Below are 55,068 nucleotides of genomic sequence, written 5' to 3' on the forward strand. Positions count from 1 at the left end.
TCACCATCAAAAGTCACGATACGTGCAACGGTTGAAGTTTTGCCTGATGGCAGCGCCTTGATCACGTCGCCTACTTTCACCGAGCCCGATGAAATCGTGCCAGCAAAGCCGCGGAAGTCGAGGTTGGGACGGTTTACATACTGAACAGGGAAACGGAAGTCACCTTCGCCTTTCTCGTGGTCAACATCCACTGTCTCAAGTAACTCAAGCAGAGACGGACCTTCAAACCAGCTTAAGTTCTGTCCTTTCTCTACTACATTGTCGCCTTCTAGCGCTGACAACGGAATAATTTGGATATCCGTCTCACCCGCTAGGTTTTCTGAGAACTGTAGGTACTCATCACGGATCTCTTCAAAACGTTCTTGTGAGTAATCCACCAAGTCCATTTTGTTGATAGCAACAACGAAGTGTTTCAATCCCAATAGGTTAGAAATGAATGAGTGACGACGCGTTTGGTCCAACACACCTTTACGTGCATCAACCAGAATCACAGCCAAATCACAGGTCGATGCACCTGTTGCCATGTTACGCGTGTACTGCTCATGCCCTGGCGTGTCAGCAATGATGAACTTACGTTTCTGCGTCGAGAAGTAACGGTAAGCCACATCAATGGTGATGCCTTGCTCGCGTTCTGCTTGTAGACCATCTACCAGCAATGCCAAATCTGGCTTTTCACCCGTGGTGCCTACGCGTTGGCTATCCGAATGAACTGCTGCTAGCTGATCTTCATAAATTTGTTTTGAGTCGTGGAGTAAGCGACCGATTAGGGTACTTTTACCGTCATCTACCGAGCCACAAGTCAGGAATCTAAGTAACGACTTGTACTGGTGTTGTTTTAAATAGCCTTCAATACCAAGCTCGGCTAATTGAGCTTCAACTGCACTGTTCATTATCTTTCCTTAGATCCTTTAGAAGTAACCTTGACGTTTCTTAAGCTCCATCGATCCTGACTGATCGTGGTCTATCGCACGACCTTGGCGCTCACTTGAAGTTGCCACCAGCATTTCTTCGATGATGCCTGTTAGCGTGTTAGCTTCAGACTCAATCGCGCCAGTCAGTGGGTAACAACCCAAAGTACGGAAACGCACACTCTTCTCTTCAATCACTTCACCTGGTTCTAGCTTCATGCGGTCGTCATCTACCATGATCAGCATGCCATCACGCTCAACAACAGGTCGCTTGTCTGCAAGGTACAGAGGCACGATCTCGATGTTTTCTAGGTAGATGTATTGCCAGATATCCAGCTCAGTCCAGTTTGAAAGTGGGAACACACGAATGCTCTCCCCTTTGTTTACTTGACCGTTGTATGTTTTCCAAAGCTCCGGACGTTGGTTTTTCGGATCCCAGGTATGGTTCTTATCGCGGAATGAGTAAACGCGCTCTTTTGCACGTGACTTCTCTTCATCACGGCGTGCACCACCGAATGCCGCATCAAAACCGTACTTGTTCAGAGCCTGCTTCAAACCTTGAGTCTTCATGATGTCAGTATGCTTTGAAGAGCCGTGCACAAACGGGCTACAACCCATTGCTAGACCTTCTGGGTTCTTATGAACCAAAAGCTCAAAGCCGTATTTCTCAGCGGTACGATCACGAAACTCGATCATCTCGCGGAATTTCCAATCCGTGTCTACATGCAGTAGTGGGAATGGAATTTTGCCTGGGTAGAAGGCTTTGCGCGCAAGATGCAACATGACTGATGAATCTTTACCAATCGAATACATCATGACTGGGTTATCGAACTCAGCAGCAACTTCGCGGATGATATGAATACTCTCCGCTTCGAGTTGTTTAAGGTGAGTTAAACGTTGTTGGTCCATGTTTTGTCTTTCCTTTTTAAGCTTGAAGGCTCATTACGTCCCTAATCTTTGGTCTGAAATTATATGGAGCTGGCAATAGCACTTTTGTTGAATTCAGTACTAGACAAAAACCAGTCCAACTTTTGAGACAGACGCACAACTTCGCCGACAACAATCAAAGACGGAGCTTGAGCTTCTTTAGATAATTCAGATAGTTGAGAAAGTTCTCCGGTGAAAACTTTTTGCTGGATTTGCGTACCGCGCTCGATGATGGCGATAGGGGTTGAGGCTGCCCTACCATGTTTGATGAGCTGATTCTGAATATAGTGTGATTTCATCAGTCCCATGTAGATCACTAAAGTCTGATTCCCACGCGCTAGCGTCGACCAGTCCATGTCGTCACTTTCTTCTTTAAGATGACCCGTAACAAACAGTGCTGATTGCGCGTAATCACGATGCGTCAGTGGGATACCTGCATAAGCGGTCGCACCTGCAGCAGCAGTAATGCCCGGAACCACTTGAAAACGCACACCAGCATCAGCCAAAACTTCCAGCTCTTCACCACCGCGGCCAAACACAAATGGATCGCCACCTTTAATACGCACCACTTTGTAACCTTGCTTAGCAAAGTCCACCAGCAATTGGTTGGTCTTCTCTTGCGGTACACTGTGGTGCCCGGCACGTTTACCCACGCATACCAAAATGGTTTCGCTTGGGATTAACGCCATGATCTCGTCAGACACTAGGTAGTCGTAAAGCACGACGTCAGCTTGTTGTAGGCAGTTGAGTGCTTTCAGCGTTAATAGCTCAGGGTCACCCGGACCAGCACCAACAAGGGCAACTTCACCCGGTTGAAGAGACTGCTTGCTGAAACGCGGAAGATCGACAGCTTGGTTATCCGAAACCAGCCGAGGCTTGTTGATTGGGAAATTCGTTACTGAATCGTTAACTGCCATGTGCTTGCTCATCATCCATTGATATCGTTATGGATGGCATTATGGCGGTGGGTTTATATTACCGGAAATTCTAAAATTTCATTTTTTATTCAAAAAACTGCTAAGAAGCTTTTGTTAGGTCTCATTCAAAATGGTGAAAAAGGCATCACTTTGACACTTTCCTCCGCATTTAATTGCCTAATGTTCACAGTTTTCTGCATCTTAGCCTGAGCTTGCACTAATATTTGTTACATTACGCTGTACGACCCCTCTATCCCATTTAATTGGAGCACCTCATGAAAATGGCAGTTAATCCCGTATCCGTCGCAGTTTTAAGCGGTATGTTGACGCTTGCTGGACCAGCGATGGCGGACACCATCAAGCTACGTATTATCGAAACCACCGACATTCACACCAACGTGATGGATTACGACTACTACAAAGATCAGCCTTCTCAGCAAATCGGTTTTAGCCGTGCGGCGACACTGGTTAAGCAAGCTCGTGAAGAAGCAGTGAACAGTGTTTTGGTCGACAACGGCGACTTGATTCAAGGCAGCCCGATGGGCGATTACATGGCAGCGAAAGGGATTAACGCTGGCGACATCCACCCGGTATACAAAGCGATGAACCAGTTGGATTACGATGTGGGTAATATTGGTAACCACGAATTCAACTACGGCCTTGAGTTCCTGAAAAACTCTATCGACGGTGCGAACTTCCCTTATGTTAGTGCTAACGTTTTCGACAAGAAGACAGGCGAGCACTACTTCAAACCTTATCTCATTAAAACGCACACGTTCAAAGACACTGATGATCAAAGCCACGAAATCAAAGTGGGTTACATCGGCTTCGTCCCGCCACAAATCATGGTATGGGATAAGAAGAACCTAGAAGGTAAAGTCTTCGCTGAAGACATCACTGAGACAGCGAAAAAGCTGGTTCCTCAGATGAAAAAAGAAGGCGCAGACGTGATTGTGGCGATTCCACACTCTGGTATTTCGACTGACCCATACAAGCTAGGCGCTGAAAACTCGGTTTACTACCTCACAGAAGTTGAAGGCATTGATGCGATTGCATTTGGTCACTCTCACGCGGTATTCCCGGGTAAAGATTTTGCCAAGCTGCAAGGTGTCGACAACGCAAAAGGCACAATTAATGGCGTAACCGCAGTAATGCCAGGTCGCTGGGGTAGCCACGTTGGCGTATTGGACTTGATGCTGAAAGAAAAAGATGGCAAGTGGCAAGTGGTTGAAGGTCAATCTGAAGCGCGCCCTATCTTCGATAAAGCCAACAAGAAATCTTTGGCAGAAGCAGATAAAGGCATCGTGGATGCACTTGTTGATGACCATAAAGGCACACGTGAGTTCGTCAACCAACCAATTGGCAAAGCAAATGACGTGATGTACAGCTTCCTAGCGCTTGTACAAGATGATCCAACGATTCAAATCGTAAACCTAGCGCAGAAAGATTACGTGGAACGCTTTATCCAAGGCGACCCAGACCTTGAAGGTATTCCAGTATTAAGCGCAGCTGCACCATTTAAAGTGGGCGGACGTAAAGACGATCCAAATGGTTTCACCGAAGTCGAGTCAGGTCAGCTGACTTTCCGCAATGCCGCAGACCTTTACCTATACCCGAATACGCTTGTAGCGATGAAGGTTAAAGGCAAAGAAGTTCATGAATGGCTAGAGTGTAGTGCAGGTCAGTTCAATCATGTTGATGTTAACAGCACCAAACCTCAGTCTTTGATCAACTGGGATAGCTTCCGTACTTACAACTTCGACGTGATTGATGGTGTGAACTACCAAATCGATGTTACTCAACCTCCGAAGTACGATGCGGATTGTAAAGTGATCAACCCAGATTCACAGCGTATCGTGAACCTGACTTACAACGGTAAGCCAGTTAATCCAAAACAAGACTTCATCATCGCAACTAACAACTACCGTGCTTACAGCGCAACCTTCCCAGGCACTGGTCCAGACTTCATCGCGTTTGATTCTCCAGATGAGAACCGCTCTGTAGTGGCCGCTTACATCTCTCGCATCAGTAAAGAGCAAGGCGAAGTGACACCAAGCGCGGATAACAACTGGTCTTTCGCACCAATCAAATCGGATAACAAACTTGATGTTCGTTTTGAAACCTCACCAAGTGATAAAGCTGCGCAGTTCATCAAAGAGAAAGGGCAATACCCGATGAAACGTGTCGCAACTGACGAAGTTGGTTTCGCGATTTACCAAATTGACCTGAATAAGTAAGGCAAGTTTGGCAATGATTTCAAGCGGCTCTCATGAGCCGCTTTTTTGTTGTCAGTAAAAACCGTTAGAATGAGAAAAACCGTTTCTGAGTTATCACATGCACAGCGATCTTTTTTCTGACTTAATCAATCATGGCTTCCTCGAAGGTGAAGCAAATCAGCTAATTGAACATGGGCAACAGCTAGAGTTGCCGACACGCCATATTCTCAATCATCAAGGTGAATCCAGCTCGTACATCTACTTTGTGTTAGAAGGTTTATGCCATGCCAGTTATCTGACCGATAAAGGGAAGGAATTCAGTAAAGAGTTCTACTGGGAAAAGGATTGGGTGATTGGCTTTGAAGGGCTTATTAAGAATCAGCCCTCGCCGTACTTATTAGAAACGCTGACACCTTGTCATCTGTTTTGCTTGCCGATTGAAGTGCTACACCAATGGCGTGAAGAGAAGCATCCTATCTACTTAAAGCTGCTCGAAGCGCAATTAATGCATAAAGAAAACAAAGAACGCTTTATGTTGCTCTACTCACCAGAAGAGCGCTACCAACTGTTTTGTCAGCATTATCCAGACTTAGAACAGCGTATTACCGATAGCCAGATTGCCGCTTACTTGGGGATTACCGCGATCAGTTTAAGTCGAATAAAAACCCGGTTGAAGCAGCATCATGAAAAGTAGAACTAAAATAATATTGACAAAAAACAATCACTTTCAGTAGTCACACTCTTATTACTAACTAACGCTATTTGTTTGAAGTATAAGCAAAAATCTCAAATCCCATCTGGATATGCATAAGGATATACCACACCCTGCATAGCCAAATTTCATATCACTCGCCTTACATTGCGGGCGAGTGTTTCATCATGAGTTAAGGGAAAAGATTATGTTTGGAAAACTGAAAGCCGCTGCCGGTGATGCCGCAAACAATAAAGCAGCAACACTCATTACGACACACGTAGAACCCGTAATGGAAGAAATCCAAGGCTACTCTCCGGCAGTTATCATGGAAGATGAGACCTACCAGAGCCAAGTTATTGAGCCGACGCTCGTTGCACTTCAAGCGGCTTCGTCAGGCGTGACCTCAATGCTGCCAAACTTTAATGAGAAGTTTAGCGCCTGCATGTTCCACCTTCGTGGCGAACTGCTCGAACTATCAGAAGATAAAGTCGCACTGATCGACGACTTCAAACAGCAGCTACCTACAGCTGTTATGGAAGGCTTAAAGCTATAGCGGTGTACAAAAACAAAAAAACGGCTAAATCGTTAGCCGTTTTTTGCTGTATTGCTGATATTACTTCAATAAACGAGCACGGAACTGACGACCTTTCATCTTGCCGTTACTGATAGTTTGTAGCGCTTTCTTCGCCACTGACTTTTCTACCGCAACATAAGCACGCATTGGGAACAGGTGAATCTTGCCCACTTGCGCACCTGTGATGCCGTTTTTACCCGTTAAGCAACCTAGAATGTCGCCTGCGCGCACTTTCTGCTTCTTACCACCATCAATGTTAATCGTCACCATCTTCGCTTGATATGGCTGCTGATTAGATTTCGCTGGCAGTGTTGCTGGAACCACGTCCATGTCTAGATACTCTTCGATACGAGCCACACGCAGGCCGTCTTTTTCACCAAAGAAGCTGAATGCTAAGCCTTTGCTGCCAGCACGACCGGTACGACCAATACGGTGAACATGGACCTCTGGGTCACGAGACAATTCGAAGTTAAATACCGCATCTAGGTTGTCAACGTCCAAGCCGCGTGCCGCCACATCTGTTGCAACAAGGATAGAGACACTCTTGTTAGCAAACTGAACCAAGGCTTGATCACGTTCGCGTTGCTCTAGATCACCATGAAGATCGATAACACTGAATCCTTTGTGATGCAGTTCATCTGCTACATTCTGTACTTCTTTCTTCGTATTACAGAACACCACAGCCGACTCTGGCTGGTGCGTCAGTAGTAGGTTTGCCAGAGCTTCATCGCGCGCTTCTGAACCTTCTACGTTGTAAAAGTACTGCGCAATGCTTGACGTATCGTGAGTGGATTCTACTTTGATCATCTCTGGCGATTGCATAATACGTTGAGCGATCTGTTCGATTTTCTCAGGGAACGTTGCACTGAACAGCAAAGTCTGACGCTGCTTTGGCGCGGCTTCAATGATCGCATCGAGTGCATCTTGGAAGCCCATATCTAGCATACGGTCCGCTTCATCCAGAACTAGTGTGTTTAGCTCTTCTAGGTTAATGCGACCTTTCTCTAGATGATCAAGGATACGACCTGGCGTACCTACCAGAATATGTGCACCATGTTCTAGTGAACCGATTTGCGGTCCCATCGGCATACCACCACACAATGTCAGTACTTTAATGTTGTGAATACTACGGCCCAAAGTACGAATTTCTTTTGCCACCTGATCAGCCAGTTCACGCGTCGGACAAAGCACCAAAGATTGCACGCGGAAGCGTTTTACGTTTAGGTTGGATAGTACGCCAAGACCAAACGCCGCTGTTTTACCTGAGCCGGTTTTACCCTGACCAATCACATCACGCTGATTCAAAATCGCAGGTAAGCTCAACGCTTGAATTGGCGTCATATGGGTGTAGTTCAATGATTCAAGCGTCTCTAGTAGCGCTGGAGTAAGGCCTACTTGGTCAAAAGTTTGTTTGCTCACAGGGAAATATCCTCAGGTGGGATGAAAAAGAGGGCACATTATCGCCAGATTTGTCACGAAGACCAGTGAAAATTAACCATTGTTAATGAGTAATAGCAGAAAACGACGTAAAGTCAGCTGCATTCGCTTATTAATGGATATTGGAAATGATCAACTGGACTGCCCTACCTTTCTCTCAACTGACAACGACACAACTCTACGAGATGCTGCGCCTGCGCGTTGATGTCTTTGTGGTGGAGCAAACCTGTCCTTATCCAGAACTGGACGGCAAAGATACGTTAGAAGGCGTGTATCACCTATTGGGCTATCAGGGCGATGAGCTGATTGCCTGCGCACGATTATTGCCTGCTGGAACCACTTACGACAATGTGAGCATCGGTCGTGTGGTAACCAAACAAAGCGCTCGCGGTGGTGGTCTTGGGCATGAACTGCTTGAGCAAGCTTTACAACATTGCCAACAGTTTTGGACAGGCCAAACGATCGATATCGGAGCACAAGAACACCTGATGGCTTTCTATGCGAGCCATGGCTTTGAAGTGATTTCTGAAAGCTACCTTGAAGATGGCATCCCTCATGTCGATATGCGCCGAGCAAGCTAAATGTCGCCTCACCACCTGGCACTACTCTTACTGGTGATCGGAAATTTGGCGGCATCACTCTCCGATGTCGCCGTCAAACTGATTGAAGGCGGCATTAGCCCGTTTCAATATATGTTTGTGCGCCAACTGGCTTCACTGCTGCTCATCTTACCTTTTTACCTCAAACAAAAACCAAATAAACGTAGCCTAAAGCAAGCACCTATTACCTTGTTGCGAGCGCACCTAATATTGATTGGCAGTGGTTGTATGATGGTTGCGGTGACTCACCTCCCTCTGGCAACTGCCAACGCGGTTTTTTACGCCGCCCCTATTCTAATGCTGCCACTATCGATATTGTTTCTTAAAGAACATCCTCCACTAAGTAAAATCTTGCTCACTTGCTTCGGGTTCCTTGGTGTCCTAGTGGTACTCAGACCGGATCATTTTCATTGGGCTGCATTGTTTGCACTCGGCACGGCGACCACACTAGCGATGTTCAATATATTGGTAAGAAAGCTACCGAGCGAACAATCTGTCGTCACCACACTTTGGTGGACTACGTTGTTCTCGTTACCTATCTCCGCAATATTAGCTGGGGTTTACTGGCAATCAATAACGTGGCAAGAACTGGCATTGGTTATCGCGAGCGCGGTTTGTATCTTAAGTTATAACGGTTTGGCAGTATTGGCTTATCAAAAAGCGCCGGCGGGAGAGATAGCCTTAGCTGAATACTCAGGCTTAGTGTTTGTCACGCTCTTTGGGATATGGTGGTTTGATGAAATTCCAGATTGGCTGACGGCTATAGGGATAATAATGATCGTATTACCGCTCTTACCATGGAATAAAAGAAAAACACTCGCTGGAAAACAAATTAAACGTTAACAAATCAACAGCGATAAAAAAGGCGCGGATCATCGCGCCTTAAGAATAATGGTTATCTAACGTTATTTGTTGCGACCAAATGTGCCATCAGATAGACGGAAGAACATCACCGACTCACCACTTTTCTCTAGCTGAAGCATATCTAATTTGCCATCGTCAGCAAGCTTAAAGCGTACCAATTGACCTTGCTTAATGCGACTCAAAGGCTTGTCGCTGCCTTCAATTTTAACTAGGGCGTTTAAGTCTGCCATCGGCAATTGGTTACTTCGGAATACTTGGGCTAGCGTATCGCCGTTCTTCACCGTGTATTCTTTCCACTGCTCAGACTTAGGCTCTGAGTTTTGTGCAGAGCGCTGCTCACTTAAGCTTTGCGCGTTCAACTGAATCGCAACACGTTGATTCTCTACTTGGGTGTCTTCAAGCAGTACTTCTGTATCTTTTGGTACTGGGATGATCAAAAGCACCAACACCACTGGCACCAATACCATCAGTGCACGTTGATGTAGTTTTGGAAGACGATGCCAAAACTGAGTCACAGGCTGTAATCTTTCCTGCCACTTCTCTTTATTGAATGGCTGCTTCCAATCGATAGCAGCGAACTTTTGTTTCATCAATTCGACATGGTCGACTAGCTGCTTTTTCTTTCTGCGACGATTCATTCTGATGAGTCCCTTAATACTTCTGATGTCAGTATAAAAATACCAGCGCGGAGAGTATATGTTTTTCACCAAAGTAAAATGTAATTTGGCGTAAATTAGCAGAAATTTCACTTGGAGTAAGAGATAAGTCACACCCTCTACTCCTCATAGAGACATTCGAGCGCAATCATTTAAACCTAGCCTCGAACCTGATATCCTGTGCCTTTATCACTCCTAATAAGAGCGACATTCATGTCTGAAATTAAATTTGAAACTGCAGAACAAAAAGCAAGCTACGGTATTGGTCTGCAAATGGGTCAGCAACTTGCTGGTTCTGGTCTAGAAGGTCTTAGCGTTGACGCTATCGCTGCTGGTATTGCAACGGCACTAACTGGTGACATGCCTTCTATCGAAATCGACGAAATCAACAACGCACTGCAAGAGCTACACACTCGTGCAGAAGCAGTTCGTCAAGAAGCAGCTAAAGCTGCAGCGGCTGACGGCGAAGCGTTCCTAAAAGACAACGCTCTACGTCCAGAAGTAAACGTTCTTGAGTCTGGTCTTCAGTACGAAATCATCACTGAAGGTACTGGTGAAATCCCAACTGCTGCATCTCAAGTACGTGTTCACTACCATGGTGAGCTAACTGACGGCACTGTATTCGACAGCTCTGTATCTCGCGGTCAACCTGCTGAGTTCCCAGTAACTGGCGTAATCAAAGGTTGGGTTGAAGCTCTTCAACTAATGCCTGTTGGTTCTAAGTGGAAACTATACATCCCACAAGATCTAGCATACGGTGAGCGTGGCGCAGGTGCTGCTATCCCTCCATTTGCTGCTCTAGTATTCGAAGTAGAACTACTAGACATCCTGTAATTGAGACTCTCCTCAATACAAATTCGAAGCGGCGCTCACTAGCGCCGCTTTTTTTGTCTAAAATAAACAGACTTAAGCTCAACAACCTTAATGTCTCTGTTATCTTAAGTAGTGAATAAACAATAATAATCGCAAGCCACACGGAGGTATTATGCGTAAAACACTCCTCACCTTAACACTGCTTTCAATGAGCATTGGTACAGCCCACGCTTTTCTTGATGCAGTAACCGATAAGGAAAGCCAAGAAGGTTTAATGGACATGGTCAGCCAAGGCATGAATGCGGAATCATCTCCGCTCACCGATTTACTCACTAGCCAATTGCCCGTGTCAACCGAGCAAGCTGCAGGTGGTACGGGTGCCTTGTTAGCACTTGCACAAAGCCAATTGTCAGACCAAAACGGCAGCGAGCTGAAATCCCTAATTCCAGGCATGTCGAGTCTAGATGGCGCACAAAGCTTATTAGGTAATATTGAAAGTTTAAGTGCGGTACAAAGTACTTTTGATAAATTAGGACTAGACCCATCGATGATCAGTCAGTTTGCGCCAGTGATACTTGGCTATCTAGGTGACCAAGGCGCAAGTGAAGGCTTGCTGAATTCGTTAAGCGGATTGTGGGGGTCAGGCAGCTAGACGTTTCGCCTAAACATAAATTAAGGCTCAACATTCGATTATCGAAGATTAGCTTCGAGAGGGGAGACGGAAAACTAAATGTGTTTTCCCTTTCAAATACAACAGATACAAAAAAGCCGAGCTAATGCTCGGCTTTTTTTGTTCTTACGAACTGAGATTACTCAGCAGCTTCTTCAGCAGCTGGGCGATCTACAAGCTCAATGTAAGCCATTGGAGCTTTATCACCAGCACGGAAGCCAGCTTTTAGGATACGAGTGTAACCGCCCTGACGAGCAGCAAAACGTGGACCTAGTTCGTTAAACAGTTTTGCAACTACTTCGTTATCACGAGTACGTGCAAATGCTAGACGACGGTTAGCAACACTGTCAGTCTTAGCTAGTGTAATCAAAGGCTCAACTACGCGACGTAGCTCTTTTGCTTTTGGCAAAGTAGTCTTGATAACTTCATGACGTACTAGAGAGCTAGCCATGTTGCTGAACATCGCTTTACGATGTGAGCTGTTGCGGTTGAGTTGACGACCACTCTTACGATGGCGCATGACCTAATCCTTCTAACTAGTATCGATTAATCTTCAGCGATTGATGCAGGTGGCCAGTTTTCTAGGCGCATGCCCAGAGACAGACCACGTGACGCAAGTACATCTTTAATCTCAGTAAGAGATTTTTTACCAAGGTTAGGCGTTTTAAGTAGCTCAACCTCAGTACGTTGTACTAGATCACCGATGTAGTGAATCGCTTCTGCTTTCAGACAGTTAGCAGAGCGAACTGTTAGTTCAAGATCGTCTACAGGACGCAGTAGGATCGGATCGAATTCTGGCTTCTCTTCCTTCTCCTCAGGTACACGTACATCACGAAGATCTACGAACGCATCCAATTGTTCAGCTAGGATAGTAGCTGCACGACGGATTGCTTCCTCAGGTTCTAGAGTACCGTTTGTTTCCATATCGATAACAAGCTTGTCTAGATCAGTGCGCTGTTCTACACGAGCTGCTTCTACAGCGTAGGCAATTTTGTCTACAGGGCTGTAAGTAGCATCTACTAGTAGGCGACCGATTGGACGCTCGTCTTCTTCGTTATGGATACGCGCAGAAGCTGGAACATAACCACGACCACGTTCAACTTTGATACGCATTGCGATCTCAGCGTTGTCATCCGTTAGGTGACAAATTACGTGTTCAGGGTTAGCGATCTCTACATCACCATCATGGGTGATGTCACCTGCAACCACAGGGCCCGAGCCTGATTTGTTCAAAGTAATGAACACTTCATCTTTGCCTTCGGCAACGCGCACAGCCAAACCTTTAAGGTTTAGAAGAATTTCAAGAATATCTTCTTGAACGCCTTCTTTCGTGCTGTACTCATGAAGTACGCCTTCAATTTCTACTTCTGTTACAGCACAACCTGGCATAGAAGATAGAAGGATGCGGCGAAGTGCATTACCCAGAGTATGACCAAAGCCACGCTCTAATGGCTCAAGAGTTACTTTTGCGTGAGTCGAGCTGATTTGTTCGATGTCAACTAGACGTGGCTTAAGAAATTCTGTTACAGAACCCTGCATTGTGTCCTCTCTTTAGTTTAAACCTTACTTAGAGTAAAGCTCGACGATCAATTGTTCGTTGATGTCAGCTGATAGATCAGAACGCTCAGGCATACGCTTGAATGTACCTTCCATCTTGCCACCATCTACTTCAATCCAAGTTGGTTTTTCACGTTGTTCAGCAACTTCTAGAGCTGCTTTGATACGAGCTTGCTGTTTAGCTTTCTCGCGGATAGAAACAACGTCATTAGCCGCTACTTTGAAAGAAGGAACGTTTACAACTTTACCGTTAACTAGGATAGCTTTGTGGCTAACTAGCTGACGTGCTTCTGCGCGAGTTGCGCCAAAGCCCATGCGGTAAACTACGTTATCAAGACGACCTTCAAGAAGCTGAAGCAGGTTCTCACCTGTGTTGCCTTTAAGACGTGCAGCTTCTTTGTAGTAGTTACGGAATTGTTTTTCTAGAACGCCGTACATACGACGAACTTTTTGCTTCTCACGAAGCTGAACGCCATACTCAGATAGACGACCGCGACGAGCGCCGTGTACACCTGGTGCGTTATCAATTTTACACTTGGTATCGATCGCGCGAACACCAGACTTAAGGAATAAGTCAGTGCCTTCACGACGGCTAAGCTTCAGCTTAGGACCCAAATATCTTGCCATGATCTTTCTCCAGTAATCTAAAAAACGTTATACGCGACGTTTCTTAGGTGGACGACAACCGTTATGAGGGATTGGTGTAGCATCAACGATGTTTGTGATGCGGAAACCAGCAGCGTTCAGTGCGCGAACAGTAGATTCACGACCTGGACCTGGACCCTTAACCATAACTTCCAAGTTCTTTAGACCGTATTCTTTAGCCATTTCAGCACAACGCTCAGCAGCAACCTGTGCAGCGAACGGAGTAGACTTACGAGAACCACGGAAACCAGAACCACCTGCAGTAGCCCAAGCTAGAGCATTACCTTGACGGTCAGTAATGGTTACGATTGTGTTATTGAAAGAAGCATGGATGTGCGCAACGCCATCTGCAACTTGCTTGCGTACGCGCTTACGAGCGCGAGTTGGTTGTTTAGCCATTGTACTCTACCTTCCCGATTATTTCTTGATCGGCTTACGCGGACCCTTACGGGTGCGAGCATTGGTTTTAGTACGCTGTCCACGTAGTGGTAGACTGCGACGATGACGAAGACCACGGTAACAGCCAAGGTCCATAAGACGCTTGATGTTCATAGATACTTCACGACGTAGATCACCTTCTACAGTGTACTTAGCTACACCATCACGCAGTTGATCGATCTGCTCTTCAGTTAGTTCACTGATCTTAACATCTTCAGCAATACCCACTTCAGCTAGGATAGCTTGAGAGCGAGTTTTACCGATGCCGTAGATTGACGTAAGTGCAATCACAGCATGTTTTTGATCAGGAATGTTAATGCCTGCTATACGGGCCATTATTCACTCCTAAGTGTTTCTATAAAAGAATTAGCCGCAGCAAAGCCCGTTATGGATACGCTGCGGAGTACTACTTCTTTTGCACGCAAAAGGTAGGCCGAGGAATATACTCGACCTAACCTTCGTTTTCAAGTAAAAATTTCTGCTAATTAGCCTTGGCGCTGTTTGTGCTTTGGCTCACTGCAAATCACGCGAACGACACCGTTACGCTTGATTACTTTACAGTTACGGCAGATTTTTTTAACGGAAGCACGAACTTTCATTGCTAAACTCCGTAATTGAAACTGAGTCTACCGCCGTATTAACGACCGTAGCCTTTCAGATTCGCTTTCTTCAACACAGAATCATACTGTTGAGACATCAGATGAGTCTGTACCTGTGCCATAAAGTCCATGATAACAACAACTACGATAAGTAGTGATGTACCGCCGAAGTAGAAACGTACGTTCCACGCGACCATCATGAACTCGGGAATCAGACAGATAAAGGTAATGTACAGTGCGCCCGCTAGGGTTAAACGTGTCATTACTTTATCGATGTACTTCGCTGTCTGCTCACCTGGGCGGATACCGGGTACGAATGCACCGGACTTCTTCAAGTTATCCGCTGTTTCACGCGGGTTGAAAACCAACGCCGTGTAAAAGAAACAGAAGAAGATAATCGCTGCTGCATAAAGCATTACATACAGAGGCTGACCTGGGCTAAGAGCCAAAGACACGTCAGTTAACCAACCGAACGCGCTGCTCTCACCGTTCTGACCAAACCACTGAGCCAGTGTTCCTGGGAACAGGATAATACTTGATGCAAAAATCGCTGGAATAACACCTGCCATATTAATTTTAAGTGGCAGATGCGAGCTTTGTGCAGCAAATACTTTACGACCTTGTTGACGCTTAGCGTAGTTAACGACGATTCGGCGTTGACCACGTTCCATGAAAACAACGAAGTAAATTACTGCGAAAGCTAATACCGCGATTAACAGTAGAAGAAGTACATGCAATTCACCTTGACGCGCTTGCTCGATTGTTTGACCGATTGCAGAAGGCAATCCAGCAACAATACCTGCAAAAATCAGAATGGAAATACCATTACCGATTCCTCGCTCTGTAATTTGTTCACCTAACCACATTAGGAACATGGTACCGGTTACTAAACTTACGGTAGCAATTAGCGTAAACATGGTTTGGTTCATTACAACCAGATTGTCGACCATGTTTGGTAAGCCAGTTGCAATACCAATAGCTTGGAATGTTGCAAGTACAAGCGTGCCGTAGCGTGTATATTGGCTGATCTTACGACGGCCTGCTTCACCCTCTTTCTTGAGTTCCGCTAACGCTGGATGAACTACAGTTAGCAATTGGACAACAATAGATGCCGAAATATACGGCATGATGCCCAATGCTAATATAGATGCACGCTCAAGAGCACCACCGGAGAACATGTTAAACATTTCAACGATGGTACCTTTTTGCTGTTCGAACAAATCGGCAAGTACAGCAGCGTCAATACCAGGAATCGGCACAAATGAGCCGGCTCGGAATACTAAAAGTGCACCAATTACGAATAACAAGCGCGACTTTAGTTCACTTAAGCCGCTCTGAGCACTACGAAAATCTTGTCCTGGTTTCTTAGCCATCTGTACCTCGTTCCTCGAGATTATTCCTCGATTTTACCGCCTGCAGCTTCGATTGCAGCTTTAGCGCCTTTAGTCACACGTAGACCTTTAACAGTCACTGCTTTATCGATTTCACCAGATAGAACAACTTTTACGAATTCGATGTTCTTAGTGATGATGTTAGCAGCTTTAAGGCTGTTTAGATCAACCACGTCACCAGAAACTTTCGCTAGTTCACCTAGACGAACTTCAGCAGACACTAGGCTCTTACGAGAAGTGAAACCGAATTTTGGTAGACGTTGTTTCAGAGGCATCTGACCGCCTTCGAAACCTGGACGAACTTTACCGCCAGAACGTGATTTTTGACCTTTGTGACCACGGCCACCAGTTTTACCTAGGCCAGAACCGATACCACGACCTACACGCTTAGGAGCATGCTTAGAGCCAGCAGCCGGTGCAAGAGTATTCAAACGCATTTCTGATTACTCCTCAACTTTAACCATGTAGTAAACCTTGTTGATCATACCGCGTACGCACGGAGTATCTTCAAGTTCTACTGTGTGGTTGATTTTACGAAGACCTAGACCACGCAAAGTAGCTTTGTGCTTTGGTAGGCGGCCAATTGAGCTTTTAGTTTGAGTTACTTTAATAGTTGCCATGGTGTTCTTACTCCGAAATAGCTTCAACAGTTAGACCACGTTTAGCAGCAACCATTTCTGGCGACTTCATGCTACCTAGTGCATCGATCGTTGCACGAACGATGTTGATAGGGTTCGTAGAACCGTATGCTTTAGATAGTACGTTGTGTACGCCAGCAACTTCTAGTACTGCACGCATCGCACCACCTGCGATAACACCAGTACCTTCTGCAGCAGGTTGCATGTAAACTTTAGAGCCCGAATGGCGACCTTTCACTGGGTGGTGAAGAGTGCCTTCGTTTAGCGCGATAGTAGTCATGTTACGACGCGCTTTTTCCATTGCTTTTTGAATCGCTGCAGGTACTTCACGAGCTTTGCCGTAACCGAAACCTACACGACCGTTACCGTCACCAACTACTGTTAGTGCAGTGAAGCTCATGATTCGACCACCTTTAACCGTTTTAGAAACACGGTTAACTGCGATTAGCTTTTCTTGCAAATCATTCGCTTGAACTTGTTGTTCTTTAGCCATCTTCCAACCCTACCTTAGAATTTCAGACCAGCTTCGCGAGCAGATTCTGCTAGCGCCGCTACTCGACCGTGGTATTGGAAACCAGAACGATCAAATGCAACTGCAGTTACGCCTTTTTCAAGAGCGCGCTCAGCAACAGCTTTACCTACTGCTTTAGCTGCATCAACGTTACCAGTGTATTTCACTTGCTCACGGATCGCTTTTTCTACAGTAGAAGCTGCTGCGATAACCTCAGAGCCATTAGCCGCGATAACCTGTGCGTACACGTGACGAGGAGTACGGTGTACAACTAGGCGAGTCGCACCCAGTTCTGCAATCTTACGACGTGCGCGTGTAGCACGACGGATGCGAGATGCTTTCTTATCCATAGTGTTACCTTACTTCTTCTTAGCTTCTTTAGTACGCACATTTTCATCTGCGTAACGAACACCTTTACCTTTGTAAGGCTCAGGTTGACGGTAAGAACGAATGTCAGCCGCAACTTGACCAACTAGTTGCTTATCACAACCAGTGATGATGATTTCAGTTTGGCTTGGACATTCAGCTTTAATACCCGCTGGCAACTCGTGCTCAACTGGGTGAGAGAAGCCTAGTGTTAGACCTACAGCGTTGCCTTTGATAGCAGCACGGTAACCAACACCTTTAAGAGTTAGCTTCTTAGTAAAGCCTTCAGTAACACCAACAACCATGTTGTTAACTAGAGCGCGAGCTGTACCAGCTTGTGCCCATGCGTTAGCAGCACCTTCTTTAGGACCGAAGGTTAGGTTGTTTTCTTCCTGAGCGATAACCACAGCGCTGTTAAGAACGCGTGATAGTTCGCCCTTAGCACCTTTTACAGTGATTTCTTGGCCGTTTAGTTTCACCTCTACGCCAGCTGGAATAGCGACAGGTGCTTTAGCAACACGAGACATATTCTACTCCTATTAAGCTACGTAGCAGATGATTTCACCACCAAGACCTGCTTTACGTGCAGCGCGGTCTGACATAAGACCCTTGGAAGTAGAAACGATAGCAATACCAAGACCACCCATTACAGAAGGAAGATCATCTTTCTTCTTGTAAACGCGTAGACCTGGACGAGAAACACGTTTAAGTTGCTCGATTACTGGTTTAGCTTGGAAGTACTTAAGTGTAACTTCTAGCTCAGGTTTTGCTTCGCCTTCAACAGCGAAGTCAACGATGTAACCTTCAGCTTTTAGTAGTGCAGCAATTGCAACTTTAAGCTTTGAAGAAGGCATTTTAACAGCAACTTTGTTTGCTGCCTGACCGTTACGAACACGGGTCAGCATATCCGAAATCGGATCTTGCATGCTCATATGATTTACTCCAAATGATTAAGTGGCAATTACCAGCTAGCCTTACGAAGACCCGGAATCTCGCCTTTCATGCAAGCTTCACGAACCTTAATACGGCTTAGACCGAACTTACGTAGGTAACCGTGTGGACGACCAGTTTGGTTACAACGGTTGCGCTGACGTGATGCACTTGAATCACGTGGAAGAGATTGCAGTGTAAGAACCGCATTCCAACGATCTTCTTCAGATGCGTTTACATCGCTGATGATAGCTTTTAGCGCTGCACGCTTTTCAGCGAACTTAGCTACTAGCTTCGCACGCTTTGCTTCACGTGCTTTCATTGAATTTTTAGCCATAACAGTAACCCTTCACCTTACTTACGGAATGGGAAGTTAAAGGCAGCCAGCAGAGCACGGCCTTCCTCATCAGTACCAGCAGACGTCGTAATAGTGATGTCTAGACCGCGTACTCGATCAACTTTATCAAAGTCGATTTCCGGGAAGATGATTTGCTCGCGAACGCCCATGCTGTAGTTACCGCGACCGTCAAAAGACTTAGCGCTAACACCACGGAAGTCACGTACTCGTGGAAGAGCGATGTTAATCAAACGCTCAAGAAAATCCCACATACGTTCGCCACGCAAGGTTACTTTACAACCGATAGGGTAGCCTTCACGGATTTTGAAACCTGCAACAGATTTACGAGCTTTAGTGATAAGTGGCTTTTGACCAGAGATCGTTGCCATATCAGCAGCTGCGTTTTCTAGCAGTTTCTTATCGTTGATTGCTTCACCAACACCCATGTTTAGGGTGATTTTCTCGATTCTAGGGACTTGCATGACGCTTGTGTAGCTAAACTGTTTGGTCAGTTCAGCGACTACAGACGACTTGTAGTAATCATGCAGTTTCGCCATAGTAGAACTCCAAATTACTTCTATTAGTTAGAAACGATTTCGTTGTTAGACTTAAAGAAACGAACTTTCTTACCATCTTCAAAACGGAAACCGATACGGTCAGCTTTACCAGTAGCTGCGTTAAAGATCGCCACGTTAGAAACATCGATAGCTGCTTCTTGCTCTACGATACCGCCTTGGATACCTAGTGCAGGAACAGGTTTCTGGTGTTTCTTAACAAGGTTGATACCTTCAACGATAACTTTACCAGTTGCTAGGACCTTAGTTACTTTACCTTTCTTGCCTTTGTCTTTACCAGCAAGAACGATTACTTCGTCATTACGACGGATTTTAGCTGCCATTTCTACGTGCTCCTTACAGAACTTCTGGAGCCAGTGAAACGATCTTCATGAACTTATCGCCACGAAGTTCGCGTGTCACAGGACCAAAGATACGTGTACCGATTGGTTGCTCAGTGTTGTCGTTCAACAATACACAAGCATTTCGGTCGAAGCGAATGACAGAACCGTCAGGACGACGTACGCCTTTACGGGTGCGCACTACCACCGCCTTCAGAACGTCACCTTTTTTAACTTTACCGCGAGGAATTGCTTCCTTAACAGTAACTTTGATAACGTCACCGATATGTGCATAACGGCGGTGAGAGCCACCCAGAACCTTAATACACATTACGCTGCGTGCGCCTGAGTTATCAGCTGCGTCCAGCATACTTTGCATTTGGATCATGTTAGTGCTCCGCTAAATAATAAAAAAACTAGACCCTCTCGGGTCGGGCTGCCTCTTTAAAAGGGACGCGAATTGTACCACCCTTTTTTCAGATTGGGTAGTCAAAAAATAAACGGCTCCAAAAATTATTTTTGGAGCCGTTTTTAATCATAGAATAAAGAAGATTAGATCTTCGCTTTTTCTAGGACTTTTACCAATGTCCAAGACTTAGTCTTAGACAGTGGACGACACTCAGCGATTTCAACTGTGTCGCCTAGGCCACACTCGTTGTTCTCGTCATGTGCGTGTACTTTAGTCGTGCGCTTTACGAATTTACCGTAAATTGGGTGTTTAACCATGCGCTCGATAGCAACTACGATAGACTTGTCCATCTTGTCGCTAACAACACGACCTTGTTGAGTACGTTTTACTTCGCTCATTATGCGCCTGCCTTCTCAGTCAAAACAGTTTTCACACGTGCGATATCACGGCGTACAGCTTTCAGAGTATGAGTTTGCTGTAGCTGACCAGTTGCAGCTTGCATGCGCAAGTTGAACTGTTCGCGTAGCAAATTCAATAGCTCAGCGTTAAGCTCTTCAACGCTTTTCTCGCGTAGATCTTGTGCTTTCATCACATCACCTGCTTAGTTACAAATGTAGTTTTGAATGGCAGTTTACGAGCCGCTAGGCGGAACGCTTCACGAGCCAATTCTTCAGGTACACCACCCATTTCGTACATAACCTTACCAGGTTGGATTTGGGCTACCCAGTACTCAACGTTACCTTTACCCTTACCTTGACGAACTTCAAGTGGTTTTTCTGTGATTGGTTTGTCTGGGAACACACGGATCCAGATTTTACCTTGACGCTTAACGTGACGTGTCATTGCACGACGTGCCGCTTCAATTTGACGAGCAGTTAGACGACCACGGCCAACAGCTTTAAGACCGAATTCGCCGAAGCTTACATCAGTACCTTTAGCTAGACCACGGTTACGACCTGTCTGAACCTTACGGAACTTAGTACGTTTAGGTTGTAGCATCTGTCGACTCCTTACTTACGGCCTTTACGCTGCTTCTTAGGCTTGTCGCCTTTAGGCTCTACAGCGTTAGCTGCTGGCATACCACCTAGGATCTCACCTTTGAAGATCCAAGTTTTAATGCCGATCACACCGTATTGAGTGTGAGCCGAAGAAGTTGCGTAATCAATGTCTGCACGTAGAGTGTGTAGAGGTACACGACCTTCACGGTACCACTCAGAACGTGCGATTTCAGCGCCGCCTAGACGACCGCTTACTTCCACTTTGATGCCTTTAGCACCTAGACGCATTGCGTTTTGTACCGCGCGCTTCATAGCACGACGGAACATAACACGACGCTCTAGTTGAGACGCGATGCTGTCACCAACAAGCTGTGCATCAAGCTCAGGCTTGCGTACTTCAGCGATGTTAATTTGAGCTGGTACACCTGCAATTTTAGCTACAGCTGCACGTAGTTTCTCAACGTCTTCACCTTTCTTACCGATTACAACGCCTGGACGAGCAGTGTGAATAGTCACACGGATGCTCTTAGCAGGACGCTCGATAACGATACGTGAAAGAGATGCTTTTTGTAGTTCCTTAGTTAGGAACTGACGTACCTTGAAGTCGCCGTCTAGGTTGTCAGCGAAATCTTTGGTGTTAGCAAACCATGTAGCATTCCAAGGCTTAACGATGCCAAGACGAATACCATTAGGATGTACTTTTTGACCCATTGCTTACTCTCCTAGTCTCTAGCGATCTGCTACAACAACAGTGATGTGGCTTGAACGCTTCAAGATACGATCCGCACGACCTTTAGCACGAGGCATAATACGCTTCATGGTTGGGCCTTCATCTACAAAGATTTTTGCGACATTCAGATCGTCAATATCTGCACCTTCGTTGTGCTCCGCGTTAGCGATAGCAGACTCTAGAACTTTCTTAACTAGAGCAGCAGCTTTTTTGTTGCTGAACGTTAGAATTTCTAGAGCTTGGTCAACAGATTTACCACGAATTAGATCCGCAACTAAGCGAGCTTTCTGAGGCGAAATGCGAGCAAAGTTATGTTTAGCAATAGCTTCCATTATTTACTCCTTAACGCTTCTTAGCTTTCTTATCCGCAGCGTGACCGCGGTAAGTACGTGTTGGTGCGAATTCACCTAGTTTGTGACCGATCATTTCTTCGGTAACGAAAACTGGTACGTGCTGACGACCATTATGGACAGCGATGGTCAAACCGATCATCGTAGGGATGATCATTGAACGACGGGACCAAGTCTTAATAGGCTTTTTGTCTCCGCTTTCCACCGCTTTCTCTACCTTCTTCAGCAAGTGTAGGTCAATAAAAGGACCTTTCTTGAGAGAACGTGGCATGGCGATTCCTCTTTAAATAGATTACTTGTTACGACGACGTACGATGTACTTGTCAGTGCGTTTGTTCTTACGAGTTTTGAAGCCTTTAGTAGGCATACCCCAAGGAGATACTGGGTGACGACCGCCAGATGTACGACCTTCACCACCACCGTGTGGGTGGTCAACCGGGTTCATTACTACACCACGTACGGTTGGACGTACGCCGCGCCAGCGTGAAGCACCAGCTTTACCAAGTTCACGTAGCATGTGCTCAGAGTTACCAACTTCACCGATTGTTGCACGGCCTTCAGAAAGAACTTTGCGCATTTCGCCAGAACGTAGACGGATAGTTACGTACGCACCGTCGCGAGCAACGATTTGAGCGTAAGCACCAGCCGAACGAGCTAGCTGACCACCTTTACCAGGTTTTAGTTCAACGTTGTGTACAGTTGAACCTACTGGGATGTTACGCATTGGTAGAGTGTTACCCGCTTTAATCGGTGCATCAACACCAGATTGGATAACATCACCCGCGTTAACACCTTTAGGTGCTAGGATGTAGCGACGCTCACCGTCTTTGTAAAGAACTAGAGCAATGTTTGCGCTACGGTTTGGATCGTATTCTAGACGCTCAACTTTCGCTGGGATGCCATCTTTAGTACGTTTGAAGTCAACTACACGGTAGTGGTGCTTGTGACCACCGCCGATGTGACGTACTGTGATACGACCGTTGTTGTTACGACCACCGTTCTTAGAGTTTTTCTCTAGAAGAGGTGCGTATGGCTTGCCCTTGTGTAGGTCAGCGTTAACAACTTTAACAACGTGACGACGACCAGGGGAAGTCGGCTTACATTTAACAATAGCCATTCTTAACTACTCCTGTTATTCCGCGCCGCCAACGAAGTCAAGATCTTGACCTTCTTTCAAAGTAACGTACGCTTTCTTAACGTCGCTGCGGCGACCTTGGCGTAGACCTTGACGTTTGGTCTTACCCTTAGTGATAAGAGTATTTACAGACTTAACTTCAACTTCAAAAAGCTTTTCTACAGCTGCTTTGATCTCTTTTTTAGTTGCATCTTTAGCTACTTTGAAAACGATAGTGTTCGCTTTCTCAGCTGCCATAGTTGCTTTTTCAGAGATGTGCGGAGCACGTAGAACTTTTAGGATACGCTCTTCAGTGATCATGCTAGCATCTCCTCAACTTGCTTAACTGCTTCTGCAGTCATTACAACTTTGTCGAACGCGATTAGTGAAACTGGATCGATACCAGCAACGTCACGTGCGTCAACTTTGTATAGGTTACGAGCAGCTAGGAATAGATTCTCATCTACTTCGCTAGTCACGATTAGAGCGTCAGTTAGCTCAAGCTCTTTAAGCTTAGCAACTAGCTCTTTAGTCTTTGGCGCTTCAACTGAGAAGTTATCAACAACGATTAGACGCTCTTGACGAACTAGCTCAGAAAGAATGCTCTTCATAGCACCGCGGTACATTTTTTTGTTTACTTTTTGGCTGTGATCTTGTGGTTTCGCAGCAAAAGTAACACCACCTGTACGCCAGATTGGGCTACGGATTGTACCAGCACGCGCACGGCCAGTACCTTTTTGACGCCATGGCTTAGCGCCACCGCCAGAAACTTCTGAACGTGTTTTTTGAGCACGAGTACCTTGACGAGCACCTGCTGCAAATGCAACAACTACTTGGTGTACAAGAGCTTCGTTAAACTCACGTCCGAAAGTAGTTTCGGAAACAGTTAGTGCATCAGCACCTTTAACCATTAGTTCCATTACTTACTCCTGAGACGTTATGCTTTAACAGCTGGTTTAACGATCACGTTGCCACCTGTTGAGCCTGGTACTGCACCTTTGATAAGAAGCAGATTGCGCTCAGCGTCAACACGTACGATCTCTAGGTTTTGAGTCGTTACACGCTCAGCACCCATGTGACCTGCCATTTTCTTGCCTTTAAATACGCGACCTGGAGTTTGACATTGGCCAATTGAACCCGGTGCACGGTGAGACAATGAGTTACCGTGAGTCATATCTTGAGTACGGAAGTTCCAACGCTTAACAGCGCCTTGGAAACCTTTACCTTTAGATGTACCAGTAACGTCTACTTTCTTAGTTTCGTTGAATAGTTCAACTGTTAGCTCAGCGCCAACTGCAAACTCTTCACCGTTTTCCAAACGGAATTCCCAAAGACCACGACCAGCTTCAACGCCAGCTTTAGCAAAGTGACCTGCTTCAGCTTTGTTTACGCGGTTAGCTTTCTTAGAACCAGCAGTTACCTGGATTGCAGCGTAGCCATCTGTCTCAAGAGTTTTAACTTGAGATACACGGTTTGCTTCAACTTCAACAACTGTTACTGGGATAGAAACGCCGTCTTCAGTAAATACGCGGGTCATGCCCACTTTACGACCGATTAGACCAATCATTCTTCTAATCTCCCTTAACCTAGGCTAATTTGAACGTCAACGCCCGCAGCAAGGTCTAGACGCATTAGAGCATCAACAGTTTTGTCTGTTGGCTCAACGATGTCGATTAGACGCTTGTGAGTACGAATTTCGTACTGGTCACGTGCTTTCTTGTTAACGTGTGGAGAGATAAGAACTGTGAAACGCTCTTTACGAGTAGGTAGTGGGATTGGACCACGAACCTGTGCGCCAGTGCGCTTAGCTGTTTCAACGATTTCCGCTGTAGAAGCATCGATTAGTTTGTAATCGAAAGCTTTTAGGCGGATACGGATACGTTGGTTCTGCATGAGACAGAGCTCCAATATTAAAAATTACACAAACAATATCGCCACTCAGACTCGTCAAGACGAGAGAATGCCGATTGATTTATGTGAAACCGTAGCGTCCAAGATTAGGACACATTGTCAGTTAATTTTCGATTAACTACCCCTATATGCCAGAGTCACGTCTGGGGATAGTTTTTCCGAAGAAAAGATAGCTAATTGTATTAACCGCGAACATAAGCTGAGTCTACATTACCTCGCAAATCCGAAGATTTACTCGCTCCTCACTGCTCATTGGTTCACAACTGGCTTAACCAGTGCGCTGCATTATACAGATCACACTTTAGGATGCAATAGCCGAGTGAAAAATAATCGAACAAATTTTAGCCGCTCGATTCTCCCCTACTTTTGCGCTAGCCATAAACAAAAAGGACGCCGAAGCGTCCTTTTTTAAACTGTAATCGTAATAGCGCCTGCTATTATTTCTTACCGCTTGATAGTGCACCGAAACGCTTGTTGAAGCGATCAACACGGCCGCCTGTATCAACGATACGTTGCTTACCAGTGTAGAATGGGTGACACTTGTCACATACGTCTAGGTGGATAGAATCTTTACCTAGAGTAGAGTTGAACTCGAAAGAGTTGCCGCAAGAACAAGTAGCAGTTACTGCTTTGTATTCTGGGTGGATACCAGCTTTCATGGGATAACCTCAATTGTAGGCCGTGTCGCTATACGAATCTAAGCCGCACACCACACGTAATTAATAATAAAATGCGATACCGCATCGACCATTTGCCGAAGCCATATCTCAAGGCGCAGTATACTAATGAATCGCTAAGCTAGGATCAACACATTTGGCAACTTTTTCGCCACTTTTTTCACCAGTACTTTAGTACTGAGAGCAATCACTTCCCCAAAAATGCGGAGCGCTCGAATTTTTCACTGTGTTTTAATAGACTATACCTCTCTTCCCTCTTTTATATAGTAAAGATTCTATGCGTCCATCCATCGCCCGAGTGGCACTACCGGTCCCTCTAGATAAGCAGTTTGACTATGTCATTCCTGGGCACCTGTTTCCGGTGATTGGAGGACGTGTTTCTGTTCCTTTCGGCCGACAAACCTTGGTTGGCGTTGTCACAGCGATGGTTAATCATTCTGATTTTCCAAAAGAACAACTAAAACCAATTAAAGCCGTCTTGGATGCCCAACCTGTTTGGCCTGAGAGGCTTTATTCTTTACTAATATGGTGTAGCCAGTTTTATCAGTACCCTCTTGGGGACACTTTGCACAATGCTATGCCAGCCGCTCTGCGAAAGGGTAAGCCCGCGGATTTCGCCACATTACAAGAGTGGCAAATCACCGCCTCGGGTAAAGACAAGTTAATGCAAGGACTTGGGCGTGCGGTCAAACAACAACGCGCTTTACAGATTTTGGTCAACGGTGCCGTCCCACACCAAGAGTTTATTGATCAAGAAATAGGCTCTGCGGTACTTAAGTCTTTGGAAGAGAAAGGCTGGGTTGAACGCATAGAGAAAAAGCCTACAGTAACTAAGTGGAGCACTCAGGTTGAACGTGACGTCGAAAAACCAAAACTCAACCATGAGCAAGCGCTTGCTATTGCGAGCGTAAACAGCCAAACAGGTTTTGCCTGCTATTTATTAGAAGGTGTAACAGGTTCAGGTAAAACAGAAGTTTACTTGAACCTAATCAAGCCAGTTCTTGAGCAAGGTAAACAAGCTTTGGTTTTAGTACCCGAAATTGGCTTAACTCCACAAACCATCAACCGCTTTAAACATCGATTTAATGTGCCTGTGGATGTCATTCACTCTGGGTTAAATGATACCGAGCGACTCAACGCTTGGCTTTCTGCGCGAGACAAAGCCGCCGGCATCATTATTGGTACGCGCTCTGCCCTACTGACGCCTTTTGCTGATCTTGGCATTATCATTGTTGATGAAGAACACGACTCCTCTTATAAGCAACAAGACAGCTTGCGCTACCACGCTCGTGATGTCGCGGTCATGCGTGCGCACAAAGAGCAAGTGCCTATTGTTCTTGGCTCAGCGACCCCTGCTTTAGAAACGCTGCATAATGCGCTATCGGGCAAATACCACCACTTAACATTGACTCAACGTGCTGGCTCTGCGGTACCCACCACCAACAAAGTACTCGATGTTAAAGGGCTTTATTTAGACAGTGGTTTGTCCGCGCCTTTGATTGCTGAAATGCGAAAACACCTTAAAGCTGGCAACCAAGTGATGTTGTTCCTAAACCGTCGTGGCTTCTCCCCTGCCTTAATGTGCCATGAGTGTGGTTGGATTGCGGAGTGTAAACGTTGCGATGCTTATTATACGTTCCATCAATACAGCAATGAGATTCGCTGCCATCACTGTGGCTCACAACAACCAGTAATACATCAATGTCAGGGCTGTGGCTCTACCCAGCTAGTGACGGTTGGCGTGGGTACTGAACAGCTTGAACTGCAACTGGCAGAGCTGTTCCCTGAATATAAAGCGATTCGTATTGATAGAGACAGCACTCGCCGTAAAGGCAGCTTGGAAGATGCGCTCGAGTCAATTCGTAAAGGTGAATACCAAATTCTGATAGGGACCCAGATGTTGGCGAAAGGCCACCACTTCCCTAATGTCACCCTTGTTGCACTATTGGATGTCGATGGCTCTCTATATAGTAGCGACTTCCGCGCCTCCGAAAGGCTCGCTCAGCTATTTATTCAAGTTGCGGGACGTGCAGGCCGTGCAAGCAAACCCGGTGAAGTGATTCTTCAAACTCACCACCCTGAACACAGCTTACTGCAAGCCCTGCTTCAGAAAGACTATCGTCACTTTGCGATGACAGCGTTGGAAGAGCGCAAACTGGCACAGCTTCCACCTTATAGTTTCTTAACGTTGTTTAAAGCAGAAGCCAACCAAAGTGAAGTAGTTGAAGACTTTTTGCGTCAGGTTCGTTTTACTCTGGAATCACATCCGCTATTCGATGACTCTTGTATGGTGTTAGGCCCAACACCATCACCTTTGGCTAAGCGTGCCGGTAAGTATCGTTGGCAGCTTTTACTGCAAACTCAACATCGCTCATTGATGCAAAAGTTATTAACCAGTGCCAAACCTGCTATTGAGTTGTTGCCAAATGCCAAGAAAGTTCGCTGGAATTTAGACATAGAACCACAGGATCTCAGCTAGCAAACGTTTAACTATGTAATGAATTACCTTTTAATGTGATGGAGTTCTCATTAGGATTGCAATTTTTGTTAAACAGACCGTAACTTTCCCTTTAGAAATGAATAGACTATTCAAATTAGTAAAGTCTAAAGTGGATCAGTCACATAGACTTCAATTAGAAAAATGATGAACGTCATCTTGGCAATTATTTTAAGAGGGTAAAAACTATGGCGACAATGAAGGATGTTGCCCAGCTTGCAGGGGTATCTACTGCTACGGTATCGCGAGCATTGATGAATCCAGAAAAAGTCTCTTCATCGACAAGAAAGAGAGTGGAAGATGCCGTACTAGAAGCTGGTTATTCACCGAATTCATTAGCTCGTAACTTACGTAGAAATGAATCAAAGACCATTGTCACTATCGTCCCAGACATTTGCGACCCGTACTTCTCTGAGATTATTCGCGGCATTGAAGACGCAGCAATGGAGCACGGCTACCTTGTTCTACTTGGTGATAGCGGTCAGCAGAAAAAGCGTGAAAGCTCATTTGTAAACTTAGTCTTCACCAAACAAGCTGATGGCATGCTGCTTCTAGGAACCGACCTGCCTTTTGATGTCAGCAAGCCGGAACAGAAAAACCTACCACCTATGGTGATGGCGTGTGAGTTCGCACCAGAGCTTGAACTGCCAACGGTGCACATCGACAACCTTACTTCTGCGTTCGAGGCTGTAAACTACCTGACTCAACTTGGCCATAAGCGTATTGCTCAAATCTCTGGTCCAGACACTGCGGTACTTTGCCAATTCCGCCAACAGGGTTACCAGCAAGCGCTTCGTCGCGCAGGCATTAATAAAGAAGAGCAATACAGCGTAATCGCTGACTTCTCTTTTGAAGGCGGCGTGCAAGCAGTACGTAAACTCCTTGAGTTACCGGAACCGCCAACCGCACTCTTCTGCCACTGTGACACCATGGCGATAGGTGCCATTCAAGAAGCGAAACGTCTAGGGTTACGTATTCCTCAAGATTTATCGATCGTGGGCTTTGATGACATTCAGTTCGCACAATACTGCGATCCACCGTTAACGACTATCTCCCAACCTCGTTATGAAATCGGTCGTCAAGCAATGTTAATGATGCTTGAACTATTGAAAGGCCATGACGTTCACTCCGGCTCTCGTTTACTAGAGACTAAGTTGGTTGTTCGTGGCAGCGCAGCGCCACCGCCATTGCGTTAATCAGTAAATAAACATGAAAGCGATGCTTCTGGCGTCGCTTTTTTATGCCTACTTTCCTGTACGTAGCTAACAAGAATGTTCGAATAGGGTGTTTTCTCATTGCGTTCTGGATTAACATATTTGCCAGAATCCTTGATGACCTGAAGTAACCGTGGCAAATAGAGATTATGTAAGACGCGGACGCGGCGCTCCGAAAAAGTCTACAAAAAAACAACCTTCAAGAAAAAAACCTTGGCGTAGTGGTCTACTGGCAATCTTGCTCGTGGGCGGCTTTGGCTATGGACTGTATTTGTTAAGCTCTGATCCAGAACCTGAGCAAACTGTTGTGGTTGAAAAGCCCGTAACGAATACCACCAGCAAACCAAAGGCGAAGAAAGACATTCCACCTCCACCAGAAGAAAAGTGGGAGTATGTGGAATCTTTACCGCAGCGTGAAGTAGAAGTCGTTGCGAAAGAAATTCAAGTATCCAAAGTACCTTACGTGATGCAGTGTGGCGCTTACAAAAAGCAAAGCCAAGCCGAAGAGCGTAAGTTAGCTATCGCCTTCCAGGGCATGACCAGCCGAGTCATTAAGAAAGAAGGCAGCTCTTGGTATCGTGTTGTTCTTGGTCCATACAAGTTCAAACGAGATGCAGAAAAAGATCGTCACAAACTGCAACGCGCGAAGATCGAGCCATGTGCTATTTGGAAAGAGAATCTATAATTCTCACAGTTCGATGAAATACAGAGACCAACCGAGCGATCGGTTGGTCTTTTCTATTATCTAGAGGGCAGGAAAGCGAGATTCCCTACTCGTTTAGCTTCACTGTAGGGAGTGACACAGATAACACGTCACCAGCACGCCTTATTTGCCCCAACGCCATCGCTCTCATTCTTGTTCAAAAAGACAAAGCACTCTGTCTATCATCGAAAAACAACTTCCCCTTGAATCCACAATTCATTTGCCCCATATACTTAATTAAATCCAAAGAGAAATAATTAAGAGGTCGACTGTGACTACCATTGTATCTGTACGTCGAAACAATAAAGTCGTCATCGCGGGTGATGGCCAAGTGTCGCTAGGCAATACCGTAATGAAAGGCAACGCGCGCAAAGTTCGCCGCCTATACAACAACCAAGTGCTTGCAGGCTTCGCTGGCGGTACAGCAGATGCCTTCACCTTATTCGAGCGCTTCGAAAGCAAGCTGCAAATGCACCAAGGCCATTTAACAAAGGCAGCGGTGGAGCTAGCAAAAGATTGGCGTAGCGACCGCGCACTTCGCAAACTAGAAGCCCTATTGGCAGTAGCAGATGAAACCGCTTCATTGATCATCACGGGTAACGGTGATGTGGTGCAGCCAGAAAACGATCTGATCGCAATTGGATCTGGCGGCGCGTACGCACAAGCTGCAGCAACAGCCCTATTAGAAAACACAGACCTAGACGCGCGTGAAATCGCGGAAAAAGCATTGAACATTGCTGGCGACATCTGTGTATTCACCAACCATCACCACACTGTAGAAGAACTAGAATCTACAGTAGAGCTTCCTAAGCCAACGGCTTAAAAGCAATCGTAACGAAGTAAGGAAAGAATATGTCTGAAATGACTCCTCGCGAAATCGTTCATGAACTGAACCGCCACATCATTGGTCAAGACAAAGCAAAACGTTCGGTTGCGATTGCACTACGTAACCGCTGGCGTCGCATGCAGCTTGAAGAAAGCTTGCGTGTTGAAGTAACGCCAAAGAACATTCTAATGATTGGTCCTACTGGTGTAGGTAAAACTGAAATCGCACGTCGTCTTGCTAAACTGGCAAATGCACCATTCATTAAAGTAGAAGCAACTAAGTTCACGGAAGTGGGTTACGTAGGTAAAGAAGTGGAAACCATCATCCGCGACCTTACCGATGTTGCAGTGAAGATGACTCACCAACAAGCGATGGAAAAAGTAAAATTCCGCGCTGAAGAGCAAGCGGAAGAGCGTATTCTTGATGCTCTACTTCCACCAGCTCGCGATGCTTGGGGTCAATCTGAGCAAAAAGAGGACACATCGAACACGCGTCAAATCTTCCGCAAGAAACTGCGTGAAGGCCAGCTAGATGACAAAGAAATCGACATCGACGTAGCTGCACCGCAAATGGGTGTAGAGATCATGGCGCCTCCTGGTATGGAAGAAATGACCAACCAGCTACAAGGCATGTTCCAAAACCTAGCCGGTGACACTAAGAAGAAACGTAAGCTGAAAATCAAAGACGCAATGAAAGCGTTGGCAGAAGAAGAAGCTGCGAAACTGGTTAACCAAGAAGAGCTGAAAGAGTCGGCAATCTTCAACGTAGAGAACAACGGCATCGTATTCATCGACGAAATCGACAAGATTTGTAAGCGCGGTGAAAGTTCTGGCCCTGATGTTTCTCGTGAAGGTGTTCAGCGTGACCTACTACCGCTAATCGAAGGTAGCACGGTATCAACGAAGCACGGCATGGTGAAAACTGACCACATCTTGTTTGTAGCATCTGGTGCATTCCAAGTAGCGAAACCTTCTGATCTGATCCCAGAACTACAAGGTCGTCTACCAATCCGCGTAGAACTTGAAGCGCTAAGCAGCAATGACTTTAAACGCATCCTAACCGAGCCAAAAGCGTCTCTGACAGAGCAGTACATTGCACTGATGAAAACAGAGAGCGTAGATGTAGAATTCACTGAAGATGGCATCACACAAATCGCGGAAGCGGCATGGACAGTAAACGAAACCACTGAGAACATTGGTGCGCGTCGTCTACACACTGTGATGGAGCGTCTGATGGACGAGATTTCTTACGACGCAACAGAAAAAGCCGGTGAGAAGTTCGTCATTAACGCGGCTTACGTGAAAGACCGCCTAGGCGATACGATTGAAGATGAAGATCTAAGCCGCTTTATTCTTTAAGCGAGCCTCGACTCTCATCAAGGCTGCCATATTGGCAGCCTTTTTATTGCCTCAAATATGGAAACTGTGTTCCTTCTCCGTAACCCTTTGACTCTTAATTGACTTGCTTCAGGTCAATAGCGTATTGAGCGCTTTGTGCTTATACTGGGCACATTGGTTACTAGCACGAAATATCCATGAAACAATCATTGCAGATCTGGCTTGAAGCCGCTCGCCCAAAAACATTACCCCTCGCACTGGTGTCTATTTTGACCGGTAGCGTACTCGCCTACTCTGCGGGACACTTCTCGCTGACGATTGCCATTATGGCGTTTATCACGGCGACCCTACTGCAAATTTTGTCGAACCTTGCGAACGACTACGGCGATGCAGTGCAAGGCACGGACAACGACAACCGTTTAGGCCCTCAGCGCGCAATGCAATCTGGCGCAGTCACAGCACAGCAAATGAAAGTCGCGATCATCTTCAATATCATTCTGACGGCAATTGCTGGCTTAACTCTGGTGTTTTACGCACTGAGTTCTTTTGAGAGCATCATTACCTTTATCGGTCTTGGCATTCTTGCCATTATCGCAGCGATTGCTTACACCATGGGTAGCAAACCATACGGCTACGTCGGCTTAGGCGACCTGTCCGTTTTCATCTTCTTTGGTTTACTTGGTGTGTCTGGTACCTACTTCCTACATACTGGTCATGTAGATGCGACATTGTTCTTACCTGCATTGGGCTGTGGCTTGTTAGCGGTAGCAGTGCTGAACATCAACAATATGCGTGACATTGAAAACGACAGCGAATGCGGTAAGCGCACCATGGCCGTTCGACTTGGCCAACGTAAAGCAAAGCAATACCACTTCATTTTACTTGGTGGTGCCCTATTGGCTTTCGCGGCTTACCTGCTTATTCAAGACAAGCCAGTGTGGATTAGTCTGCCCTTCTTGATCAGCATTTACGTGGTGGCTCATCACGGTAAAGCGGTTTGGGATACCGAGAAGCCAGCGCAAATCGCACCTATGATGCCTGTTGTTGTGAAATGCTCACTGGTCACTAACGTTTTATTTGCAACAATTGTGGTAGCTCAAACTCTGATGAGTTAAAAAAGGATTGTCATTGCATTGACTTAATGCCTAGATATACTCAAAGACAACAGTTTCTGTTTAGAAAGGTACGCTATGGAATACAATACCTCAGCACTCTGTGATATCTATCTTGATCAGGTAGATGTAGTTGAACCAATGTTCAGTAACTTTGGCGGCCGAGCGTCGTTTGCCGGGCAAGTGACGACAGTTAAGTGCTTTGAAGACAACGCACTGATCCGCGAAACGTTAGAACAAGATGGTATCGGACGAGTATTGTTGATTGATGGTGGCGGTTCCCTACGCAGAGCCTTAATCGATGCAGAAATCGCAACGCTTGCAGAAGAAAACGAATGGGAAGGAATTGTCGTTTACGGTTGCGTCCGTGAAGTGGACGAACTAGAAGATATGAACCTTGGCATTCAAGCACTCGCGTCTATCCCTGTCGGGGCAGCAAACCAAGGTATCGGTGAAATCGACGTGCCGGTTAACTTCGGCGGTGTTAGCTTCCTACCTGAAGATTACATCTATGCAGATAGCACTGGCATCATTCTCTCTCCTGAGCCTCTCAATGTAGATTTAGAGCTCGATGAAGAAGACGAAGGTGAGGAAGGTTAAATTAACCTCACTCCATGATTAGCGACTAACTACATCGCTAACACCCCATCGCCAAATACGCAAACACCCGCCGAAGCGGGTGTTTTTGATTCTGGATACTTAAGTGAATTATTCCACTTCGTCCATCTTGCCAAGTAGTGCACGAATGCGCTCTTGCCACTGAGCATGCTCTTGTTGAGCTTGCTGAGATTTTTGCTCAAGCTCTTCACGTTGAGAACGCATTTCGTTAGCTTCAGCTTCTAATTTCACTTTGTCTTCTTTCAGCTCTTCAACTTCCATCTGAAGAAGAGTGATTGTGTCAACTGCAGTTTGAATTTTCGCTTCTAGTTGTTCTAGTACTTCAAAAGACATCTTGGCCTACCTATTGTTATTCCGTGGGACGATGCGCGAGCGTTCGCTTGCACCTTACCTATGAGGTTCATTCTACTCAGCGTAGCGATGAGAAACACTTACTATATTCGATATTTTGCATCATTCGGTTAAAAAATCAGCGCAATCTCACTAAACGCTGACTTTTCTTATCCTCGAAGCATTTTTGAGCAATGTATTTTCCCATCACTACCCCATAAACTCACCCAAGTATTGATCAAATTCAACTTAGTTAAAGTAAAAGCTCAGCAAAAAGGCAAACGTTTAACTGACGATGTGATAAAATCGCCGCGCAAATTATTCTTCCCTCTTGTTACTTGGAGACATCATGAAACGCGATTTAGCAATGGCATTTTCCCGTGTTACTGAAGGTGCCGCTTTGGCTGGTTACAAATGGCTTGGCCGTGGCGACAAAAACGCAGCGGACGGTGCTGCAGTTGAAGTGATGCGCACCCTACTGAATAAAACAGACATCAGTGGTGAAATCGTTATTGGTGAAGGTGAAATCGATGATGCACCAATGCTGTACATCGGTGAGCAAGTGGGTATTGGTGGCGACGAAGTCGATATCGCGGTAGACCCAATCGAAGGCACACGCATGACCGCAATGGGTCAATCTAACGCCCTAGCAGTATTGGCAGCTGGTGAGAAAGGCAGCTTCCTTAAAGCACCGGACATGTACATGGAAAAATTGGTTGTTGGTCCAGGAGCAAAAGGCGTTATCGACCTAGGTAAGCCACTTAAAGAAAACCTAGAAAACGTAGCAAAAGCACTGAACAAGCCTCTTGATACGCTAGTCGTTATTACTCTTGCGAAGCCTCGTCACGATAAAGTGATCGCAGAGATGCAAGCCATGGGCGTTCGCGTATTCGCAGTGCCAGACGGTGACGTAGCTGCTTCAATCCTAACTTGTATGCCTGACAGTGAAGTAGACATGATGTACTGCATCGGCGGCGCACCAGAAGGTGTAGTATCTGCAGCCGTGATTCGCGCACTGGACGGTGACATGCATGGTCGTCTTCTTCCTCGTCACGAAGTAAAAGGCGATACGGAAGAAAACCGCATCTACGGCTCAGCGGAACTACAACGCTGTGAAGAGATGGGTGTAAAAGCGAATGTTGTATTGAAGATGGAAGACATGGCGCGCAGCGACAACGTTGTCTTCTCAGCAACAGGCATCACTAAAGGCGACCTGCTAGAAGGCATCTCTCGCCAAGGCAATATCGCAACAACAGAAACCCTACTGATTCGTGGTCGTTGTCGTACTATCCGCCGCATCAAGTCTACACACTACCTAGAGCGTAAAGATCCAGAAGTGCGCGATATCATTCTGTAATCATTGTTCGAGGCTCCCGCTCACTCTGAGTTGGAGCCTTTCTTTCCCTGCAAGTCATTTACGCTTCCTTTGTCATCATCAGAGTGCCTCACTCTAGCGAGCAAGAATTTAGTTCCAGCGAGCTCCCCATCTTTATTCCTAAACTCAGGCTATAGAATCAACGGATAATAGATTCTGAATCACCTAGTTCCTCGCTGTTCAGAATGACGATTACTTTAGCAAGCTATAAACCAAAAGAGTTCGTTATCCTAGCGAGACTAAGGATCCAGTCACAGCAACCCCCTATTCTTTCCTACTCACCTTAAACCACAGCACAAACGGACAATAGATTCTGAATCATCTCGTTCCTCGTTGTTCAGAATGACGACATATCTTTGTTCGCATGAGCATAGACCCAACAAATCCACACACAAACTAAGTCAACACTTTTCTTTACTAACCCTATCGCGCATAATATGTACTGACGTATAAATGGTGGGTATATGAAGACCGTAGATAGGATTTTGCAAATCGTTAAGCGTGATGGCTCTGTCACCGCGAAACAACTCTCTTCTGAACTGGGTATGACGACCATGGGTGCGCGTCAGCATCTACAAGGTTTGGAAGATGACGGCGTCCTGTCGATTCATGATGTAAAAGTCAAAGTTGGTCGCCCAACTCGTCATTGGTCTCTTACACAAAAAGGTCATGAGCAATTTGCTGATCGCCACGGTGAACTGACCATTCAGTTTATTGAATCGGTAGAGCACATCTTCGGTAAAGACGGATTGGAGAAAGTCACGTCCGAGCGCGAGAAACTCACCTTACAAAACTACCAACAGCATCTTGAGCAGTGTGACTCTCTAGAGAGCAAACTAAAGACACTGGTTTCTCTGCGTGAGCAAGAAGGCTACATGGCAGAATTAGAGAAAGATGAGCATGGATTTATTCTCATCGAAAACCACTGCCCTATCTGTAAAGCTGCGACTCGTTGCCCAAGCTTGTGCCAATCTGAGCTCAACGTCTTCCAGTCACTTCTCGGCAGTGACACCAAAATAGAGCGAGCTGAGCACATCATCAGTGGTCAACGCCGCTGCGTGTACCGCATTCAAGCCTAATATCTCGACTCTCTTCCACCTTATTATGAACATACGCTCTTATTAATGAGAAGATGTTGTAATTCTTTCTATCTCCGTTTCTACATGGATTAAGCTTTTATTAATTAGGAGCAACGTCCAATGGATTTGGAGATAGCCATGCCAAGCACCCACAAACAACAAGTTTTGCCCTCATTCGATGAAATGGTAAAAATGGCGGAACGCGATCCCGAAGCCTTTGAACAGTTTCGTCATGATATGGCAAAAGAGATGATCGAAGGTGCCTCAGAGCAGATGCAGCCAAGATTATGGGCGCAACAAAGCCACATAGATAGAGTCATCCACAACTGCAAGAACCCAAACCACACCAATGTTATGTTGATGAATGAGCTACAGAAACAGGTGGTGAAATTTAGAGAGGTATTACAAGGGAAGTCTGCACCAACTCAAAAAGCCGATGTCGTTGAGTTGAGAGCGTTTAGAGGTAGGGATGATTTTTACTAAAACTCATTGGATAAATCGAGAAAGTCAGGATTCGTTTTTCTCACTAAATCTAACTTCCATTCACGCTTCCATTGTTTCAGCTGCTTTTCTCTGTTTATGGCTAAAGCCATGTCTTCGAACAGTTCAAAGTAAACGAGCTTATGAACGTGATACTTCTTGGTAAAGCCCTCGACTACACCGTTTTTATGTTGCCATATTCTTTGGGCCAGTTGACTGGTAACACCAATGTAGAGAACAGAGTTATTTTTTGAAGTTAGGATGTAAACGCAAGGTGTTTTGTCGATGGTTCATTCTCCTTAACGAGTTGTTTTAGTTTCCTATTGTAACCCACCAGCAAAGTTAGCTTACTTCAAACTCGGAGCACTCGGTGAGTAGATTCTGAATCACGCTCGTCCCTCGCTTTTCAGAATGACAGTTAATTTAACTTACTATTAAATAAAATAAACCTGTCACTCTAGAGAGCCTCAGCGAGACTAAGAATCCAGTTTCAACGCTAGAGATGTAGGGGCATTATCTAAGGAGCGCTTGGTAAGTAGATTCTGAATCACGTTCGTTCCTCACTGTTCAGAATGACGGAAATCTGGGGACATTGTGCGTTTAGCAGCCAGATGACTAAAAGTAAACTGTCATTCTAGCGAGCTCCAGCGAGACTAAGAATCTACGTCCAACGAGTCCGATACCCAGAGGCCTTACTTCGGCTCAGGACCGTAGCTGTTCTGGCCTACCGTACCTTTCAAGAAACCACACTCCACCAGAATCCATAGGCCACAAATAAGAGAAATCGAAGCGATCATCATTGCGGTGTCGATGGGTCTTGTGCTGCAGGATTCGTCATCGGCGTTGCAACTCGACCAATGATCAACGGGATGTTTAACGCTAGCCAGTAAATCGACTTATTACGGTCATGCCAGCGCTTAGTGGTGATCGCCAAATCCGGGATAAGAAGAATCAATAGGAAGATAGGCAGAAGAATATAAGAAAACGCAGGGAACAACTTACTGATGCCTGCACCAAAGCCCAAGATCATGATGTAGTAGATTATATTCCACATCCAGTAAGTTTTACGGCCTATACGACCTTGGAAAGAAAACAGTAGTTCTTTAATCGTAACTATTCACCCATGAGCTATTGACGACGGTTTACGCTAAAAATACTGGCGCCTGATAATCAACTTTCAACATGTGATGTTCGACGATTTCACGCAGCCATTTATAAGCAGAGACCTGCTGAAGTTTGGCTGTTTCTATCAGCGAGAACATTCGTTCGCGGAACTGGTCGCCTCGATATGAGCGAGTCACGTAACAACACTTCCTCATCAGTATGTAATTACGGAGAACTCGCTCCGCTGCGTTGTTTGTTAACGGGCACTCGGAGTCGTCCATAAACCGCCAGACCATAGCATCATCAGCGATGAGATTTCGACATCTACCTCGATATCGTTTTGAGCATTGATAACTACCCAATTTGAGCCAATGAAGCCAGCTCTTTCGTAACCGCCTGAGTCGGCGGTAATATTGGCTTTCGGTAATTTCTTCTTCGATATATCGGTGATGACACCTGAATACGCTATGAGCGATTAAAGCGAGTTTGTCTCCGATTTTTTGGTTTTCAGGACAAACGCTTTCCTCGATAGCGATGACGTTCCTTAATATGTGAGCCCAGCATAATTGGCGCTTAGATTCGTCGATATATTTGTAGGCAGAATATTGGTCAGTCACTAAAAGGTGTGAAACCGCTTCACCAAGTAGTCGTTTGGCAGCATGTTGGTTTCTTCCGCTGTTAATTTGGAAAAAGGCTACGTTATTGCTGAGTGCGGCCCACATCCAGCGTTTATCATTATTGCGCTGATGTGAAGTCTCATCAGCCATAATCAGTTTAGATGCTTTTACTGTGTCATGGATTTGAGTATGAGTATCAGCTAAGTATTCAGTGACTCGTCCTTGCGCCGCAGATATTGCACCTGTTGAGAAGTTAAGCTGGAAGACGTCTTTCAGCATAGATTGTATTTTACCTATGCTTTGGTGGTGCTGCGTCGCTTGGATTGCGATAAAGCTATGTAGATTTGGCCCCATTTGAACATCGGGCACAGACTCTGGAAGCTCCGCTTGATGCTTATCACCACACCATGAGCACTCGCCTTTAAAAATTTGATGTTCAACAAGCGTGTATGAGATATCTGGCAAGTCAAAGATTTGGTGTCGTTTATAAGGTTTTCTATTTGGAATAACACACCCACCGCAGTGGCATATCTTATTCGGTAAATATTGCTCAACCGAGGCGCTCTCTTCAATAGGATGAAGCAGTCGGCGATTGCCTTTATGACCTGGTTGAGCTCCTTGCTTTTTTCCAGATTTCTTCCGATTCGGCGAAGTATTTTTAGCTTTATTATGCAGGGGTTGTTGAGATGATGGCACAGAAGAGTTGCGACTATTTTGGTTTAGCCTATCTTCAAGCTCAGCCAACTTATTCCATAAAAAGTGGATGATATCTTTCGCCTCTTCAGGCGAATCGAAATCTGGCGGTGGAGGTAATGTTTTCTTATTCATACCTCCAGATTGCCACCACAAAAAGATCACTCAAGTTGAATGTGGGATCAAGTTAACTCAGTCACATAAATTTGCTGTCAATAGCTCCTGGGTGAATAGTTACCTTTAATCGACATCGAAACACTCAACATATTGAAAGTGCGACAACTCCTTGGCCGCACTAAGTAAATCTAGTGTGTCTAATTTACCACCTTCTGGAAGCAATCAATATCCATATCTCGAACATTCACGGTCAAACTGCGAACATGGCTCGCCTGTTCTTGCAGTACTACCATCAGTGCTCTTGATAATTCCCGCTTCTGTTCAGGGCTTCTTCCTGCAAGCAAATCAAAGTTGATGTGGATAAAGTCCACACTATCGCCCTCTTCCCCGACCAGCCAATTGTGGCAACGAAGTGCACGAGACTTAACGGAAGCAAGCTCGAACAAACCACTGTCTAAAGTCACTTTGTGTAAGTCTTCTAATAGGCCCTGAACATTCACACGCTCATCGACCGAGTTGGAATATTCTAAAACTAAGTTTGGCATTTTGATTCCTTTCTTATTACGGCTAACTTTTAACCCGTAGTAATACCAATCTAAGCGGCAATTTCCGAGGAATGGACTATCATTCTGTCTACGCGATCACCAATCGATTGCTTTTGACAAAAATAACAGAACAAATGCAGCACCGACCAGATGAAGAAAGCCGAATAAGACATGACGCCAATCATGATCTGTTCACATTATTCTGTTATATTCCTACGTAGATTTTTTACATTAATAGACTATTTACATTAAAGATAAGGGAGATATTCCTATGCGTCGTCCTGTAGTGATGGGTAACTGGAAACTAAACGGTAGCAAAGCAATGGTAACTGAGCTACTAACAGGTATTAACGCTGAACTTGAAGGCGTTGAAGGTGTAGACGTAGCAGTAGCTCCACCAGCTCTTTACATCGATCTAGCTGAGCGCGTAATCGCTGAAGGCGGTAACAAAGTTATCCTAGGTGCACAAAACACTGACCTAAACAACAGCGGTGCTTTCACTGGCGACATGTCTCCAGAAATGCTGAAAGACTTCGGTGCTTCTCACATCATCATCGGTCACTCAGAGCGTCGTGAATACCACAACGAATCTGACGAGTTCATCGCGAAGAAATTCAACTTACTAAAAGAAAACGGTCTAACTCCTGTTTTCTGTATCGGTGAATCTGAAGCTCAAAACGAAGCTGGCGAAACTGAAGCAGTATGTGCACGTCAAATCAACGCAGTTATCGACACTTACGGTGTTGAAGCTCTAAACGGCGCAATCATCGCTTACGAACCAATCTGGGCTATCGGTACTGGTAAAGCAGCAACAGCTGAAGATGCACAACGCATCCACGCTTCTATCCGCGCACTAATCGCAGCAAAAGACGAAGCAGTTGCAGCACAAGTAATCATCCAATACGGCGGTTCTGTTAAACCAGAAAACGCAGAAGCTTACTTCTCACAACCAGACATCGACGGTGCTCTAGTTGGCGGCGCTTCTCTAGACGCTAAGAGCTTCGTAGCTATCGCTAAAGCAGCGGCAGCAGCTAAAGCTTAATTTCGCTTTTGACTAAGCAGAAATAACAAAGGGATGCATCACGCATCCCTTTTTGTTTACTTACGATCTAGTGAGTTCTGTCATTCTGAGGTAACTATTCACCCAGGAGCTATTGACAGCAAATTTATGTGACTGAGTTAACTTGATCCCACATTCAACTTGAGTGATCTTTTTGTGGTGGCAATCTGGAGGTATGAATAAGAAAACATTACCTCCACCGCCAGATTTCGATTCGCCTGAAGAGGCGAAAGATATCATCCACTTTTTATGGAATAAGTTGGCTGAGCTTGAAGATAGGCTAAACCAAAATAGTCGCAACTCTTCTGTGCCATCATCTCAACAACCCCTGCATAATAAAGCTAAAAATACTTCGCCGAATCGGAAGAAATCTGGAAAAAAGCAAGGAGCTCAACCAGGTCATAAAGGCAATCGCCGACTGCTTCATCCTATTGAAGAGAGCGCCTCGGTTGAGCAATATTTACCGAATAAGATATGCCACTGCGGTGGGTGTGTTATTCCAAATAGAAAACCTTATAAACGACACCAAATCTTTGACTTGCCAGATATCTCATACACGCTTGTTGAACATCAAATTTTTAAAGGCGAGTGCTCATGGTGTGGTGATAAGCATCAAGCGGAGCTTCCAGAGTCTGTGCCCGATGTTCAAATGGGGCCAAATCTACATAGCTTTATCGCAATCCAAGCGACGCAGCACCACCAAAGCATAGGTAAAATACAATCTATGCTGAAAGACGTCTTCCAGCTTAACTTCTCAACAGGTGCAATATCTGCGGCGCAAGGACGAGTCACTGAATACTTAGCTGATACTCATACTCAAATCCATGACACAGTAAAAGCATCTAAACTGATTATGGCTGATGAGACTTCACATCAGCGCAATAATGATAAACGCTGGATGTGGGCCGCACTCAGCAATAACGTAGCCTTTTTCCAAATTAACAGCGGAAGAAACCAACATGCTGCCAAACGACTACTTGGTGAAGCGGTTTCACACCTTTTAGTGACTGACCAATATTCTGCCTACAAATATATCGACGAATCTAAGCGCCAATTATGCTGGGCTCACATATTAAGGAACGTCATCGCTATCGAGGAAAGCGTTTGTCCTGAAAACCAAAAAATCGGAGACAAACTCGCTTTAATCGCTCATAGCGTATTCAGGTGTCATCACCGATATATCGAAGAAGAAATTACCGAAAGCCAATATTACCGCCGACTCAGGCGGTTACGAAAGAGCTGGCTTCATTGGCTCAAATTGGGTAGTTATCAATGCTCAAAACGATATCGAGGTAGATGTCGAAATCTCATCGCTGATGATGCTATGGTCTGGCGGTTTATGGACGACTCCGAGTGCCCGTTAACAAACAACGCAGCGGAGCGAGTTCTCCGTAATTACATACTGATGAGGAAGTGTTGTTACGTGACTCGCTCATATCGAGGCGACCAGTTCCGCGAACGAATGTTCTCGCTGATAGAAACAGCCAAACTTCAGCAGGTCTCTGCTTATAAATGGCTGCGTGAAATCGTCGAACATCACATGTTGAAAGTTGATTATCAGGCGCCAGTATTTTTAGCGTAAACCGTCGTCAATAGCTCATGGGTGAATAGTTACATTCTGAGGACCTAAACGACATCAGGAATCTGCCCATCACTCACGCCAAACTTAAAACCATCAAACAGCAGGCATACCCACAAGCATCCAGTCATTCCGAGGAGCCCAAGTGACATCAGGAATCTCCCGCTCACTCACGCCAAACTTAAAACCGCCAAACGACAAACATACCCACAAGCATCCTGTCATTCCGAGGAGCCTAGGCGACATCAGGAATCTACTTATAACGATAGCAAAACCCACCTGCTCTTAAGCTGGCTCTGCCACTTTCACCGTTGGCTTTTTTGCCAACTCTGCACTAGAGGCCTTCTTGTATAGGTTCTCGTAGCAGTAGTTTGTCGCCTCGATGTAACCCTCTACGCTACCACAATCAAAACGATGACCTTTAAATTTGTACGCTAGCACGCACCCGGACTGCGCTTGTTTCATTAACGCATCTGTAATTTGAATTTCGCCACCTTTGCCTGGTTCAGTATTTTCGATCAGTTCAAAAATGTCTGGAGTCAAAATGTAGCGACCAATAATCGCAAGGTTACTTGGTGCCGTACCCGGCTCTGGTTTTTCTACCATATTATCAATGCGGAAGATGTCGTCTTTGATCATCTCACCAGCAATCACGCCATATTTATGGGTTTCAGTTTCTGGTACTTCTTGAACAGCTACAATAGAACAACGGAACTGCTTGTAGAGCTCTACCATTTGTGCCAAAACACCTTGCTCTTCATTCACACAAAGATCGTCTGCTAGAACAACAGCAAATGGCTCATCCCCAACCAACTCACGACCCGTTAGAATAGCGTGGCCTAAGCCTTTCATCTCACGTTGACGGATGTATGTGTAACTCGCTGAATCAATCAAAGAGCGGATATCATCCAACAGCGCTTCTTTACTTGTGCCTGAGATTTGATGTTCCAGCTCGTAGTTTTTGTCGAAGTGATCCATCAGGGAATGTTTGCCACGGCCTGTGACAATACACATGCCATCCATGCCCGCTTCAATGGCTTCTTCAACACCGTATTCGATCAATGGCTTGTTCACCACTGGCATCATTTCTTTCGGCATGGACTTAGTTGCAGGTAGGAAACGAGTACCGTAACCTGCTGCAGGAAATAGACATTTATTAATCATTTCATTATCACCAACTGAAAAAAAAGCCCCCAACGTGGGAGCTTTGTAAACTTAATAACGCTTTTCTTAGTCGCTACCAAACAAGTCACGTGTGTAAACTTTGTCTGCAACGTCCGCCAACTCTTCAACCATGCGGTTAGAGACAATCACATCTGCCGTTTGCTTGAATTCATTTAGATCTTTCATCACTCGAGAATTAAAGAAGTCATCTTCTTTTAACACCGGCTCGTAAACCACAACTTCAACGCCTTTCGCTTTGATGCGTTTCATGATGCCTTGGATAGAGGAAGCGCGGAAGTTATCAGAACCAGCCTTCATGATTAGACGATAGATACCAACAACTTTTGGTTCACGCTTGAGGATAGATTCCGCTACGAAGTCTTTACGAGTGCGGTTTGCATCCACAATGGCACCAATAATGTTGTTTGGTACTTCCTGATAGTTCGCAAGCAACTGCTTAGTATCTTTAGGAAGGCAGTAACCACCATAACCAAAGGAAGGGTTGTTGTAGTGGTTGCCAATACGCGGGTCTAGACCTACGCCTTCAATAATCTGACGAGCGTCTAAGCCATGCGCCTCTGCATAAGAGTCTAGCTCATTGAAGTACGCCACACGCATAGCAAGGTAAGTGTTAGAGAACAGTTTAACCGCTTCTGCCTCTGTAGAGTCAGTAAAGAGAACTTGGATATCTTCTTTTACTGCACCTTCTACTAATAAACCTGCAAACATTTCTGCACGTTCGCTACGCTCACCCACGATAATACGAGATGGGTGCAAATTGTCGTAAAGCGCTTTACCTTCACGCAGGAACTCTGGAGAGAAGATGACGTTCTCACAACCCAACTCTTCTTTAATACGTGTGGTATAACCCACTGGCACGGTAGACTTAATTACCATTACCGCTTCTGGGTTAATTGCCATCACATCCTTAATCACCGCCTCTACTGAAGATGTATTGAAGTAGTTGGTTTGCGGGTCGTAATCCGTAGGCGTTGCAATCACCACATATTCCGCACCTTGGTATGCTTGTTCTTTATCTAACGTAGCAGCAAAGTTTAGTGTTTTCGTCGCAAGAAAATGTTCAATTTCAGCATCCACTATTGGTGATTGCTTATTGTTTAACATTGCCACTTTTTCTTCGATGATGTCTACTGCAACCACTTCATGGTTTTGTGCTAACAACATAGCATTAGATAGGCCTACGTAGCCTGTACCTGCAACAGCAATTTTCATTTTTATGTCCTAACTTTCAAACTGACGAGAGAATAACAAATTCTTCCATCTCACGGTAGAAGGTAATCTTCAATCTGACTTTGATTTAAAATAAGTACTGTTAATTTAACTGAGTAGTCAAATAACGAAGGTAAGCATTACGCATACGGATTTTGTTCTCTTCGAAGTAATCACTACCGTAACGGCCACGGTTGAAGTAACGGCGAAGCATGCTGTTATCCATCACCAGCTCATCGCCTTGCCCTGTACTTAAGAAGTTTTGATCATTACCAACTCGCGTAGTAACGTTGAAGTCATAAGCTTCATTGCCACGAACCTGAAGTAAACTAGGAGACATATCACGCCAAGGTGTCAGAGGTAGTTTCACCGCAACAGTAACGAACTGCTCTTCATCGGTATCATTAAACTTCGTCACTTGGTAGCTCGCAGAAACTTCAATGTCCTCAAACCAATGTGAAGTCGTGAGCTTCGCGCCGACATCCCCTTTCCAAAACTCACCCGCGGTCGCATTAAACTGCCAATCCCATTCCGGCATACTAAAGGTATAACGAGTTAGAAACGTTTGACGATCTGGGTTCGCATAACCATTTTTGTCTTTCTCATCCATGTGCTGGAAATAGCTCACCTCTAGACCAAGGGCATGAGCACCAGATGGAGAGAACCAAGCAGATTCACTACGAGCGCCGACATAATCGGTTTTCACCAAACCTAACGACACTTGGTTAGCAACATCGACATATGGCAAGCGGAAAAATTGATGCATCATGGCACGGTCAATTTCGTTTTCATAGGCACTATCTTCAAAGTAACCGCCCTCTTCAAAATCGTCGCTTTCCGCTAATGGCAAGATATGACGAACATCTACAGCAGCACCAGACCACAAGAAAGTATAGAGGTTGCTCGACATAGCGAAAGAGTAATCGTAAACACCATACTCTGTTGCAACACCGTGACGCACCATTGGCGATAGCACCAATTGTGAATCTAACGTTCCACTGTTTACGCGCTCTGTTTTCCACTCCACCAACTCAAGCTTGTCGGATAGATTCTTGGTACTGAATTGAATGTCATCACATGTCGCAGAACCATTCACAAAGCCCTGATAACAAGTCGCATCCGTTTGCACACTCACCACCGGTTTTTGGTTTGCCAATAGAATTAACTCTACACGATCAGAACTTAAGCCCATTTCTTGTGCGGAGCTTGTACCGAAGTGACTTGAAATGATCCCCATCGCCACGCCCAAACCATCCATTTGGTTATGGTTGTAACGGCGGTTCTCTAGCGCCACGACAACCGATTGATTTAAGATGCCGATTTGAATATTCACAAAACCTTCGTTACGCAATGCACTGACCAAGGCAGAGATTGACGCATTATCCGCTTTGCTTTGCTCTAGAGAGAGCTTTTCCATCAGTGACACATTGTTACGAGCATACTCACGAGAGCGGGTGTAATCGGTGATGAGCGGGATAGACAATGCCGCATTCCAAATTGTCTGTTCATCCGTCTCATGGCCAGAGTAAATTTGGTAACTCAACGAAGCCGTTATGTCGTAAGGTAGCAACTCTTCTGGTGTGAACACTTTCACTGATGAGTTAAACTCGACAGCATCGTATTCACTGGTGAGCTGAACAAAATCAAATGGTTGGTATTCTATACCACCAAATAGTCCATCCATGACCCCCATAGGAATAGAAGAATCCCCTACACCTACAGAGAAGCGAATAGGTAATCCATCAGGTTGATAATCTGAAACCAAATAGTTAGTGTTAAATTTATTGGCGGCTCCGCCTAAGTCTTGAACACCAATTGCAAAGCTCAAACCATCTAGTTCATAAAAGTTAGGCATTTTGTACTTAAATGAAAAAGACATATCTCTAATTCCACAGAACTCACCCGAAAAACAGTTGGCATTATAACTTTCAGTAATAATACTAGAGTGTACCTCCAAGTCATTTATAATACCTAGAGACAACCTTATAATATCGACGTCTTCAACTTCATCAAATAATGGTCCACCCTTCGCATAAGTTAAGTTAAAAATGTTACTATCAATTACTTGGGCATTAGGAGTAAAAACATTTCCAGAGAAACTCTGGTTTGAAGGCATTATTACAATCCCTTGAGAATGAGATTCTTGAACAACAGCAAAAAAAAATAAAAGTGACTGTATCAAAAAACCAATAAAAGTAGCCCTTAAAGGCATGACCATAACCTCAAAAAATCAAAAACAAACCGAATCAATAAAGTTTACAATTTCTTTTGCCTTAAAAAACCTATCGACATGATATTTTTTTGGAATAAAACAATTAGAAATAGAGATTATTTCAGATAAAAGACTCAAGTCCCAGACGACAAGAGCATATCTACCTTCTTCCATAAACTTAGCTATATCAGACTGATGCTTATCAACTCTAGAAAGGTTAGGAACAATGATTATCTTCTTTTCCATCTCTAGAAGCCTATATATTGATCCGGCCCCTGCATGCGTAATGACTAGATCAGCCCACTGATAATAATCCTCAATATTTTCAATAAAGTTTTCATTAGGCATTTCGGGTAAGTAGGTATCGTCAGAAGTCTGACAAAAAAAGTTAAAATCTTTACATTCATCTAGTCTAGAAAAATCATCTACTTCACGAATTAATTCTGTAAACTTAGTTGTACCTACAGTTATAAAAATATTCATAGTCGACCCGAGTATATAGCGTTACGGTATATTTTTTTTGCTCTAAGTTTTGGACATAAAATCTATCCGAGACTAGATACATTAATTTACCAGTTAGAGATTTTGTTTTAAACCTTGACCAAGTTTCGATATGAATTATTCGTGCTCCAGCTAGTTTAAAGAAAACAGAAGCAATTATAGATATTCCTGGCCCCGTAGATATGACAACTTTAACTTTATGAGACTTACTTATTTGTTTGATACTTTTTAAAATATTTATAGGACCTAAGTTAAGAAAGATATCAAAATGACTATTTTTCTTTCTCAACTCACCAGAGACAAAGTGCTCATTAGACCAATATGGTTTTAACTTGAGGTCAGATAATGAAATTACATTATAGTCTTTCAATTCATTACATATTAAAGATGCGAGCCTAAATGCTTGAGCTTTATGCCCCCCATTTCCAAAGCAAAATAAAATAGATTTTTCATTTGAATGCATTTACTAAATTCTCTTTTACAATTTCAGAAGAATATAACGATAACACTTGAATTGAATTAGCCTCAAGATCACTATCTTTATTTAAGTATATATTTTTAATGCAAGAAACAATACTATCTGCATCTAGGTTAGCCATCATATTAACGTCAATACCTCTTTCTTCAAACTCTTTAAATGCAGGAATATCGGAAAGAACTACTTTAACACCACTAGCAATTGCTTCTAAAGGAACTAAACCAAGACTTTCACTCTCTGAAGGATATATTAACGTATCCACTTTTTGATACCATATCTTTAAGCTATCTTGATCTAAAGGTGGTATAAATGTAACTCGATCCGCCAAGTTGTAATCACTTACCATTTTTTCTAGCGTTTGTTTCTCTTTCCCTTCACCGACTATATCCAAACTATAATCGGATAACTCTCTTAAAGCTGACAATATAAGATGAACATTTTTTGATCTAACTAATCTACCAGCATAACCGAGCCGTTTTGACTCTCTATTTTTATACGAGTAGCAAAATATAGATGGGTTAACTCCACCTGAAGGGTAAATTATAGTAGAACGACTATTGATTGCTCTGTTAGAAGATAAGTAGTCTTTGTAGCATTTTGAAGGTACAATCGACTTTTCTGATTTATTGAGTAAAAGTTTAGATAAGTTATACTTGATAGCAAAGAAAATACTAGAGGTTCCAGATAATAATTTGACATCTCCTCCATGCACATGTGAAATTATTCTTAGTTTAGGTTTTATAAGTTTACAAAAAAGCAGTGGTATAGATACATGAGATACATAATGAGCATAAATATAATCATAATCTTCAAATAAGACATTCCTAATAATGTCAATATAGAATTTAATATATGCTACTATTTTTTTAAATTTAGATTCATATTTTTTATCAATAACAACTCTATCAATTTTAAAGTTTTCTTTTATTAGTTCGAATTCGATATTTCTAACAAATGAGCCAAAATATGGAAAGCTTTCGCTTGGATACATATTAGAAATTAGTAATACATTTTTTATTCTCATTACCTATCCCATATTGATTCATAAATTATATCAGAAGCAGCTTTAGCCGAAGAATCTATATTATTAGAAAAAACATTATTAATGAAATCTCGCTGCCTAAGTTTGTTTTCTTCAGTAAACTCCAACGTTAAAGCATGACTTAGTTCATCAAGGCGCTCTATCACAACACCGAGTTCATGTATTCGTTTAGATTCATCTGAAACATTTTCATCATCAAAGAATATTAACTTTCTTTCTTTTAGATAAATGAACTCTAATACTTGACTACTAATATCACCAATATATATATCTGTTTCTTCACAATAGAATAAGTTAGCAACTTTATTACTACCTAAATCAATGATAACATTTTCGCAATTCCTATATTTATCAATAATAAATCTATCAATATTATTGGATAGGTTCGGATGGGGAGCAAATATCAAATTATACTCCTTAGATTTAGCAATATATTCTATAAGATCATATCCAAATTTAATCCAGGAAGTACCACCAAGTTTTGAATTAAAGTGGGGGTTATATAAAACAGTTTTTCTATTGTTATTAAATATTATGTTATCTGTGTAACTGTTAAAACTTGATAACTTAACCGAGCCTATCTCTTTAACTTTTTCTTTTGAAACCCCAGATTTATAAAAACATTCTGATGTCTGTCTACCTTGCGTAAGAATTATATCTACCTTTTCGATTGATTTACTGGCCATGTGTGAGCTAGCAATAGGTCCGTGTAAGGCCCAAATTACTTTTGTTGAAGGGTTTATTCTTTTTATAACCCTCCCAGAAACTAAGTCAGTAAATATAATAGCATCCATCTTTTTCAAGAAACCAAACGATGTTATTAACTCAAGGTTAAGATCATTTATTTTAGTTAAAAAATTTCTAAAATATCTGATAAAAAACTCAACCATTAAACCAAACTTAAGAGGAACATACCCTCCAGATTGAATAAAAAAAACATTTTCATTATTTTTATACTTCAGAAAACAATGAAGATCTGATGAGTCCAGGTAATATATATATATATTGACTCCTTCACGTAACAGTAAGTTATCAACAATAGGAATTACATGAGGATGATGCGCAAAGTTTGGAGAGCACTGTACAGCTATATTTAAATTCATTAAAAACCTTAATTTTTTATAATTTTACTATAGGAGTAGAATCTTATTGTCATATCAAACAAAAAGCATATTATCAATGACAACACATAATTATATGCCGTAATTTCAACGTCATGGATATAAAAAGTAAAAAGTATTGACAAATGCAGAACAGTTGACGACAAAATAGATTTGTTCAGTAGTTTATCTTTACCGTATACTGCTAAAACAGGATATCCAACAATTCCATTCAAAGCTTCAATGATAAATACAACGGTAAATAAAAAGAGCACACTTGCCGATGAGGAAAACTCTTTACCAAAGAAATAATTAATTATGTATTCGGAGAGAAAGTAGGATGATACAAGTACCGGAGCAGATATAAGAACAAAGAGAAAAATAATTTTTCTTATAAATGCAAGATCTTTTTCCTTTGCCATGTATGGATATAACACCCTATTGACTGAAAGAATAAGATTACTTCCAACTAGATATATCTTCTCAGCTATGGCAAATATTGCTGCTTCCTTAGCAGAAGAAAACTCACCTATTATAAATGTTGCTGACTTACTAATTAAATTAATACAAACCTTATTGGAATAAAAATATTTTGATTGCGAAATCATATTTACAACATTAAGGAAGGACGGTTTCTTATACCGATAACCGAGCCTATGTATGATAAATAAAGATATAATTAGATTCACTGTCCATGATATAAACAATGATAAAGGTAAAATATAAGCATCTTGTTTATCAAGAATGAAACAATAAACTATAACATATTGTATTACCGACGTTATAACCCTAAGATATAGTTGATAACTAATTTTTCTGATAGCTTGAAAAAACCACTCAAGGTTTAATGAGAATACAAATGCATACCAAAACAACCAATAATTTTCTTCAAAATATATAACATTGTATGTAAGATACAAAAATATCGGCATAGAAAATGAAAACAACATAATTTTGACAATTATGTTATTGCATAAAATTTCATCTATTTTATCTTTCGATGCTTTAGCTATTTCTCTAATAGAGTATAGTGACAAGCCAAAGTCAAAAATAATTATAATTACAGAAACAATGGCGAAAGCGATTGCATAGATACCATATAATTCCACACCTAATATTTTAGTAACATGGGAGAGAATCAAAAATGGGGCTATATACGTTACAATCTGAAGAATAAATGACAGTTTTATATCTGAAATGACACTTTTACTTTTTGTACTTTCCATATAAATCCAAGCCGTTATTTTTCTTTATTATTTTTGCAGGATTACCAACAACTATAGATTTATCATCTACATCTTTAGTAACTACAGAACCAGCGCCAATTATGACATCATCTCCGATAGCAATTCCTGGCATAATAATTGTGTTGGCTCCAACAAAGCATCGACTTCCGATTGAAGTGTTTAGCTTTCTTTTATTTATAAAGTCATGTGTTAAAATCATTGCTCCATTTGATATATAGCTGTATGAACCAATATTTATACCTTCAGGATAAGTTTTATCAATCTTTGCCCTCAAAGAGACCTTAGCAGTTTTGTCAATATTCATTTTATATACTGAACACAGTAGATATAAATTAGCTCTTATAACAAGCTCTCTGAGTATGGTTCTAATTTTTGATATATTCATTATGTTCCTCAGACTTTTTCATGAATAAATTTGCCAAACAAAATCCAGCAGTAAAAACAGGGACAGAAAATCCCATTGATGGCATGAACAATATCAATGTAATTAAAAATAAAAGTAACCTATATTCATTCCTCTCAATAAAGATAAATACAAAATACAAATATAAAGTAATACCAATCCCATGCTCAACAAGAATGTGACTGATATAACTATCTGACATGGTATTAAAACCTAGCAGTATGTAATTGTTTTGATTGAAAGAAGCAGAAAAGTCGCCCCATGTTCCTAACCCTGTACCCAAAAACGTATTAGCATTAAATAAACTAAACGCGTTAAAGAAATTCATGGCTCTTGTTTCAACATAATTGAAGTTCACTGTAGCATCTGATGTGGTAAGCATGTAGATATATTGGCTAAATTTATCGTGAACTCCATATATGTTATAATATAAGAAAAATGTAGATAGCACAGAACCCAAAACTATCCCGAAAATTACTTTCCTAAAGTTAACACCACTATAAAAAGAAAATAGAATCAGCATTGAGAATATTGATTGTTTTGAAGTTGACAAAATTATTGTACTTATAGAAAGGAATAAAATATTCTTCACGAGTGCTTTACTTCTATACCCAGTATTTATTAGGTATAATGCGATAAACAATGAAAATACAGAAAAACCTCCAATTGTATTACTGCTATTAGTTAATCCTGTTGGCCTACTATTACGGAAAAAGTGAGTTTCCATTCCATACTTCATTCCTAATCTTGATACAAAGTCAACACCAAAAGAAAACTGAAGGATAAGCACTATTGTATTCATCAGCAAGAAAGTAAAAATTATGTACAATAGGTATTTTTTATACTTTTCATCCAGTGTGTAACCTAAGACAATTAACGATAAAAATGATGACAACTTGACAACTTACAAAAAAAAACCCTTTGATATCAAATAGTAAAGGGTTTCTGATTACAGATATTATAGTTATGAGTAATAGGTACGAAAAAAAAGAAAAAATTAAATATATGTATTTAATATTAATTACATTCCTTTTTGTGAACAACAAAAACAACATAGAAGCAAGGTAAAAAACCAGAGGTATAACTAAACTTAACCCTCCTAAATTAGTTGCAGCTTTTATGTATTCAGAAAATAGCCATATTAGTATTAAAGCAAAACTGAAAAAATTGAAGACTTCTTTAATAGAGACAATCATAAACGCGACTTAATAATTATTTACCCTACTGTAAAACCTAGAGCTCTTTATTTTCTTTGTTAAACGCCAAATATTATTTATGAATAAAAAGTAGGCAAAGAAAGACATCAGAAATGCTATAAACATAACACTTTCACTTACATTATTTACATCAGATAAAATGCCTATAAGTGCAAACACTGATGAAATTATGCATAGTACTGTTAATGTAGTATGGCAAGATAACCCTAAGCGCTGACAAATATGGTGTAAATGCTCTCTATCCGGTTGAAAAGGTGATTGACCTTTACGAATACGGCGGATCATGATGGTAGCCATGTCCATCAAAGGGAGTGCAATCAACCAAAGTGCCGTCACTGGTTTGAAGGCTATGGTTTCTGGCTCTTGCGTTCCGCGGATAAGCATCCACACCACAGAGAAGCCGATAAACATGCTGCCGGCGTCACCCATAAAGATTTTGAAACGGCGGCCAAGGGGGAAGCCAAGATTAAGAAGGATATATGGCACCATCGCCGTTACGATGAGCAAGCAGATAGTGGCAAGGTACTCGTTACCACTGTAGGCGAATACGATTCCAAGCGCGGTAAAGGTTACTGAGGCAAGCCCGCCGAGTAACCCATCAATACCATCAACCATGTTAAAGGCGTTAATTGCACCAATCACTGCGATAACGGTAATCACGGTACCGGCGAATTCACTAAGGGCGATAGTCTCACTCCCCATTAAGTAGCCAAGATCATGCAAGCTGTGGCCACCAATGTGGATCATCGCAAGAGAAATGCCGGCTTGAATGGCTAGACGAATTTTGAAGCTAACATCGTAATAGTCATCCAAGGCACCCAATACAATCAATATCGCTGAGCACACAAGGTAAAGTGCCAAGTTATCGTTCATCGGGATAAAGAAAATAAACCCGACGAGTAAGGTAAGGTAGATAGAAATGCCTCCAACCAATGGTACAACGCCCTGGTGGAGTTTACGCGCATTAGGTTTATCCACTAAACCGACACGCTTTGCGACTTTACGTAAGATAAAGAGCAAGACAAAAGATAAGATAAAGACAAATAGATATGCACTATTCATGTTAGCCAACTGTGTTATTCACTAATTTGAAGTTAATCTATAACGCATCCGACCGCTTTCCCTACTGGGCTGTATTGCATCACAGGTTAGAGAGTGCTTAACAAACCGCGACATTTAAGCCTCACCGCATAAGATGGTCTGTAAGCAGGTAAATTTTGGGCGTGACAAAACCACATCACATGTATGCGATGTCACATCAGCAATTGCTGAAATAAAGATAGAAGTATGGTGACCACGAAGTTTACCCATTTAATGCGGTAAACCTGTGTTTATAGGCGAGCTGATTCCATAACCATATTTATTGATGCACGGATGCTTCAATAGCTATGTTAAGTTCTCAGTTAGTGAACAGATA

Annotated in this window: 67 protein-coding genes and 2 pseudogenes (1 of these 69 running past the window's edge); 19 read left to right on the plus strand and 50 right to left on the minus strand. The window is 43.6% G+C overall.

From position 1 onward, the window contains the following. The 3 genes in view from cysN to cobA are tightly spaced (at most 59 nt apart) and all read right to left on the minus strand, a layout consistent with a single transcriptional unit that may run on beyond the window. Positions 1-890 carry the 5' portion of a sulfate adenylyltransferase subunit CysN gene (gene cysN / locus KJB05_RS16405; RefSeq protein WP_208444340.1) on the minus strand. 541 nt of this gene lie to the left of the window's left edge, so only the first 890 of its 1,431 coding nucleotides appear in the window; its start codon is at positions 888-890; its stop codon lies beyond the left edge, outside the window. 18 nt (positions 891-908) lie between these two features. Beyond that, positions 909-1,817, minus strand: a complete 909-nt coding sequence (gene cysD, locus KJB05_RS16410; RefSeq protein ID WP_005430587.1) for a sulfate adenylyltransferase subunit CysD — start codon at positions 1,815-1,817, stop codon at positions 909-911. 59 nt (positions 1,818-1,876) lie between these two features. Next, the gene (gene cobA, locus KJB05_RS16415) at positions 1,877-2,752 is read right to left on the minus strand and encodes a uroporphyrinogen-III C-methyltransferase (RefSeq protein ID WP_069218285.1); all 876 of its coding nucleotides are present in this window, start codon (positions 2,750-2,752) and stop codon (positions 1,877-1,879) included. A gap of 275 nt (positions 2,753-3,027) precedes the next feature. Between cobA and cpdB the strand changes: the two genes are divergently transcribed. The 3 genes from cpdB to KJB05_RS16430 all read left to right on the plus strand — a co-directional run bounded on the left by cpdB (position 3,028) and on the right by KJB05_RS16430 (position 6,215). Then, the gene (gene cpdB / locus KJB05_RS16420; protein WP_208444341.1) at positions 3,028-4,989 is read left to right on the plus strand and encodes a 2',3'-cyclic-nucleotide 2'-phosphodiesterase; all 1,962 of its coding nucleotides are present in this window, start codon (positions 3,028-3,030) and stop codon (positions 4,987-4,989) included. Between the two features lie 97 nt (positions 4,990-5,086). Then, positions 5,087-5,662, plus strand: a complete 576-nt coding sequence (locus KJB05_RS16425; RefSeq protein ID WP_208444342.1) for a Crp/Fnr family transcriptional regulator — start codon at positions 5,087-5,089, stop codon at positions 5,660-5,662. Between the two features lie 205 nt (positions 5,663-5,867). Continuing rightward, positions 5,868-6,215: a hypothetical protein gene (locus KJB05_RS16430; protein ID WP_122068330.1), complete on the plus strand. Its 348-nt coding sequence runs from the start codon at positions 5,868-5,870 to the stop codon at positions 6,213-6,215. Positions 6,216-6,275: 60 nt separating this feature from the next. Here the strand turns inward: KJB05_RS16430 and dbpA are convergent, their stop codons facing one another. Then, positions 6,276-7,655: an ATP-dependent RNA helicase DbpA gene (gene dbpA / locus KJB05_RS16435; protein ID WP_005437315.1), complete on the minus strand. Its 1,380-nt coding sequence runs from the start codon at positions 7,653-7,655 to the stop codon at positions 6,276-6,278. A gap of 146 nt (positions 7,656-7,801) precedes the next feature. Here dbpA and KJB05_RS16440 point away from each other — a divergent pair, with 146 nt between their 5' ends. Both KJB05_RS16440 and KJB05_RS16445 read left to right on the plus strand, forming a co-directional pair. Then, on the plus strand, positions 7,802-8,254 hold the full coding sequence (locus KJB05_RS16440; RefSeq protein ID WP_208444343.1) for a GNAT family N-acetyltransferase: 453 nt from the start codon (positions 7,802-7,804) through the stop codon (positions 8,252-8,254). After that, positions 8,255-9,115 carry a DMT family transporter gene (locus KJB05_RS16445; protein WP_208444344.1) on the plus strand — a complete coding sequence of 287 codons (861 nt, stop codon included), beginning with the start codon at positions 8,255-8,257 and terminating at the stop codon, positions 9,113-9,115. A gap of 62 nt (positions 9,116-9,177) precedes the next feature. Here the strand turns inward: KJB05_RS16445 and KJB05_RS16450 are convergent, their stop codons facing one another. Beyond that, the gene (locus KJB05_RS16450; protein ID WP_208444345.1) at positions 9,178-9,774 is read right to left on the minus strand and encodes a LysM-like peptidoglycan-binding domain-containing protein; all 597 of its coding nucleotides are present in this window, start codon (positions 9,772-9,774) and stop codon (positions 9,178-9,180) included. 231 nt (positions 9,775-10,005) lie between these two features. Between KJB05_RS16450 and KJB05_RS16455 the strand changes: the two genes are divergently transcribed. Together KJB05_RS16455 and KJB05_RS16460 are read left to right on the plus strand one after the other, a co-directional pair. Further along, on the plus strand, positions 10,006-10,626 hold the full coding sequence (locus KJB05_RS16455; protein WP_005437303.1) for an FKBP-type peptidyl-prolyl cis-trans isomerase: 621 nt from the start codon (positions 10,006-10,008) through the stop codon (positions 10,624-10,626). 151 nt (positions 10,627-10,777) lie between these two features. Continuing rightward, positions 10,778-11,257 carry a DUF2780 domain-containing protein gene (locus tag KJB05_RS16460; protein ID WP_208444346.1) on the plus strand — a complete coding sequence of 160 codons (480 nt, stop codon included), beginning with the start codon at positions 10,778-10,780 and terminating at the stop codon, positions 11,255-11,257. Positions 11,258-11,414: 157 nt separating this feature from the next. Here the strand turns inward: KJB05_RS16460 and rplQ are convergent, their stop codons facing one another. The 29 genes from rplQ to rpmE form a co-directional block, all read right to left on the minus strand. Beyond that, positions 11,415-11,795, minus strand: a complete 381-nt coding sequence (rplQ, locus tag KJB05_RS16465) for a 50S ribosomal protein L17 (RefSeq protein ID WP_005383141.1) — start codon at positions 11,793-11,795, stop codon at positions 11,415-11,417. A gap of 26 nt (positions 11,796-11,821) precedes the next feature. After that, complete coding sequence (rpoA, locus tag KJB05_RS16470) at positions 11,822-12,814, minus strand: DNA-directed RNA polymerase subunit alpha (protein WP_005383143.1); 993 nt, start codon at positions 12,812-12,814, stop codon at positions 11,822-11,824. Positions 12,815-12,838: 24 nt separating this feature from the next. Continuing rightward, entirely contained in the window at positions 12,839-13,459 is a 621-nt protein-coding gene (gene rpsD / locus KJB05_RS16475) for a 30S ribosomal protein S4 (RefSeq protein ID WP_005383146.1), read from the minus strand. 27 nt (positions 13,460-13,486) lie between these two features. Continuing rightward, positions 13,487-13,876 (minus strand): 30S ribosomal protein S11, encoded by a 390-nt coding sequence (gene rpsK, locus KJB05_RS16480; RefSeq protein ID WP_001118870.1) that lies wholly within the window; start codon positions 13,874-13,876, stop codon positions 13,487-13,489. Positions 13,877-13,894: 18 nt separating this feature from the next. Continuing rightward, the gene (gene rpsM, locus KJB05_RS16485) at positions 13,895-14,251 is read right to left on the minus strand and encodes a 30S ribosomal protein S13 (RefSeq protein ID WP_005435100.1); all 357 of its coding nucleotides are present in this window, start codon (positions 14,249-14,251) and stop codon (positions 13,895-13,897) included. Between the two features lie 149 nt (positions 14,252-14,400). Continuing rightward, positions 14,401-14,514 (minus strand): 50S ribosomal protein L36, encoded by a 114-nt coding sequence (gene rpmJ, locus KJB05_RS16490; protein ID WP_000868186.1) that lies wholly within the window; start codon positions 14,512-14,514, stop codon positions 14,401-14,403. 38 nt (positions 14,515-14,552) lie between these two features. Beyond that, complete coding sequence (gene secY / locus KJB05_RS16495) at positions 14,553-15,887, minus strand: preprotein translocase subunit SecY (RefSeq protein WP_005435093.1); 1,335 nt, start codon at positions 15,885-15,887, stop codon at positions 14,553-14,555. Between the two features lie 20 nt (positions 15,888-15,907). Beyond that, a complete protein-coding gene (gene rplO, locus KJB05_RS16500; protein WP_005435092.1) occupies positions 15,908-16,342 on the minus strand; it encodes a 50S ribosomal protein L15 in 435 nt (144 codons plus the stop codon). 6 nt (positions 16,343-16,348) lie between these two features. Continuing rightward, on the minus strand, positions 16,349-16,525 hold the full coding sequence (gene rpmD / locus KJB05_RS16505) for a 50S ribosomal protein L30 (protein WP_000201159.1): 177 nt from the start codon (positions 16,523-16,525) through the stop codon (positions 16,349-16,351). A 7-nt stretch (positions 16,526-16,532) separates the two neighbouring features. Further along, a complete protein-coding gene (gene rpsE / locus KJB05_RS16510; RefSeq protein WP_005435090.1) occupies positions 16,533-17,036 on the minus strand; it encodes a 30S ribosomal protein S5 in 504 nt (167 codons plus the stop codon). Positions 17,037-17,050: 14 nt separating this feature from the next. After that, complete coding sequence (gene rplR, locus KJB05_RS16515; protein ID WP_005435088.1) at positions 17,051-17,404, minus strand: 50S ribosomal protein L18; 354 nt, start codon at positions 17,402-17,404, stop codon at positions 17,051-17,053. A 9-nt stretch (positions 17,405-17,413) separates the two neighbouring features. Continuing rightward, positions 17,414-17,947: a 50S ribosomal protein L6 gene (rplF, locus tag KJB05_RS16520; protein WP_005435087.1), complete on the minus strand. Its 534-nt coding sequence runs from the start codon at positions 17,945-17,947 to the stop codon at positions 17,414-17,416. A 12-nt stretch (positions 17,948-17,959) separates the two neighbouring features. Further along, complete coding sequence (rpsH, locus tag KJB05_RS16525; RefSeq protein ID WP_009707834.1) at positions 17,960-18,352, minus strand: 30S ribosomal protein S8; 393 nt, start codon at positions 18,350-18,352, stop codon at positions 17,960-17,962. Positions 18,353-18,381: 29 nt separating this feature from the next. Continuing rightward, entirely contained in the window at positions 18,382-18,687 is a 306-nt protein-coding gene (gene rpsN, locus KJB05_RS16530) for a 30S ribosomal protein S14 (RefSeq protein WP_004410442.1), read from the minus strand. A 17-nt stretch (positions 18,688-18,704) separates the two neighbouring features. Then, on the minus strand, positions 18,705-19,244 hold the full coding sequence (gene rplE / locus KJB05_RS16535; protein WP_004745887.1) for a 50S ribosomal protein L5: 540 nt from the start codon (positions 19,242-19,244) through the stop codon (positions 18,705-18,707). 23 nt (positions 19,245-19,267) lie between these two features. Next, positions 19,268-19,585, minus strand: a complete 318-nt coding sequence (gene rplX / locus KJB05_RS16540; protein ID WP_005435084.1) for a 50S ribosomal protein L24 — start codon at positions 19,583-19,585, stop codon at positions 19,268-19,270. 13 nt (positions 19,586-19,598) lie between these two features. After that, positions 19,599-19,970 carry a 50S ribosomal protein L14 gene (rplN, locus tag KJB05_RS16545; RefSeq protein ID WP_004410450.1) on the minus strand — a complete coding sequence of 124 codons (372 nt, stop codon included), beginning with the start codon at positions 19,968-19,970 and terminating at the stop codon, positions 19,599-19,601. Between the two features lie 164 nt (positions 19,971-20,134). Continuing rightward, positions 20,135-20,389 (minus strand): 30S ribosomal protein S17, encoded by a 255-nt coding sequence (gene rpsQ / locus KJB05_RS16550; RefSeq protein WP_005435082.1) that lies wholly within the window; start codon positions 20,387-20,389, stop codon positions 20,135-20,137. Next, positions 20,389-20,580 carry a 50S ribosomal protein L29 gene (gene rpmC / locus KJB05_RS16555; protein WP_004410456.1) on the minus strand — a complete coding sequence of 64 codons (192 nt, stop codon included), beginning with the start codon at positions 20,578-20,580 and terminating at the stop codon, positions 20,389-20,391. The genes rpsQ and rpmC overlap by 1 nt, the downstream gene beginning before the upstream one ends. Next, complete coding sequence (gene rplP, locus KJB05_RS16560; protein ID WP_005379577.1) at positions 20,580-20,990, minus strand: 50S ribosomal protein L16; 411 nt, start codon at positions 20,988-20,990, stop codon at positions 20,580-20,582. Before rplP ends, rpmC begins: the two co-directional genes overlap by 1 nt. Positions 20,991-21,001: 11 nt before the next feature. Beyond that, positions 21,002-21,700: a 30S ribosomal protein S3 gene (rpsC, locus tag KJB05_RS16565; RefSeq protein ID WP_005435080.1), complete on the minus strand. Its 699-nt coding sequence runs from the start codon at positions 21,698-21,700 to the stop codon at positions 21,002-21,004. Positions 21,701-21,718: 18 nt separating this feature from the next. Further along, on the minus strand, positions 21,719-22,051 hold the full coding sequence (rplV, locus tag KJB05_RS16570; protein WP_005383164.1) for a 50S ribosomal protein L22: 333 nt from the start codon (positions 22,049-22,051) through the stop codon (positions 21,719-21,721). Between the two features lie 10 nt (positions 22,052-22,061). Then, entirely contained in the window at positions 22,062-22,340 is a 279-nt protein-coding gene (rpsS, locus tag KJB05_RS16575; protein WP_005435078.1) for a 30S ribosomal protein S19, read from the minus strand. A 21-nt stretch (positions 22,341-22,361) separates the two neighbouring features. Next, complete coding sequence (rplB, locus tag KJB05_RS16580) at positions 22,362-23,186, minus strand: 50S ribosomal protein L2 (protein ID WP_005435076.1); 825 nt, start codon at positions 23,184-23,186, stop codon at positions 22,362-22,364. Positions 23,187-23,201: 15 nt separating this feature from the next. Further along, positions 23,202-23,504, minus strand: coding sequence for a 50S ribosomal protein L23 (rplW, locus tag KJB05_RS16585; protein WP_004398471.1), 303 nt, complete (start codon positions 23,502-23,504; stop codon positions 23,202-23,204). After that, complete coding sequence (gene rplD / locus KJB05_RS16590) at positions 23,501-24,103, minus strand: 50S ribosomal protein L4 (RefSeq protein ID WP_005435074.1); 603 nt, start codon at positions 24,101-24,103, stop codon at positions 23,501-23,503. Before rplD ends, rplW begins: the two co-directional genes overlap by 4 nt. A 17-nt stretch (positions 24,104-24,120) precedes the next feature. After that, positions 24,121-24,750 (minus strand): 50S ribosomal protein L3, encoded by a 630-nt coding sequence (rplC, locus tag KJB05_RS16595; RefSeq protein ID WP_005435072.1) that lies wholly within the window; start codon positions 24,748-24,750, stop codon positions 24,121-24,123. A 14-nt stretch (positions 24,751-24,764) separates the two neighbouring features. Further along, complete coding sequence (gene rpsJ, locus KJB05_RS16600) at positions 24,765-25,076, minus strand: 30S ribosomal protein S10 (RefSeq protein ID WP_004410492.1); 312 nt, start codon at positions 25,074-25,076, stop codon at positions 24,765-24,767. A 455-nt stretch (positions 25,077-25,531) separates the two neighbouring features. Further along, complete coding sequence (rpmE, locus tag KJB05_RS16605) at positions 25,532-25,753, minus strand: 50S ribosomal protein L31 (RefSeq protein WP_005435070.1); 222 nt, start codon at positions 25,751-25,753, stop codon at positions 25,532-25,534. Positions 25,754-26,048: 295 nt separating this feature from the next. On the opposite strand from rpmE, the gene priA reads away from it, so the two are divergent. From priA to rraA, 7 genes and pseudogenes are all read left to right on the plus strand, one after another. Further along, on the plus strand, positions 26,049-28,250 hold the full coding sequence (gene priA / locus KJB05_RS16610; RefSeq protein WP_208444347.1) for a primosomal protein N': 2,202 nt from the start codon (positions 26,049-26,051) through the stop codon (positions 28,248-28,250). Between the two features lie 203 nt (positions 28,251-28,453). Next, positions 28,454-29,464 (plus strand): annotated as a pseudogene (cytR, locus tag KJB05_RS16615) (DNA-binding transcriptional regulator CytR); the annotation flags it as partial. Between the two features lie 151 nt (positions 29,465-29,615). Continuing rightward, positions 29,616-30,167 (plus strand): SPOR domain-containing protein, encoded by a 552-nt coding sequence (locus KJB05_RS16620; RefSeq protein ID WP_020196517.1) that lies wholly within the window; start codon positions 29,616-29,618, stop codon positions 30,165-30,167. A gap of 289 nt (positions 30,168-30,456) precedes the next feature. Beyond that, entirely contained in the window at positions 30,457-31,008 is a 552-nt protein-coding gene (hslV, locus tag KJB05_RS16625) for an ATP-dependent protease subunit HslV (protein WP_005435051.1), read from the plus strand. A gap of 29 nt (positions 31,009-31,037) precedes the next feature. Beyond that, on the plus strand, positions 31,038-32,369 hold the full coding sequence (hslU, locus tag KJB05_RS16630) for an HslU--HslV peptidase ATPase subunit (RefSeq protein WP_020196516.1): 1,332 nt from the start codon (positions 31,038-31,040) through the stop codon (positions 32,367-32,369). A gap of 176 nt (positions 32,370-32,545) precedes the next feature. After that, the gene (locus KJB05_RS16635; RefSeq protein ID WP_020196515.1) at positions 32,546-33,463 is read left to right on the plus strand and encodes a 1,4-dihydroxy-2-naphthoate polyprenyltransferase; all 918 of its coding nucleotides are present in this window, start codon (positions 32,546-32,548) and stop codon (positions 33,461-33,463) included. Between the two features lie 75 nt (positions 33,464-33,538). Next, positions 33,539-34,060: a ribonuclease E activity regulator RraA gene (gene rraA / locus KJB05_RS16640; protein WP_039841359.1), complete on the plus strand. Its 522-nt coding sequence runs from the start codon at positions 33,539-33,541 to the stop codon at positions 34,058-34,060. A 108-nt stretch (positions 34,061-34,168) separates the two neighbouring features. Here the strand turns inward: rraA and zapB are convergent, their stop codons facing one another. After that, positions 34,169-34,411, minus strand: a complete 243-nt coding sequence (gene zapB / locus KJB05_RS16645; protein ID WP_005435037.1) for a cell division protein ZapB — start codon at positions 34,409-34,411, stop codon at positions 34,169-34,171. Between the two features lie 346 nt (positions 34,412-34,757). On the opposite strand from zapB, the gene glpX reads away from it, so the two are divergent. The 3 genes from glpX (at position 34,758) to KJB05_RS16660 (ending at position 37,345) form a co-directional block, all read left to right on the plus strand. Then, positions 34,758-35,765, plus strand: coding sequence for a class II fructose-bisphosphatase (gene glpX, locus KJB05_RS16650; protein WP_039984690.1), 1,008 nt, complete (start codon positions 34,758-34,760; stop codon positions 35,763-35,765). 482 nt (positions 35,766-36,247) lie between these two features. After that, positions 36,248-36,862: a metalloregulator ArsR/SmtB family transcription factor gene (locus tag KJB05_RS16655; RefSeq protein ID WP_208444348.1), complete on the plus strand. Its 615-nt coding sequence runs from the start codon at positions 36,248-36,250 to the stop codon at positions 36,860-36,862. A 120-nt stretch (positions 36,863-36,982) separates the two neighbouring features. Continuing rightward, entirely contained in the window at positions 36,983-37,345 is a 363-nt protein-coding gene (locus tag KJB05_RS16660; RefSeq protein WP_208444349.1) for a DUF3135 domain-containing protein, read from the plus strand. Here KJB05_RS16660 and KJB05_RS16665 read toward each other — a convergent pair. The 4 genes and pseudogenes from KJB05_RS16665 to KJB05_RS16680 all read right to left on the minus strand — a co-directional run bounded on the left by KJB05_RS16665 (position 37,342) and on the right by KJB05_RS16680 (position 40,418). Next, positions 37,342-37,629, minus strand: a complete 288-nt coding sequence (locus tag KJB05_RS16665; protein ID WP_208444350.1) for a GIY-YIG nuclease family protein — start codon at positions 37,627-37,629, stop codon at positions 37,342-37,344. The genes KJB05_RS16660 and KJB05_RS16665 overlap by 4 nt on opposite strands. Positions 37,630-38,034: 405 nt before the next feature. After that, positions 38,035-38,396, minus strand: a pseudogene (locus tag KJB05_RS16670) (DUF805 domain-containing protein). 88 nt (positions 38,397-38,484) lie between these two features. Beyond that, positions 38,485-39,891 carry an IS66 family transposase gene (locus KJB05_RS16675; protein WP_208446529.1) on the minus strand — a complete coding sequence of 469 codons (1,407 nt, stop codon included), beginning with the start codon at positions 39,889-39,891 and terminating at the stop codon, positions 38,485-38,487. Between the two features lie 179 nt (positions 39,892-40,070). After that, positions 40,071-40,418, minus strand: a complete 348-nt coding sequence (locus KJB05_RS16680) for a 5-carboxymethyl-2-hydroxymuconate Delta-isomerase (protein ID WP_005428160.1) — start codon at positions 40,416-40,418, stop codon at positions 40,071-40,073. Positions 40,419-40,689: 271 nt separating this feature from the next. Between KJB05_RS16680 and tpiA the strand changes: the two genes are divergently transcribed. Further along, positions 40,690-41,460: a triose-phosphate isomerase gene (gene tpiA, locus KJB05_RS16685; RefSeq protein ID WP_208446522.1), complete on the plus strand. Its 771-nt coding sequence runs from the start codon at positions 40,690-40,692 to the stop codon at positions 41,458-41,460. Positions 41,461-41,653: 193 nt separating this feature from the next. Then, positions 41,654-43,060: an IS66 family transposase gene (locus KJB05_RS16690; RefSeq protein ID WP_208446529.1), complete on the plus strand. Its 1,407-nt coding sequence runs from the start codon at positions 41,654-41,656 to the stop codon at positions 43,058-43,060. A 282-nt stretch (positions 43,061-43,342) separates the two neighbouring features. Here KJB05_RS16690 and galU read toward each other — a convergent pair whose 3' ends face one another. The 11 genes from galU to wecA all read right to left on the minus strand — a co-directional run bounded on the left by galU (position 43,343) and on the right by wecA (position 54,713). Next, the gene (galU, locus tag KJB05_RS16695; RefSeq protein ID WP_208446328.1) at positions 43,343-44,221 is read right to left on the minus strand and encodes a UTP--glucose-1-phosphate uridylyltransferase GalU; all 879 of its coding nucleotides are present in this window, start codon (positions 44,219-44,221) and stop codon (positions 43,343-43,345) included. Between the two features lie 66 nt (positions 44,222-44,287). Further along, the gene (locus KJB05_RS16700; protein ID WP_208446329.1) at positions 44,288-45,454 is read right to left on the minus strand and encodes a nucleotide sugar dehydrogenase; all 1,167 of its coding nucleotides are present in this window, start codon (positions 45,452-45,454) and stop codon (positions 44,288-44,290) included. A gap of 100 nt (positions 45,455-45,554) precedes the next feature. Next, positions 45,555-47,567, minus strand: coding sequence for a YjbH domain-containing protein (locus KJB05_RS16705; RefSeq protein WP_208446330.1), 2,013 nt, complete (start codon positions 47,565-47,567; stop codon positions 45,555-45,557). A 114-nt stretch (positions 47,568-47,681) separates the two neighbouring features. Further along, on the minus strand, positions 47,682-48,146 hold the full coding sequence (pssE, locus tag KJB05_RS16710) for a PssE/Cps14G family polysaccharide biosynthesis glycosyltransferase (RefSeq protein WP_103410295.1): 465 nt from the start codon (positions 48,144-48,146) through the stop codon (positions 47,682-47,684). Further along, positions 48,115-48,627: a PssD/Cps14F family polysaccharide biosynthesis glycosyltransferase gene (gene pssD / locus KJB05_RS16715; RefSeq protein ID WP_244868309.1), complete on the minus strand. Its 513-nt coding sequence runs from the start codon at positions 48,625-48,627 to the stop codon at positions 48,115-48,117. Before pssD ends, pssE begins: the two co-directional genes overlap by 32 nt. Next, positions 48,614-49,666, minus strand: coding sequence for a glycosyltransferase family 4 protein (locus KJB05_RS16720; RefSeq protein ID WP_208446331.1), 1,053 nt, complete (start codon positions 49,664-49,666; stop codon positions 48,614-48,616). The genes pssD and KJB05_RS16720 overlap by 14 nt, the downstream gene beginning before the upstream one ends. Next, positions 49,666-50,787, minus strand: coding sequence for a CDP-glycerol glycerophosphotransferase family protein (locus tag KJB05_RS16725; RefSeq protein WP_213053087.1), 1,122 nt, complete (start codon positions 50,785-50,787; stop codon positions 49,666-49,668). The genes KJB05_RS16720 and KJB05_RS16725 overlap by 1 nt, the downstream gene beginning before the upstream one ends. A gap of 8 nt (positions 50,788-50,795) precedes the next feature. Then, a complete protein-coding gene (locus tag KJB05_RS16730) occupies positions 50,796-52,010 on the minus strand; it encodes an oligosaccharide flippase family protein (RefSeq protein ID WP_208446333.1) in 1,215 nt (404 codons plus the stop codon). Further along, positions 51,991-52,416 (minus strand): acyltransferase, encoded by a 426-nt coding sequence (locus tag KJB05_RS16735; RefSeq protein WP_208446334.1) that lies wholly within the window; start codon positions 52,414-52,416, stop codon positions 51,991-51,993. The genes KJB05_RS16730 and KJB05_RS16735 overlap by 20 nt, the downstream gene beginning before the upstream one ends. Beyond that, the gene (locus KJB05_RS16740; protein ID WP_213053088.1) at positions 52,397-53,329 is read right to left on the minus strand and encodes a hypothetical protein; all 933 of its coding nucleotides are present in this window, start codon (positions 53,327-53,329) and stop codon (positions 52,397-52,399) included. The genes KJB05_RS16735 and KJB05_RS16740 overlap by 20 nt, the downstream gene beginning before the upstream one ends. Before the next feature lie 310 nt (positions 53,330-53,639). Then, a complete protein-coding gene (gene wecA, locus KJB05_RS16745) occupies positions 53,640-54,713 on the minus strand; it encodes a UDP-N-acetylglucosamine--undecaprenyl-phosphate N-acetylglucosaminephosphotransferase (RefSeq protein ID WP_208446336.1) in 1,074 nt (357 codons plus the stop codon). Between the last annotated feature and the right edge of the window lie 355 nt (positions 54,714-55,068).

This window comes from Vibrio sp. B1ASS3, from assembly GCF_905175355.1.
GTDB classification, from domain to species: Bacteria; Pseudomonadota; Gammaproteobacteria; order Enterobacterales; family Vibrionaceae; genus Vibrio; species Vibrio owensii.

What these genes read in the sequence shown, in the direction of transcription:
- KJB05_RS16720 (WP_208446331.1), bottom strand. Translation starts at nt 49,666, where the DNA reads ATGAGAATAAAAAATGTATTACTAATTTCTAATATGTATCCAAGCGAA.
- rplX (WP_005435084.1), bottom strand. Translation starts at nt 19,585, where the DNA reads ATGGCAGCTAAAATCCGTCGTAATGACGAAGTAATCGTTCTTGCTGGT.
- KJB05_RS16430 (WP_122068330.1), top strand. Translation starts at nt 5,868, where the DNA reads ATGTTTGGAAAACTGAAAGCCGCTGCCGGTGATGCCGCAAACAATAAA.
- rpmE (WP_005435070.1), bottom strand. Translation starts at nt 25,753, where the DNA reads ATGAAAGCTGGTATCCACCCAGAATACAAAGCAGTAACTGCTACTTGT.
- KJB05_RS16730 (WP_208446333.1), bottom strand. Translation starts at nt 52,010, where the DNA reads ATGGAAAGTACAAAAAGTAAAAGTGTCATTTCAGATATAAAACTGTCA.
- glpX (WP_039984690.1), top strand. Translation starts at nt 34,758, where the DNA reads ATGAAACGCGATTTAGCAATGGCATTTTCCCGTGTTACTGAAGGTGCC.
- tpiA (WP_208446522.1), top strand. Translation starts at nt 40,690, where the DNA reads ATGCGTCGTCCTGTAGTGATGGGTAACTGGAAACTAAACGGTAGCAAA.
- KJB05_RS16460 (WP_208444346.1), top strand. Translation starts at nt 10,778, where the DNA reads ATGCGTAAAACACTCCTCACCTTAACACTGCTTTCAATGAGCATTGGT.
- rpsH (WP_009707834.1), bottom strand. Translation starts at nt 18,352, where the DNA reads ATGAGCATGCAAGATCCGATTTCGGATATGCTGACCCGTGTTCGTAAC.
- rpsQ (WP_005435082.1), bottom strand. Translation starts at nt 20,389, where the DNA reads ATGAGCGAAGTAAAACGTACTCAACAAGGTCGTGTTGTTAGCGACAAG.
- KJB05_RS16705 (WP_208446330.1), bottom strand. Translation starts at nt 47,567, where the DNA reads ATGCCTTCAAACCAGAGTTTCTCTGGAAATGTTTTTACTCCTAATGCC.
- cpdB (WP_208444341.1), top strand. Translation starts at nt 3,028, where the DNA reads ATGAAAATGGCAGTTAATCCCGTATCCGTCGCAGTTTTAAGCGGTATG.
- rplE (WP_004745887.1), bottom strand. Translation starts at nt 19,244, where the DNA reads ATGGCGAAACTGCATGATTACTACAAGTCGTCTGTAGTCGCTGAACTG.
- wecA (WP_208446336.1), bottom strand. Translation starts at nt 54,713, where the DNA reads ATGAATAGTGCATATCTATTTGTCTTTATCTTATCTTTTGTCTTGCTC.
- hslU (WP_020196516.1), top strand. Translation starts at nt 31,038, where the DNA reads ATGTCTGAAATGACTCCTCGCGAAATCGTTCATGAACTGAACCGCCAC.
- rplF (WP_005435087.1), bottom strand. Translation starts at nt 17,947, where the DNA reads ATGTCTCGTGTTGCTAAAGCACCTGTCGCTATTCCAGCTGGCGTAGAG.
- rpsJ (WP_004410492.1), bottom strand. Translation starts at nt 25,076, where the DNA reads ATGCAGAACCAACGTATCCGTATCCGCCTAAAAGCTTTCGATTACAAA.
- cysD (WP_005430587.1), bottom strand. Translation starts at nt 1,817, where the DNA reads ATGGACCAACAACGTTTAACTCACCTTAAACAACTCGAAGCGGAGAGT.
- rpsD (WP_005383146.1), bottom strand. Translation starts at nt 13,459, where the DNA reads ATGGCAAGATATTTGGGTCCTAAGCTGAAGCTTAGCCGTCGTGAAGGC.
- rplC (WP_005435072.1), bottom strand. Translation starts at nt 24,750, where the DNA reads ATGATTGGTCTAATCGGTCGTAAAGTGGGCATGACCCGCGTATTTACT.
- rpmD (WP_000201159.1), bottom strand. Translation starts at nt 16,525, where the DNA reads ATGGCAACTATTAAAGTAACTCAAACTAAAAGCTCAATTGGCCGCCTA.
- KJB05_RS16700 (WP_208446329.1), bottom strand. Translation starts at nt 45,454, where the DNA reads ATGAAAATTGCTGTTGCAGGTACAGGCTACGTAGGCCTATCTAATGCT.
- KJB05_RS16425 (WP_208444342.1), top strand. Translation starts at nt 5,087, where the DNA reads ATGCACAGCGATCTTTTTTCTGACTTAATCAATCATGGCTTCCTCGAA.
- rpsK (WP_001118870.1), bottom strand. Translation starts at nt 13,876, where the DNA reads ATGGCTAAACAACCAACTCGCGCTCGTAAGCGCGTACGCAAGCAAGTT.
- rpsM (WP_005435100.1), bottom strand. Translation starts at nt 14,251, where the DNA reads ATGGCCCGTATAGCAGGCATTAACATTCCTGATCAAAAACATGCTGTG.
- zapB (WP_005435037.1), bottom strand. Translation starts at nt 34,411, where the DNA reads ATGTCTTTTGAAGTACTAGAACAACTAGAAGCGAAAATTCAAACTGCA.
- KJB05_RS16690 (WP_208446529.1), top strand. Translation starts at nt 41,654, where the DNA reads ATGAATAAGAAAACATTACCTCCACCGCCAGATTTCGATTCGCCTGAA.
- rpsS (WP_005435078.1), bottom strand. Translation starts at nt 22,340, where the DNA reads ATGCCACGTTCTCTCAAGAAAGGTCCTTTTATTGACCTACACTTGCTG.
- rplR (WP_005435088.1), bottom strand. Translation starts at nt 17,404, where the DNA reads ATGGATAAGAAAGCATCTCGCATCCGTCGTGCTACACGCGCACGTCGT.
- rpoA (WP_005383143.1), bottom strand. Translation starts at nt 12,814, where the DNA reads ATGCAGGGTTCTGTAACAGAATTTCTTAAGCCACGTCTAGTTGACATC.
- galU (WP_208446328.1), bottom strand. Translation starts at nt 44,221, where the DNA reads ATGATTAATAAATGTCTATTTCCTGCAGCAGGTTACGGTACTCGTTTC.
- KJB05_RS16455 (WP_005437303.1), top strand. Translation starts at nt 10,006, where the DNA reads ATGTCTGAAATTAAATTTGAAACTGCAGAACAAAAAGCAAGCTACGGT.
- KJB05_RS16725 (WP_213053087.1), bottom strand. Translation starts at nt 50,787, where the DNA reads ATGAATTTAAATATAGCTGTACAGTGCTCTCCAAACTTTGCGCATCAT.
- rplB (WP_005435076.1), bottom strand. Translation starts at nt 23,186, where the DNA reads ATGGCTATTGTTAAATGTAAGCCGACTTCCCCTGGTCGTCGTCACGTT.
- KJB05_RS16445 (WP_208444344.1), top strand. Translation starts at nt 8,255, where the DNA reads ATGTCGCCTCACCACCTGGCACTACTCTTACTGGTGATCGGAAATTTG.
- rplP (WP_005379577.1), bottom strand. Translation starts at nt 20,990, where the DNA reads ATGCTACAACCTAAACGTACTAAGTTCCGTAAGGTTCAGACAGGTCGT.
- cobA (WP_069218285.1), bottom strand. Translation starts at nt 2,752, where the DNA reads ATGGCAGTTAACGATTCAGTAACGAATTTCCCAATCAACAAGCCTCGG.
- KJB05_RS16450 (WP_208444345.1), bottom strand. Translation starts at nt 9,774, where the DNA reads ATGAATCGTCGCAGAAAGAAAAAGCAGCTAGTCGACCATGTCGAATTG.
- pssE (WP_103410295.1), bottom strand. Translation starts at nt 48,146, where the DNA reads ATGAATATTTTTATAACTGTAGGTACAACTAAGTTTACAGAATTAATT.
- rpsC (WP_005435080.1), bottom strand. Translation starts at nt 21,700, where the DNA reads ATGGGTCAAAAAGTACATCCTAATGGTATTCGTCTTGGCATCGTTAAG.
- secY (WP_005435093.1), bottom strand. Translation starts at nt 15,887, where the DNA reads ATGGCTAAGAAACCAGGACAAGATTTTCGTAGTGCTCAGAGCGGCTTA.
- rplN (WP_004410450.1), bottom strand. Translation starts at nt 19,970, where the DNA reads ATGATCCAAATGCAAAGTATGCTGGACGCAGCTGATAACTCAGGCGCA.
- rpsN (WP_004410442.1), bottom strand. Translation starts at nt 18,687, where the DNA reads ATGGCTAAAAATTCAATGAAAGCACGTGAAGCAAAGCGTGCGAAGCTA.
- KJB05_RS16675 (WP_208446529.1), bottom strand. Translation starts at nt 39,891, where the DNA reads ATGAATAAGAAAACATTACCTCCACCGCCAGATTTCGATTCGCCTGAA.
- KJB05_RS16440 (WP_208444343.1), top strand. Translation starts at nt 7,802, where the DNA reads ATGATCAACTGGACTGCCCTACCTTTCTCTCAACTGACAACGACACAA.
- rpmJ (WP_000868186.1), bottom strand. Translation starts at nt 14,514, where the DNA reads ATGAAAGTTCGTGCTTCCGTTAAAAAAATCTGCCGTAACTGTAAAGTA.
- rpsE (WP_005435090.1), bottom strand. Translation starts at nt 17,036, where the DNA reads ATGGCTAAAGAACAACAAGTTCAAGCGAATGATTTGCAAGAAAAGCTA.
- rpmC (WP_004410456.1), bottom strand. Translation starts at nt 20,580, where the DNA reads ATGAAAGCACAAGATCTACGCGAGAAAAGCGTTGAAGAGCTTAACGCT.
- rplV (WP_005383164.1), bottom strand. Translation starts at nt 22,051, where the DNA reads ATGGAAGCTATTGCTAAACATAACTTTGCTCGCATTTCGCCTCAGAAA.
- KJB05_RS16660 (WP_208444349.1), top strand. Translation starts at nt 36,983, where the DNA reads ATGGATTTGGAGATAGCCATGCCAAGCACCCACAAACAACAAGTTTTG.
- rplD (WP_005435074.1), bottom strand. Translation starts at nt 24,103, where the DNA reads ATGGAACTAATGGTTAAAGGTGCTGATGCACTAACTGTTTCCGAAACT.
- KJB05_RS16735 (WP_208446334.1), bottom strand. Translation starts at nt 52,416, where the DNA reads ATGAATATATCAAAAATTAGAACCATACTCAGAGAGCTTGTTATAAGA.
- KJB05_RS16635 (WP_020196515.1), top strand. Translation starts at nt 32,546, where the DNA reads ATGAAACAATCATTGCAGATCTGGCTTGAAGCCGCTCGCCCAAAAACA.
- rplO (WP_005435092.1), bottom strand. Translation starts at nt 16,342, where the DNA reads ATGCGTTTGAATACTCTTGCACCGGCTGCTGGCTCTAAGCATGCTCCT.
- pssD (WP_244868309.1), bottom strand. Translation starts at nt 48,627, where the DNA reads ATGCATTCAAATGAAAAATCTATTTTATTTTGCTTTGGAAATGGGGGG.
- KJB05_RS16655 (WP_208444348.1), top strand. Translation starts at nt 36,248, where the DNA reads ATGAAGACCGTAGATAGGATTTTGCAAATCGTTAAGCGTGATGGCTCT.
- rraA (WP_039841359.1), top strand. Translation starts at nt 33,539, where the DNA reads ATGGAATACAATACCTCAGCACTCTGTGATATCTATCTTGATCAGGTA.
- rplQ (WP_005383141.1), bottom strand. Translation starts at nt 11,795, where the DNA reads ATGCGCCATCGTAAGAGTGGTCGTCAACTCAACCGCAACAGCTCACAT.
- priA (WP_208444347.1), top strand. Translation starts at nt 26,049, where the DNA reads ATGCGTCCATCCATCGCCCGAGTGGCACTACCGGTCCCTCTAGATAAG.
- rplW (WP_004398471.1), bottom strand. Translation starts at nt 23,504, where the DNA reads ATGATCACTGAAGAGCGTATCCTAAAAGTTCTACGTGCTCCGCACATC.
- KJB05_RS16680 (WP_005428160.1), bottom strand. Translation starts at nt 40,418, where the DNA reads ATGCCAAACTTAGTTTTAGAATATTCCAACTCGGTCGATGAGCGTGTG.